This window comes from Rossellomorea marisflavi, assembly GCF_001274775.1.
GTDB classification, from domain to species: domain Bacteria; phylum Bacillota; class Bacilli; order Bacillales; family Bacillaceae_B; genus Rossellomorea; species Rossellomorea marisflavi.
On sequence record NZ_LGUE01000009.1, the window covers coordinates 1 to 56,258 of the forward strand.

A 56,258-nucleotide genomic window follows, 5' to 3' on the forward strand; every position below is an offset into this window, starting at 1 on the left:
AATAGCTCTTTAAAAATAAATCTAGAATTAACGTTGACGTGTTTGTCTTGTTTTGTTCAGTTTTCAAGGTTCAAATGCTTGTCGCTGTCTCTTTCGGCGACTTTTCTAATTTACCACATCTTACTTCGTGGTGTCAACTGTTTTTTAGCAGGGTTTTCATCTCTTGGTTTGAAATGCCTTTGCTGTAGCAGCGACGTTTAATAATATATCAGCTATTCAGTCTCCGGTCAATACTTTTTAGTAAAAATCATTGTTTTTTTATTTACGTCCTTCCTCTCTATCCTCAACATGCTTCAATTGTCTCCTTACACGGGTTACGCATCCTTTCGATTCAAAGAACCCAAAGATCAACCAAGGCACGTACAATCCGAGATAAGCCGTACATGCCCCATATCCATTCACTGATTGGACTCGTCCTTGAACGACGTCCTCTTCATATACTTTAAACACTCCTTATGACTTGCGATCCTTCTGAACAGGGAAAACAAAATCGCATAGCGTTCATCCATGGCACGCTTCACGATATATTCAATTCTTGCGTCTTTCAAGTCGAACAGAATTTCGTCCATTTCACGTTTCAGTAAATATTCGATTTCTTGCTTCTCTCTGTCGTCGATTAAAAACCCAAGCAATTATGCCACCCCTTACTGTTGATAATTGTAGTTTTTTCCATATAAAGATTTTTATAATCATTTTTTTCGAATATAGATATTTTCAAGGGGACATGCATAAGGTGTAATACGGCTTTGAAATCGACAACAGATGGACAGGAGGATCGCATGTGAATACATTTCATACGGTGAATGCCAAGAGACTGAAGCAGGTTGCACTGATCATCGTCATATCCTTTTTCACCGCTCTGCTGGTGTATAGTGCGAATACATCAAGTATCGCTGTCTTCGGGACCAAAGATGGACCGAAGGCTGTTTTCAAGGGAGAGAAAGGCGTCGCGTTGACCTTTAACATCGGGTGGGGAGATGAAAAAGCAAAGCCCATATTGGAGGAATTGAAGAGGATGAACGTTCAGTCCGCCACCTTCTTCCTTTCCGGTGCCTGGGCAGAACGCCATCCTGAGCTGGTGGAGCAAATTGTGAAACAAGGATACGAGATCGGAAATTTGGGGTATGCTTATTCCGACTATACAGATATGGAACCGGAAAAGATCAGACAGGATATCCTGAAGGCCGATACGATCTTCAAGAAACTTAATGTGCAGGAGGTGAAGCTCCTTAGAAGCCCAACAGGTCACTTTGATAAAGAAACACTCAAGGTGGCAGATTCACTTGGACTGACCCTTGTACACTGGAGCGTGGATTCCAAGGACTGGACCAATCCGGGGGTGGATGAGATCGTCGAAAATGTCGGTGAAGCGAAGAAAGGGGATATCATCCTTCTGCACGCATCGGACTCTGCCAAGCAGACAGAGAAGGCCCTTCCTGAAATCATAAAGGAACTACAGTCCAAAGGAAGCTTCATCAACGTATCGGATATGATATCAAACGGAGATGCTAAGTCTTCCCTGATCCAATGAAAAAAGGCCGTCAGCAGTGACGGCCTTTTTTCTCATCCGGTCTTTTGTTGTCTCTCGGCACGGGAGTTTTCCAGGTAGCGCGGAAGCATCAGGAGCTGATACGCATTACAGGAGATGAGCGCCAAGAGCATAAGATACAGCCAGTCGATGGAGTTCACCAACAGGACCGGAAGCCATTCCAGTGTCGTAATGACAATCATGAAGAATAAAGCGGATACAAAAGTATTCGAGCTCGACTGCTGATTTTTGAAGTAGGCGGTGACTACCCCAATCAACAAGATGCCGAATCCAAGGAGGATATATGGCAGATAGGAATCATCCGCTTCTGCGAATGCTCTGAACCGGAAATAAATGAGATCGAATAACACGAATAGAATCAACAAGAACTGCACTGGATTCCACAGCCCTTTGAATAACCCCATGCCAAATTGATGAATCGTCAAGTAGGCGAAATACCCCATTTGGCTGATGACACTGAAGGTGAATCCTACAAACAAGAACCATAGCAGGCTCGACAATATCCCCAGTACATCTCCATCACTGACATATGGACCGAACTGATCCCATCTGATGAAAAGGGATGCCACTCCGGTCACTAATCCCCCGACTAGCAGCGTATGAATAAAAAAACGGATCCAATTACGGATGGTCACTTCTACTTTCCCCCAAATCTAAATATATGGACTCTTCTGATTGTACCAAACGCTTTCATGAAAAATCCATATGGCCCATGATTAATAAGTATATTTTTTGTGTCCGGCTCCATATTAAAGGTAAGGGAACTTGTATGAAAGGAGCCTGACCATGAAACGATTATCCTTTCTTGTGCTGTTATCCTTCTTTCTCTTGACCGCCTGTGGCGGCGGAGGAGCGGAGACCGGCAAAATGGACTATGAGGAAACCAAGAAAATGGTTGTCGATATATTGAAAACAGACGATGGTAAAAAGGCCATCAAAGAAATCATGAGTGACGATGAAATGAAGTCAGAGCTGATTCTGAATGAAAAAGTGGTCACAGATACCATCTCCAAGACCCTCACGTCGGAAAAAGGCGTCGAGTTCTGGAAAAAGGCCTTCGAAGATCCCAAGTTCGCCGAAACAATGGCGAACAGCATGAAGGATAGTAACGAAAAGCTTCTGAAAGAACTCATGAAAGATCCCGAATATCAGGGTATGATGATTGATCTCTTCAAGGATCCTTCCATGCAGAAGGATATCATCGAAGCCCTTAAGAGCAAGGAATATCGCGAACACCTTCAGCAGGTGATCATTGAAACACTTCAAAGCCCGCTCTTCCAGTCCAAGATCCAGGAAGCCAAGGACAAAGGATCTTCCGAAAGTCAGAAAAGCGGAAAGACGCTTAATGACCAAGGTGGCGGTTCCTCCAGCAGTGGAGGCGGCAGCGGCGGCGGTGCTTAATGACCAAAGGCCGGACGAATCGGTGTAGAACCCGAGTCTCCGGCCTTTTTCTTTATGAAAGCTTCTCTATTACTTTGTGGGCAATCTCTCCATAGATCTGACCCAGACGGTGATCGGCTGCATAGACAGAAGGAGCAAAGTCTTCTTCATTCCAATCAGGCTGTTGAAGAGGCAGCTTGCCAAGGAGATCGGTGCGCAGTTCTTCCGTCAGCTTCTCCCCTCCGCCTTGACCAAAGACGAATTCCTTTTCACCTGTGATCTTACTCTCGAAATACGACATATTCTCAACAACACCAAGAATATCATGATCCGTCTGCAGGGCCATGGCACCTGCACGTGCGGCAACAAAGGCCGCTGTCGGATGCGGAGTCGTGACAATGATCTCCTTGCACTTAGGAAGCATCGTGTGGACGTCGAGGGCCACATCCCCTGTTCCCGGCGGTAAATCAAGGAGAAGGTAGTCAAGGTCTCCCCACTCTACATCAGAGAAGAAGTTATTCAGCATTTTACCAAGCATCGGTCCCCTCCAGATGACAGGAGCATTATCCTCCACAAAGAAGCCCATGGAAATGACCTTCACCCCGAACCGTTCTACTGGAATGATCTTTTCCCCTCGTACAACCGGACGCTTCATGATCCCCATCATATCCGGGACACTGAATCCGTAAATATCGGCATCCACAAGACCGACCTTCTTCCCTTGTCGCGCCAACGATACGGCCAGGTTCACCGAAACCGTCGATTTACCCACGCCACCCTTACCGCTTGCAATAGCGATGAACGTCGTCTTGCTTGCAGGTGAAAGAAGATCCGTTCCTTCCCCACCTGAACCCCTGTGCTTCTCAAGCTCTTCATCAGACAGCTCCGTAAAACGGATACCCACTGAAGCAGCCCCGTTATCTTTGAGAAGCTGAACGACCTTCTGCTGGAACTGCAGCTGCTCGCCCGTCCCCGTCTTAGCCAACGCAATCTTCACGCTGATATGATTTTTCTCCTCCTTGATCGAAATCTCCTCTATACCGTTCGTTTCACCTAACGTTTTATGTAAAAAAGGATCCTGCAATCCCGCCAACAATTCACGTGCCTGCTGTTCCGTCAACATACGTAACCACCCTTTACTTTGTATTCGTTTTCACTGTTTCCAGTATAACATATCCAGCATAGAATGAATGATCAAAACGTTCGGAATGTTTTACTGGTATAACGAAAAGCGGAGGGGGCTTGGTCTGAGGCGACAAGCATAAGACTAAGATCTCTGAAAGGCGTTCTGTGCCTTTTTGAGATCTTGGTCTTATGACCTCGAGCCTCAAGCCCCCGGAGCTAGACATCACGAAAAGCGCTGGGGGATCCGCTCTGACCCGACAAGCATAAGGCAAGAACCCGGAAGGCGCTCTTGGCCTTTTTGGGTTCTTGCCTTATGACCTCGAGGGTCAACCCCCCGGAGCTAGACACCACGAAAAGCGCAGGGGCTTGGTCTGAGGCGACAAGCATAAGACGAAGATCTCGGAAAGGCGTTCTTGGCCTTTTTGAGATCTTTGGCTTATGACCTCGAGCCTCAAGCCCCCGGAGCTAGACACCACGAAAAGCGCAGGGGGCTCGCTCTGACCCGAAAAGCAAACCACAAGGAAGAAGATGCTGATTAAAACGAAGGATCTTCCTCCACATCAAAAAGACCCGGTCCTCTATGAGGACAACGGGTCAATGCACTATTCCTTTTTATCCGGTGCTTCGGCAAGATAATCCATGATCCCTTCATAAACCGATGCAGCGATCTTTTCCTGGTAATCCTTCTTGAGAAGATTCGCCCGCTCCCCCGGGTTTGATAGGAAGCCGATTTCCACGAGGGCGCCTGGCTTCTTGGCGTGCTTCAGGATATAGACATTCTGGAGCCCCTTCGCTTCCCTTGTCGTATTCTCCAGGTTACGGATCAGTTCTTTTTGGATGGCTTTGGCGAATGCCTTGTTTTCTTTGAACTTCGGGTTGTAGAACGTTTGTGCCCCGCTCCATTGGGCAGACGGAATTGAGTTCAGGTGCACGCTCAGATACAGGTCGGCCTCGGAGTCATTGATACGCTTCAAGCGTTCATGAAGGTCTTCGACTTTCCTCCTGCTGTATCCCTTCGTATCTTCATCTGCCAGATCTACGTCTTCTTCCCTGGTCATGATCACAAGGGCTCCCTGCTCCTGGAGATAGTCCCTGATCATGATGGAGACATCAAGGGCGATATCCTTCTCAAGGGCGTTCTTGTCCCCTGCACCACCGTCAGGACCGCCGTGACCGGGATCTATATAGATCACCTTACCGGATAAGGGGAGATTCCACGACCCCCACGTGTCCTTATCCAGGATCTTGTATTGAATAACAAACAGCACCGCTGCCAGCGCAGCGATCATCCCGATGACTTTGAGCTTTTGACGCATGATCGTCCTCCTGTCCCATTTGCCTTATTAAAAAATATGGGACAAGAAAGACATTTAGAACCCTTTTAGTGAAGCCGGAGCTTAAGACGCTTCATCCCCTGCCGATATCCTTCCTCCCACCATGTGTCGACAAAATGCTCACAGGAGTGGTAGAAGGACTCATCCACAGGCTGGGTGACACCGACTTCGGCCCAATAGAGCCAGAAGTTATACAGCGTATCGATGAAGTGCTTGAGTTCTGTATGGCAGCGCTGCTTCACGCGCTCTTCCCCTTCACCTTCATGACCGAACTTGCTGACTTTCCCTCCGAGCAGGTAGGCCTCGATTGCCACATCGAAACAGGCTTCATCAAAGCCCTCCTGCATGAAGGTACCGCCTTGTATCTTTATATAACCGAAATGTTTCCTGACGCTCTCCTGAAGCATCTTGATGGAGATGCCACGGAGGAGGGTCCGTTCGGATTTGATTTCTTTTTCCCGTTGTTTCGTTGTAAAAGTCGTGATGACGTTCAACACTAATCCACCCCTTTGACCCTATTCTCCTTCTCAGGAGACCGGTTCATTCGAGGAACTGTTACCAAGGGAGATTTTTGAAGACGGCCCTGTCATAAAGTCGTATTGCCAGGGCAAAATGAAAAAAGACCCAACCAAAAAGGTCGGGTCTTCCATGAAAAAATTAACGTTTTGAGAATTGTGGCGCGCGACGTGCACCTTTAAGACCGTATTTTTTACGCTCTTTCATACGGGAGTCACGAGTCAATAGACCAGCGCGTTTTAGAGAACCACGGTACTCAGGGTCAACTTGAAGCAAAGCACGAGCGATACCGTGACGGATAGCTCCAGCTTGGCCAGTGTAACCTCCACCATGTACGTTTACGAGTACATCGTAGTTACCAAGAGTTTCTGTAGCAACTAGAGGTTGCTTGATTACTTCGCGTAGTGCTGCGAATGGGATGTATACTTCTACTTCACGATCGTTGATGATGATGTTTCCGTTACCTGGTACCAAACGTACGCGAGCTACTGAGCTCTTACGACGACCAGTTCCATAATATTGAACTTGAGCCAAGATAATAACCTCCTCTTTTTAATTATCCACGAAGTTCGTAAACTTCAGGTTGTTGTGCTTGGTGCGGATGCTCCGCTCCAGCGTATACGTGCAATTTCTTGAACATTTGACGACCAAGTGAACCTTTAGGAAGCATTCCTTTGATTGTTAGTTCAAGCATTTTTTCTGAGTAGTTTGTACGCATTTCCAATGCAGTACGTTGTTTCAAACCACCTGGGTGTAGGCTGTGACGGTAGTAGATCTTGTCAGTAAGCTTTTTACCAGTCAATTCGATTTTAGAAGCGTTCAAGATGATCACGTGATCACCAGTGTCAACATGTGGTGTGAATGTTGGTTTGTGTTTACCGCGTAGAATAGAAGCAACTTCACTAGCCAAACGACCAAGAGTTTTGCCTTCTGCATCTACAACGAGCCATTTACGTTCGATTTCAGTGGCTTTAGCCATATACGTTGTACGCATGATTTATCCTCCTATTACTCAATCCGTAGTATTTATTCTTAAATCACAATAAGTTTCCGGGGCTTATCGTGGGGTTAATAACATACCATATGCTATATTATCTTGTTCCCAGAAGAATGTCAAGGGTATGTTACACCAGGATTAGTTGTTTTAGTTTTTTATTTTTGATTTGTGATGCTTTCCTGATTACAAGGGAATGATCCATTCGTATCATCCCCTGCCATTCCGTCTCCGTAGCACACCTTCCACAGATATAAGCCGTGGGCAGGTGCCGTTTTCCCTGCTGCGTCCCGGTCCTTTGCAGCAAGGGTGTCGGGGATGCTGTCAGGACTCCGTTTCCCGGATCCGACTTCCAGCAAGGTCCCCGTCAGGATCCTCACCATATTATAAAGGAACCCATTCCCCCTGAAGGACAGGACAAGCTCGTCACCGGTCTCTTCCAAGGTGATGGCATGGATGGTCCTGATCTTATCTTCCACTTCGGTTTTGGCCGAACAGAAGCTTGTGAAGTCATGCTCACCGAGAAGGTGGGCAGCGGCTTCCTCCATCAACCCGACCTCAAGCGGATAAGGGTAATGCAGGGCGAAGTTCCGATGAAACGGACTTCTCTCTGTCCCTTTATAGATCCTATAGCGGTATTCCTTCTCCTTCACGGAGAAACGGGAGTGGAAGTCACTTGAGACGACCTCTGCCTGCAGGATGGTCATTTCGTCCGGTATCCGCGTATTGAGGACGACCGGCCATTTCTCTTCGGGTATGGAGAGCGGGGTGTCAAAATGAAACACCTGCCCCTGTGCGTGGACCCCGGCATCCGTCCGGCCAGAGGCCGTCACCCGGATCGAAGCCCCCTTATGGATGGCACCGAGGACCCGTTCGAGCTCCCCTTGGACCGTCCGTTGACCGGGCTGTACCTGATATCCGTGAAAACCGGTCCCATCATACGCCAGTAAGCATTTAATCCGTTGCATGAGTCATTTCCCCCTGTCATCCCCTGAACACGATCAGGAGTCCCGTGAGGACCAGCAGGACGATGATGACCATCGTATCCCTGCCCTTCCAGGAAAGGAGCCGGTATTTCGTCCGGCCCTCCCCTCCCTGATAGCCCCTTGCTTCCATGGCGGTGGCCAAGTCTTCCGCACGCTTGAAGGCACTTACGAATAGTGGGATCAGCAGCGGTACGATGGCCTGTAGCCTGTCCTTGATCGGTCCTGAGGTAAACTCTGCCCCCCGGGCGATCTGTGCCTTCATGATCTTATCCGTCTCTTCCATCAGGGTCGGGATGAACCTTAGGGAGATGGACATCATGAGGGCCAGCTCGTGTACGGGGAACTTGATCTTACGAAGCGGATTCAACAGCGTCTCGAGTCCGTCCGTAATCGTGATCGGTGATGTCGTCAGCGTGAGCAAGGATGTGATCAAGATAAGGTAAAAGAACCGTAAACTGATGAAGATCCCTTGTCTCAGGCCTTCTTCATGGATAGCGAACCATTTGAGATCCAAGAGCACTTCCCCTTCTTTGGTGAAGAAGATATGCAGCAGGAAGGTAAACAGGATGATCCACAGGATCGGCTTCAAGCCGCCCAGGATGAACCGGATCGGCAATCTCGACAGGAAGAGTGCACCGAGTGTGAAGATACCGAGGATTCCATATGTCAGCGCGTTATTTGCCAGGAAGACGATACAGATGAACCCGAAAATAAACAGGAGTTTAGCCCGGGGATCCGCCCGGTGAAGGACGGATTGACCGGGAACGTAACGTCCGATGATCATCTTTTCCATCATGGCCGTCCACCCCCTGACATGGAAACAGCGTCTGCCAGCTCTTCGATCGTCAAGCATGTCCGGCCGAGGGATCTTCCTGAGGCCTTTTCGTATTCGTACTGGAAGCGAACGACGTCCGGCACATCCAAGCCCATTTCAAACAGTTCTTCCGCGTGGGAGAAGATCTCCCTTGGCGCGCCCTGCTTCTTCAACCGGCCTTTTTGCATGATGACGATCTCATCGGCATATCGTGCTGCATCCTCCATGCTGTGTGTGACCAGGATCGTCGTGAGCCCCTTTTCTTTGTGAAGCTCATAGAACATGTCCATGATCTCTTTTTGCCCACGCGGGTCAAGCCCTGCCGTCGGCTCATCCAGGACGATGACTTCAGGGTCCATGGCAAGGACACCGGCGATGGCGACACGGCGCATCTGCCCGCCCGAAAGGTCAAACGGTGACTTTGAGAGGACGTCTTCCGTTAAACCGACCTTGACGATCAGTTCCCTTGCACGTGATTCCGCCACTTCCCTGCTGATGCCGAAATTCATCGGGCCATAGCAGATGTCCTTCAAGACCGTTTCTTCAAAGAGCTGATGCTCCGGGAATTGAAAGACGATCCCTACCTTTTGGCGGACGGCTTTAAGGCTTTTCGACTTTTGTTTCGCATGGATCGTATGGGCCCCCATCGTCACGGTGCCCTCCGTCGGTTTCAATAACCCGTTCAGGTGTTGCAGGAGCGTGGATTTCCCGGAGCCCGTGTGTCCGATGACGGACAGGAATCGCCCGGTCGGGATCTCCAGATTGATGTCCTCAAGCGCCAACTTTTCGAATGGAGTGTTGAATGAATACCGGTACTCTACATGTTTAAATGTGATCTGCATAGTTCATTCACCAACTCTTCTTCTGTTAAGTATGTTTTGGATAATGGAATTCCCCGTTCCTTCAATGCACCGGCAAGCTTGATTGTAAACGGTGAATCTAGACCCAGCCCCGTGAGTTCGTCTTCAAGCTTGAAGATCTCTTCGGGGGTTCCCTCTTTGAACACGGTTCCCTGGTTCAGTACGATGATCCGATCGGCCCTTGATGCTTCTTCAAGATCGTGGGTGATGGAGATGACCGTCAGCTCCTCTTCTTCCTTAAGCTTCCGGACCACCTCTAGTACCTCTTTTCGTCCTTTGGGATCGAGCATGGAAGTGGCTTCGTCCAGGATGATGATGGATGGCTGCAGGGCAATGACACCTGCTATGGCCACCCGTTGCTTCTGTCCACCCGATAGATGGTGCGGCTCTTGAGCAAGAAAATCACCCATATGAACGTTCTTCAGTGCTTCCCTCACTCGTTTCACCATCACATCATGAGGGACACCATGGTTTTCCAACCCAAAAGCCACATCATCCTCAACTGTCGCACCGACAAATTGATTGTCAGGGTTTTGAAATACCATTCCCAGCTTGGCGCGGATCTCCCATATCGTTTCTTCCTGAAGACGTGTGCCGTCCACTGTTACGACTCCTTCATTCGGAAAATGAAGACCGTTCAGCATTTTGGCAAGGGTGGATTTCCCTGACCCATTATGCCCGACGATCGCCAGCCATTCCCCCCGGTTGACAGAGAGGTTGATGCCCTTCAGCGCTTCATTCCCTTCATCGGAATATCGGAAGCGGACATTCTCTACGTTGATGATCTTATCCAATCCTACTCTACCTCCTCTACACTACTCTCATCTCAGCTTATCAAAAAATACCCATATACAAAAAAAAGCCTGCACCCCGTCCAAAGAAAAGAAGACTTTTCTTGTTCAATCCATTGAACAGCTTCTATGCCTATAGAAGTTGGAAGGGGTGCACGAGCTAGACGAGTCAGCCTGAGCTGCTCATCGTAACGCTCTGCTTTTCATCGACATGCACTTATACAAAAAGGGCAAAGAACAGTTAAGGATTAACTGTCCCGCCCTTAATGTTAGTCGTCACGAATTATTAAACTAATTCGATGATTGCCATTGGAGCACCGTCACCACGACGAGGACCAACCTTCATGATGCGAGTATATCCACCTTGGCGCTCTGTGTAGCGTGGAGCGATGTCAGCGAACAACTTTTGAAGAGCATCTTGGTTAGTTTCAGCGTTAGCAACTTCTTTACGAATGTATGCACCTGCTTGGCGACGAGCATGAAGATCACCGCGTTTACCTAGAGTGATCATTTTCTCCACAACCGAACGAAGTTCTTTCGCACGAGTTTCAGTTGTTTCGATGCGCTCGTTGATGATTAGGTCTGTAGCTAAATCACGTAGCATTGCTTTACGTTGAGCACTTGTACGTCCTAACTTTCTGTAAGCCATTAAGGGTTCCCTCCTTTGTTGAGTCTATCTATAGAAAGAAGTTGATCAGTCGTCCTTACGCAATCCAAGTCCAAGGTCTTCAAGTTTAACTTTGACCTCTTCAAGGGATTTACGTCCAAGATTCCGTACTTTCATCATATCTTCTTCAGTTTTGTTAGCAAGTTCTTGCACAGTGTTGATTCCAGCACGCTTCAAGCAGTTGTAAGAGCGAACGGAAAGATCCAATTCTTCGATAGTCATCTCAAGAACTTTCTCTTTTTGATCCTCTTCTTTTTCAACCATGATTTCAGCGTTCTGCGCCTCATCTGTAAGGCCAACGAAAATATTAAGATGTTCTGTCAGAATCTTAGCTCCCAAAGAAATAGCTTCCTTAGGTCCAATACTTCCATCAGTCCATACATCAAGGGAAAGTTTATCGTAGTTGGTCATTTGACCGACACGCGTATTCTCCACCTGATAGTTAACGCGAGATACTGGAGTGTAAATAGAATCGATTGGGATCACGCCAATTGGAAGATCTTCACGCTTGTTTTGATCTGCAGGTCGGTAACCACGTCCGCGAGCTGCGCTTAGACGCACACGGAAATGACCACTTTTCGATAATGTTGCGATGTGTAAATCGGGGTTTAACACTTCAACATCACTATCGTGAGTAATATCAGCAGCCGTAACGACGCCTTCACCCTGCACATCAATTTCCAACGTCTTCTCTTCATCAGAGTAGATCTTCAACGCCAGCTTCTTGATATTCAAAATGATGGATGTGACATCCTCTACGACGCCTTCAATTGTTGAAAACTCATGCAGTACTCCATCTATTTGAATAGATGTGACAGCGGCACCTGGGAGTGACGATAGTAGGATACGACGTAAGGAGTTACCCAAAGTTGTACCATATCCACGCTCAAGTGGTTCTACGACGAACTTTCCATATGTGGCATCATCGCTGATCTCAACCGTTTCAATTTTTGGCTTTTCAATTTCGATCATTAATATTTACCCTCCTTCAAAACGTCGAACTCCGGTCTAAAGTCCGAAATTCCCCTTGTTTACGTTCCCTATTGTGCACCAACAACTGGTTACTTTTCTGAACATTTTGTATCATAACCCATTATAGACAACGATACAAAATTTATACAGAGAAATTAAACGCGGCGACGTTTTGGCGGACGGCATCCATTATGAGGAACTGGAGTGACGTCTCTGATTGCAGTAACTTCAAGACCTGCAGCTTGAAGCGCACGGATTGCAGCTTCACGACCAGCACCAGGACCTTTAACTGTTACTTCGAGAGTTTTCAAACCGTGTTCCTGAGAAGCTTTAGCAGCTGTTTCAGCAGCCATTTGTGCTGCGAATGGTGTAGATTTACGAGATCCTCTGAATCCTAGTGAACCTGCACTTGACCATGCAACAGCGTTTCCGTGAACATCAGTAATAGTTACGATTGTGTTATTGAATGTAGAACGGATGTGAGCAATACCGGCTTCGATATTCTTTTTCACACGACGTTTACGAGTGTTTTGTTTACGTGCCATACTAAGAAGTAACCTCCTTTACCTATTATTTTTTCTTGTTAGCTACAGTTTTACGAGGACCTTTACGTGTACGTGCATTGTTCTTCGTATGTTGACCACGAACAGGTAGTCCACGACGGTGACGAAGACCGCGATAAGAACCGATTTCCATCAGACGTTTGATGTTGAGTGAGATTTCACGACGAAGGTCACCCTCAACTTTCAATTTGTCGACGATATCACGGATTTTACCAAGTTCGTCCTCAGTAAGATCGCGAACGCGAGTATCTTCTGATACACCGGCTTCAGCCAAGATTTTAGCAGCAGTGTTTTTACCAATTCCATAGATGTATGTTAATGAAATGACAACACGTTTGTCACGTGGAATGTCTACACCAGCAATACGTGCCATAGTGATTCGCACCTCCTTTAAGTTTAGCCTTGTTTTTGTTTGTGTTTAGGGTTTTCACAGATAACCATGACTTTTCCTTTTCTGCGGATGACTTTGCATTTTTCGCAGATAGGTTTTACAGATGGTCTGACTTTCATCTTATTCTAACCTCCTTGATAGTACGGAGTGCAATAGATTATTTGTAACGATAAGTGATTCTACCTTTAGTCAAGTCATATGGTGAAAGTTCGACAGTCACCTTATCACCAGGCAGGATACGGATGAAGTGCATACGGATCTTCCCTGATACATGAGCATGAATGGTATGACCATTTTCTAATTCTACTTTAAAAGTAGCATTCGGCAAAGTTTCTAGTACTTTACCTTCAACTTCAATTACATCATCTTTTGCCATTGAACGCGTCTCCCTTCTTCTCGCTTATTTCTTCTACAAACTTCGAAACTGCATGGCGCAGTTTACCGTTCGTCACTCTGCCTGTTTCCATCATACTGTTATGAACTTCTGGAGAAACATGGTCACACATTTGAAGATGCCGGATGTTCTTCCGTTTTGGGCGGTCGAACCGTCTTTTATCTCCATCTGCGATGAGTACAAAACGTTCATCCAATTGCTGAACAACGATCGAGTAGCTTCCACGTTCATTTCCAGTAAGGACCTGAACGATTTGGCCGATCCTCGGTACCGTTGATTCTGACTCGATCAATCCAATCACCTTCACTCAGGCTTTCGTCAAAATCTCATAGCCTTCTTCAGTAATTGCAATGGTGTGTTCAAAGTGCGCACACATTTTATCATCAACTGTGACAACAGTCCAGTTATCCGAAAGTGTCTTCACATATCGGCTGCCTGCGTTTACCATCGGTTCAATTGCCAGTACCATGCCAGGCTTCAGACGCGGACCTTTGTTTGGCGGTCCATAATGAGGGATTTGCGGGTCCTCATGTAAGTCTTGACCAACACCGTGTCCCACATACTCACGAACGATTGAAAAGCCATTGGCCTCCACAAAAGTTTGTATACTATGAGAGATATTCGACAAACGTTCGCCTGGCTTCGCCTCTTTCAGTCCCAGAAAAAGTGATTCCTCTGTTACATCGAGAAGCTTTTGAGTTTCATCATCTATTGTCCCAACAGGATAAGTCCAAGCTGAATCCCCATGATAGCCTTGATATTTCGCCCCGATATCGAGACTGATAATATCGCCATTCTTAAGGACGCGATCCCCTGGAATCCCGTGAACAAGTTCATTATTCACTGAGGCACAGATGCTGCCACGAAACCCATTATACCCTTTAAAAGATGGAATTGCATCATGTTTACGAATGAATTTCTCAGCGATTGCATCCAATTCCTTCGTCGATATTCCCGGAGAAATATGCTTTTGCAATTCCGCATGAGTCAAAGCCACGATCTTGCCAGCATGGCGCATGATCTCAATCTCCCTCGGAGTTTTGCAGATGATCATTATGAAAGGCCTCCGAGAAGTTCATCGATGTCAGCAAACACCAGATTGATGTCTTGTTGACCGTTGATATTCTTGAGATATCCTTTATCTTCGTAGTATGAAAGCAGTGGTTGGGTTTGCTTGATGTTGACGTCAAGACGGTTTTGAACCGTTTCTTCGTTATCATCGGCACGTTGGTAGAGTTCGCCTCCACAGCGTGTGCAAACACCTTCTTCTTTCGGTGGATTAAAGACAAGATGATACGTAGCGCCGCACTCTCTGCAGATCCTGCGACCTGTCAAACGCTCCATCAGGATGTCTTTATCTACGTCGATGTTAATGACATAATTCATTTTTTTACCAAGATCAGCTAGGATGTTCTCAAGTGCTTCTGCTTGAGCAACCGTTCTAGGAAACCCGTCCAGTAAGAAGCCCTTATTGCAGTCCTCTTTGCTTAAACGTTCACCGACGATGCCGATTGTTACCTCATCCGGTACCAAATCACCATTGTCCATGAAAGATTTAGCCTTCAAACCTAGCTCTGTGCCTTCCTTGATGGCTGCACGGAACATGTCACCGGTAGAAATATGGGGGATACCATACTTTTCTACGATCTTTTCAGCTTGAGTGCCTTTTCCTGCACCTGGTAAGCCCATTAGAACTATATTCACTCGAACTCCCCCTAATTGTCTATAAAACGGCTTCAGGAACAGAATGTTCCCGAAAACCCTCTTATTTGATGAATCCTTTGTAGTGACGCTTCACAAGCTGAGATTCCAGTTGTTTCATCGTCTCAAGCGCAACACCTACTACGATGAGTAAGCTTGTTCCGCCGATTTGAGCCGACTGCGGCAATCCTGCAAAATTAATGAAGAATACCGGTAAGACTGCAATGATGGCAAGGAATGCGGCACCTACAATTGTTAGACGATACAGAACGCGAGTGAGATATTCCTGTGTGTTCTTCCCTGGTCTGATACCCGGGATATAACCACCCTGCTTCTTCAAGTTCTCGGACATTTGCTCCGGATTGACTTGAATGAAAGCATAGAAATACGTAAATGCGACGATCAACGCCACATAAATGATCATTCCGACTGGTTTCGTATAATCAAAGATGTATTGAATCGTATCTGTCACATTGTTGTTTCCAAAGAAGGATGAGATCGTCTGTGGAGTGATGATAAAGGAAATCGCGAAGATTACCGGAATAACACCCGCAGCATTCACCTTCAATGGGATATGCGTTGACTGTCCACCAACCGGACTACGCCCCACTAAACGTTTTGCATATTGAATCGGAATTTTACGAAGTGCCTGTTGAATGAACACTACTCCAACCACGATTGCAATGACTGCCAAAACAAGAAGTGCAAGAACCACAATGCGAAGGAAGAGCTGTTCACCAGCACCTTCGATTTGTTGTGCATAGATTTGGTTTACAGTGTTCGGGATGGCTGCGACGATACCTGCAAAGATCAGGATCGAAATACCATTTCCAACACCTTTAGCCGTGATTTGTTCACCCAACCACATAAGAAAAGCCGTACCGGCCGTCAATACTAACGCAATAAGAAGGTACGTACTTGGTCCCGGGCTTTGAATGAGCATCCCACCATAGATTCTATTGAAGCCATAGGACATACCGAAAGCTTGAATAAAACCTAAGATGATGGTGAAATATCGTGTGAACTGGGCTAATTTACGACGACCCACTTCGCCTTGCTTCGACCATTCCGTAAACTTCGGAACAACATCCATTTGCAGGAGCTGTACGATGATGGAAGCCGTGATATACGGCATGATCCCCATCGCGAAGATCGAGAAGTTCTGAAGTGCACCGCCACCAAACGTATTCAGGAATCCGAGAATACCCGCCTGGTCTTGCATTTTCAATACTTCAGCGTCTACGTTTGGTACCGGGATAAAGGTACCAAGACGAAAGACAATTAACATTAGAAGGGTGAAGATAATTTTATTTCTTATATCACCCACGCGCATAAAATTGGAGACAGTTCGAAACATTAGATCACCTCGGTTGTACCGCCAGCAGCTTCGATAGCTTCTTTAGCAGTGGTTGAGAATTTAGTTGCTTTAACAGTAAGCTTTTTCTCGATTGAACCTTTACCAAGAATCTTGATTCCTGCTTTTTCGTTACTTACCACACCAGTTTCAACTAGTAGGGCTGGAGTAACTTCTGTACCATCTTCGAAGCGATTTAATGCGTCAAGGTTGACGATTGCATACTCTTTACGATTGATGTTCGTGAATCCACGTTTAGGAAGACGTTGGAATAATGGAGTTTGACCACCTTCGAAGCCAGGACGAGTTCCACCGCCTGAACGGGCGTTTTGTCCTTTATGACCTTTACCAGATGTCTTACCATTACCTGAACCAATACCACGTCCTACACGGTTACGGACTTTACGAGAACCTTCTGCAGATTGTAATTCATGTAATTTCATGTCGGCACCTCCTTCTTTATAAACGTTAGGAATTATTTTTCAGTTACAGTCACAAGGTGAGAAACCTTGTTGATCATGCCGCGGATTGCAGCATTATCTTGTTGCTCGACTGTTTGATGCATTTTGCGAAGTCCCAAAGCTTCAACAGTTTTACGTTGATCTTGAGGACGGCCAATGATGCTGCGAGTGAGGGTAATTTCTAGTTTATTAGCCATCGTTATCCCTCCCTTAACCTAAGATCTCTTCTACTGATTTACCACGTAGTTTTGCTACGTCTTCAGCACGCTTAAGTTGTGTAAGACCTTGGATTGTTGCGCGAACCATGTTGATTGGAGTGTTAGATCCCAATGACTTAGAAAGGATATCTTGAACACCAGCCAACTCCAGTACCGCACGGACAGGTCCACCAGCGATGATTCCAGTACCGGCAGAAGCTGGCTTGATCAGGATTTGTCCTGCGCCAAACTGACCAGTAACTTGGTGAGGTGTAGTTCCACCTACCATAGGAACTTCGATTAGATTTTTCTTCGCATCTTCAATCGCTTTACGGATTGCATCTGGTACCTCTTGCGCTTTACCAGTTCCGAAGCCAACATGGCCGTTTTTGTCACCTACTACTACTAGAGCAGCAAAGCGGAAACGACGTCCACCTTTAACAACTTTCGCAACACGATTGATTGTAACTACGCGTTCTTCAAATTCGAGTTTGCTTGAATCAATACGACTCATCTGGATTGTCCCTCCTTTTTATTAAAATTCTAGGCCGTTTTCACGAGCTGCTTCAGCCAAAGCTTTAACGCGGCCATGGTATAGATATCCACCACGGTCGAATACCACTGATTTAAGGCCTTTTTCTACAGCTTTTTTCGCAACTAGTTCTCCAACTTTCGCTGCTGCCTCAACAGTTGCAGTTGCTTCAGTTCCGAAATCTTTATCTTGAGAAGATGCACTCACTAGAGTTACACCATTAGTATCATCGATAAGTTGAGCGTAGATATTTTTATTAGAACGGAAAACGTTCAGACGAGGACGAGTTTCAGTTCCAGTAATTTTTGAACGGACACGGGCATGTCTTTTCTTACGTGTTTTGTTCTTATCTGGCTTAGTAATCACCTACGGTCACTCCTTTCTTTAGCCTACGCGGCATTATTTACCTGTTTTACCTTCTTTACGACGAACATATTCGCCTTCGTAGCGAATACCTTTTCCTTTGTAAGGCTCAGGAGAACGTACTGCACGGATGTTAGCAGCTAATGCGCCAACGCGTTCTTTGTCGATTCCTTTGATGGAAATCTTAGTGTTTGCTGGTACTTCGATCTCGATGCCTTGTTCTGGTTCGATCTCAACTGGGTGAGAGTAACCAACGTTAAGCACAAGTTTCGTACCTTGTTTTTGAGCACGGTAACCAACACCGACTAGCTCTAGGTTGCGTTGGAATCCTTTAGAGACACCTTCAACCATGTTCGCGATCAAAGCACGAGTTGTACCGTGAAGCGCGCGGTGTTCTTTAGCATCAGAAGGACGGGTAACTGTAGCAGTTGTCCCTTCTACTTCTACTTTAATATCTGAATTGAATGTACGAGAAAGTTCCCCTTTAGGTCCTTTTACAGTGACGAGATTGTTCTCAGCTACTGTAATTGTAACATCAGATGGAATTTCGATTGGTAGTTTACCTACACGTGACATCCTGTTGCACCTCCATTCGTTTAAAAAATATTACCAAACGTAAGCTAATACTTCTCCGCCAACTTGTTTAGCGCGGGCTTCTTTGTCAGTCAAGACACCTTGAGAAGTTGATACAAGCGCGATACCCAGTCCGTTAAGAACTTTAGGTACTTCTGTAGATTTTGCATATACACGTAAACCAGGTTTAGAGATACGCTTCAATCCAGTGATTACACGTTCGTTGTTGCTTCCGTATTTCAAGAAGATACGGATAAGACCTTGTTTGTTGTCTTCCACGTATTCTACATCACGTACGAAACCTTCACGTTTAAGGATTTCAGCGATTTCTTTCTTGATGTTAGAAGCAGGAACTTCTAGTCTTTCGTGACGAACCATGTTCGCATTACGGATGCGAGTAAGCAAATCTGCAATTGGATCTGTCATTGTCATAATAATTTACCTCCTTCCCAATATAGGGTTTTACCAACTAGCTTTCTTAACGCCAGGAATCTGACCCTTGTATGCAAGTTCACGGAAACAAATACGGCAAAGCTTGAATTTACGGATGACTGAATGAGGACGTCCGCAACGCTCACAACGTGTGTACGCTTGAACATTATGCTTTGGAGTACGTTTTTGTTTCGCAATCATTGATTTTTTAGCCACGATTTCGCCTCCCTTACTTTTGGAATGGCATTCCGATTTGTGTCAATAATTCACGAGCTTCTTCGTCTGTGTTTGCAGTAGTTACGATAACGATATCCATACCGCGTACTTTAGACACTTTATCATAATCGATCTCAGGGAAAATCAATTGCTCTTTAACTCCAAGAGTGTAGTTACCGCGACCGTCGAATGCTTTTTTAGAAACACCACGGAAGTCACGTACACGTGGAAGTGAAACAGAAATCAATTTGTCTAGGAATTGGTACATGCGCTCGCCGCGAAGAGTTACTTTCGCACCGATTGGCATACCTTCACGAAGACGGAAACCTGCGATTGATTTTTTAGCTTTAGTTACAACTGGTTTTTGACCAGTGATTTGCATCAACTCATCAACTGCTACGTCAAGAGATTTTGAGTTTTGTACAGCATCGCCGACACCCATGTTGACAACGATTTTCTCAACTTTAGGCACTTCCATTACTGATTTGTAATTGAATTTGCTTACTAAAGCCGGGCTGATTTCTTTTTGGAATTTTTCTTTTAGGCGGTTCATACAGAATACCTCCCTTCTTAGTTATCTTTATCGTTGTTAAGTGGAAGAACTTCACCTGATTTTTTTGCAACACGTACTTTTTTGCCGTCTTCTGTTTTGTAGCCTACACGAGTCGGTTCGTTCGTCTTAGGATCCAAGATCATAACGTTCGATACGTGAACAGAAGCTTCCTGACTGATGATTCCACCTTGTGGGTTCATCTGTGAAGGTTTCGCGTGTTTTTTCACAACGTTGATTCCTTCAACCAGTACACGGTCTTTTTTAGGGAATGCAGCAAGAACAACACCTGTTTTGCCTTTGTCTTTCCCGGTAATAACCATTACTTTATCGCCTTTTTTTACATGCATTTCATCGCACCTCCTTGAATGGCCCAATGGTAATCTATTAAAGAACTTCTGGAGCTAGAGAAACAATTTTCATGAAGTTGCTGTCGCGTAGTTCACGGGCAACTGGTCCGAAGATACGAGTACCACGTGGTCCTTTGTCGTCACGGATGATCACACATGCGTTCTCATCGAACTTGATGTATGTTCCATCTTGACGGCGCACACCAGACTTAGTACGTACGACAACTGCTTTGACTACTTCACCTTTTTTAACAACGCCACCTGGTGTTGCTTGTTTTACTGTACACACGATAACATCACCGATGTTAGCCGTTTTGCGTCCAGATCCACCAAGCACTTTAATGGTTAGCACTTCACGTGCACCAGAGTTGTCAGCAACTTTCAAACGTGATTCTTGTTGAATCATGTAGGTAACCTCCCTTCGGAATAAAAACTATCCGAACTGTATTAGATAATAACTGCTTTCTCAACAACTTCTACTAAACGGAAACGTTTTGTAGCAGATAGTGGGCGAGTCTCCATGATGCGTACGATGTCGCCGATTTTTGCTTCGTTGTTCTCATCATGAGTTTTGAACTTCTTAGAGTACTTTACGCGCTTGCCGTATAGAGAATGCTTTTTATAAGTTTCTACCATAACCGTTACTGTTTTGTCCATTTTATCGGAAACAACACGGCCAGTGTAAACCTTACGTTGGTTGCGGTCACTCATTTAAGCAAACCTCCTCTCAAATTAATTGTTAACCCCGATCTCTCTTTCACGGATGACAGTTTTCATACGAGCGATTCCTTTGCGGACTTGGCTGATACGAGCAGTGTTCTCAAGTTGGCCAGTCGCAAGTTGGAAGCGAAGGTTGAATAGCTCTTCTTTAAGGGTCTTTACTTTTTGTTCAATTTCGGCAGTGGTTAGGTCACGAATTTCATTAGTTTTCATTGGATTCACCACCAATTTCTTCTCGTTTTACAAACTTGCATTTGATTGGAAGCTTGTGTGCTGCAAGACGAAGTGCTTCACGAGCAACCTCTTCAGATACACCAGCAATTTCGAACAAGATTTTCCCAGGTTTTACGACTGCTACCCAGCCTTCAGGAGCACCTTTACCGGAACCCATCCGTACTTCTAGAGGTTTTGCAGTGTAAGGCTTATGAGGGAAGATTTTAATCCAAACTTTACCGCCACGTTTCATGTAACGAGTCATAGCGATACGAGCGGATTCGATTTGGCGGTTTGTGATCCATGAAGCTTCAGTAGCTTGAAGACCGTATTCACCGAATGCTACTTCCTGACCGCCTTTTGCGCGACCACGCATTTTACCACGGTGTTCGCGGCGATGTTTAACGCGTTTAGGTAATAACATAATTATTTGCCTCCTTCCTCAGATTTCTTCTTTGTAGGAAGAACTTCTCCACGGTAGATCCATACTTTGACACCAAGTTTACCGTAAGTTGTGTCAGCTTCTGCATGAGCATAGTCGATGTCAGCACGAAGTGTATGAAGTGGAACAGTACCTTCACTGTAGTGTTCAGCACGAGCGATATCAGCTCCGCCAAGACGGCCAGATACTTGAGTTTTGATTCCTTTAGCGCCAGCACGCATTGCACGTTGGATCGTTTGCTTTTGAGCACGACGGAAAGAAACACGGTTTTCAAGTTGACGAGCGATGTTTTCAGCGACTAGTTTCGCATCAACGTCTGCACGTTTGATTTCAACGATATTGATGTGTACACGTTTAGCAGTAAGCTCGTTAAGTGCTTTACGAAGAGCTTCAACTTCAGTACCACCTTTACCGATAACCATACCTGGTTTAGCCGTATGAATTGTAATGTTGATTCGGTTTGCAGCGCGTTCGATTTCTACTTTAGAAACAGAAGCGTCTACTAAGCGTTTAGCAATATATTCACGGACTTTGATGTCTTCGTGTAATAGATTAGCGTAATCTTTATCTGCGTACCATTTAGATTCCCAATCACGAATTACACCGACACGGAGTCCGACCGGATGTACTTTTTGACCCACAGCTTATCCCTCCTTCTTTTCTGATACTACAAGTGTAATGTGACTTGTACGTTTGTTGATTTGGCTTGCACGACCCATCGCACGAGGACGGAAACGTTTAAGCGTTGGTCCTTCATTTACATAAGCCTCAGTTACTACAAGGCTGTTGATGTCCATGTCATAGTTATGCTCTGCGTTTGCGATAGCAGATTTAAGTACTTTCTCGATTACTGGTGAAGCTGCCTTAGGCGTGTGATTAAGAATCGCAACTGCTTCTCCAACTTGCTTACCTCGGATTAGATCAACGACTAAACGTACTTTACGAGGAGCAATACGTACTGTTCTTGCAACAGCTTTTGCTTGCATTAGGATACCCTCCCCTCAATTTTAGCGTCTTGTTTTCTTATCGTCACTACCGTGACCTTTGTAAGTACGTGATGGCGCGAATTCGCCAAGCTTGTGACCTACCATGTCTTCAGTGACGTATACAGGTACATGTTTACGACCATCGTAAACTGCGATAGTGTGACCGATGAATGCTGGGAAAATCGTTGAACGACGAGACCAAGTTTTAACAACTTGTTTGCCTTCAGTTTCGTTCAATTTTTCGATCTTGTTAATCAAATGATCATCAACAAAAGGTCCTTTTTTTAAGCTACGACCCATGGTTGAACCTCCCTTCGTGATTGGTCTACGGCTCTTTGATCGAACCGTAGTACAATCCCGTTATTTTTTGCGGCTACGCACGATAAATTTATCAGATTTATTGTTTTTCTTACGTGTTTTGTATCCAAGAGTCGGTTTGCCCCAAGGAGACATTGGTGATTTGCGTCCGATAGGAGCGCGTCCTTCACCACCACCGTGTGGGTGATCATTAGGGTTCATTACAGAACCACGGACAGTTGGGCGCTTGCCTAACCAGCGTGAACGACCGGCTTTACCGATGTTGATCAATTCGTGTTGTTCATTTCCAACTTGACCTACAGTAGCACGACAAGCAGAAAGGATCATGCGAGTTTCACCAGAGTTCAAACGAACAAGTACGTATTTACCTTCTTTACCAAGAACTTGTGCAGAAGTACCTGCAGAACGTACAAGCTGACCGCCTTTACCAGGTTTAAGCTCGATGTTGTGTACGATTGTACCAACAGGGATGTTGATAAGTGGAAGTGCGTTACCCACTTTGATATCTGCTTCAGATCCAGACATTACTTCCATACCTACAACCAAAGTTTTAGGAGCCAGGATGTAACGCTTTTCACCATCAGCGTAGTTGATTAGTGCAATGTTAGCAGAGCGGTTTGGATCGTATTCGATCGTAGCAACGCGTCCAGGTATACCATCTTTTTCACGTTTGAAGTCGATGATACGGTATTGACGCTTGTGACCGCCGCCTTGATGACGAACTGTTAACTTACCTTGGTTGTTACGACCACCCTTTTTGTGCAGGGGCGCTAGAAGTGATTTTTCGGGAGAATCAGTAGTGATCTCTGCGAAATCAGAGCTAGTCATGCCGCGACGACCATTAGAGGTAGGTTTATACTTTTTAATCGCCATGTTTTTTCCCTCCTCTTCTTAATTGAATGAATTATACTTCAAAGAATTCGATTTCGTTGCTTTCAGTTGTAAGTTTAACGACAGCTTTACGACGCTTGTTAGTGTAACCAGCGTGTTTACCCATACGCTTGAACTTACCTTTGTAGTTCATGATGTTGACTTTATCTACTTTCACATCGAAGATTTCTTCGACAGCGTATTTTACTTGAGTTTTAGTCGCTCTAGTATCTACTTCGAAAGTATATTTTTTTTCAGACATAAGATCAGTTGAAGCCTCTGTAATTACGGGGCGCTTAATGATATCACGTGCATCCATTATGCGAGCACCTCCTCTACTTTTTCAACAGCTGATTTAGTCATCACTAGTTTGTCATGTCCCAATACGTCTAGAACGCTGATTCCAGAAGCAGTAACAACAGTTACGCCAGGGATGTTACGAGCTGAAAGTGCTACGTTTTCGTCAAGACCGTCAGTCACTACCAATGTTTTGGCGTTGATTGAAAGACCTTTCAGTACGTTTGCAAATTCTTTCGTTTTTGGTGCATCGAATGACAATGCTTCCAACACTAGGATGTTTTCTTCTACCACTTTAGTAGAAAGAGCAGATTTAATCGCTAAGCGACGAACCTTCTTAGGAAGTTTGTAGCTGTAGCTGCGTGGAACCGGTCCAAATACGGCACCACCACCGCGCCATTGTGGAGAACGGATTGACCCTTGACGAGCACGACCTGTTCCTTTTTGACGCCAAGGCTTACGACCACCGCCACGTACTTCAGAACGATTTTTAACTTTGTGATTACCTTGACGTAAAGAAGCTCTTTGCATCAAGACTGCTTCAAACAATACTTGTTTGTTTGGTTCGATACCAAATACTGATTCGTTAAGTTCGATATCACCAACTTTAGAACCGCTTTGGTTAAATAATGCTACTTTCGGCATTCTTGTTTCCTCCTTTCTTAGAAAGTTCTATTAGTTTGCTTTTACAGCAGATTTTACTTTGATCAATTGTTTCTTAGGTCCAGGTACATTACCTTTCACTAGAAGCAAGTTGCGCTCAGCATCTACTTTTACGATTTCAAGGTTTTGAATCGTGATTTGTTCTCCACCCATACGTCCTGGTAGCAATTTACCTTTGAATACGCGGTTTGGATCAACTGGACCCATTGAACCTGGGCGACGGTGATAACGGCTACCGTGGGACATTGGTCCACGAGATTGGTTATGACGCTTGATCGCACCTTGGAATCCTTTACCTTTTGAAACTCCTGTTACATCCACTACATCTCCTGCAGCGAAAATATCAACTTTGACTTCCTGACCAACTTCGTACTCTTCTACGTTTACACCGCGGATTTCACGGATGAAGCGCTTAGGAGCAGTTTCAGCTTTAGCAACGTGGCCCTTTTCCGGCTTGTTGGAAAGCTTTTCGCGTTTGTCTTCAAAACCTACTTGGATCGCTTCATAGCCATCAACTTCGATAGATTTCTTTTGAAGAACAACGTTTTGAGCTGCCTCGATTACCGTTACAGGGATAAGATCACCGTTCTCAGCGAAAACTTGAGTCATACCGATCTTTCTTCCTAAGATTCCTTTGGTCATTAGTCACACCTCCTGTGATTATGTGTTTTATGTTTTAAAGTTTGATTTCGATATCTACACCAGACGGTAAGTCCAAACGCATAAGCGCATCAACTGTTTGTGGTGTTGGGTTTACAATGTCGATTAAGCGTTTGTGTGTACGCATTTCGAATTGCTCACGAGAGTCCTTGTATTTGTGCACAGCACGAAGAATTGTGTAAATAGACTTCTCTGTTGGAAGTGGGATCGGTCCTGAAACCGCCGCACCAGAACGTTTTGCTGTTTCAACAATCTTCTCAGCTGATTGATCAAGAATCCTGTGATCATAAGCCTTCAAACGGATACGAATCTTTTGTTTTGCCATTATTTTCCCTCCTTTTTCGCCTATTTTTAAATAGACATTCTCCACAGAAATTTCCCACACACTCGCCATGGCAAAGCGGCCGGGTGTGTCAGCAACCTTCTGTTTCATCGCAGTCAAAGACCAACATTGTCTATTATAACTAAAATACCCACGGAATGCAAGGGTTTCTTGCAACTTCTATAGGTTTTGCACACTTTCTCTATTATACAAACGATTCATGATGTTTTCAAGTCCGCACGGTATTTTCACAATATTTTAAGTAGAGATCCATCTTCCTTTTATGTAGTTGAGCAATCCGCATCTAGATCATCCACACTGTTATATAGAAGAAACTCATATGCTGGCTGAGGATTCTGCTTAATGACAAAATAAAAAGCCAGATGGAGGATATCCATCTGGCTTTAAAGTGAATCAATTATTTTTGGATTGAAGCTACAACGCCAGCTCCAACTGTACGTCCACCCTCACGGATAGAGAACTTAGTACCTTCTTCGATCGCGATTGGCGCGATTAGCTCAACAGTCATTTCGATGTTGTCGCCAGGCATAACCATTTCTACGCCTTCAGGAAGATTACAGATACCAGTTACGTCAGTTGTACGGAAGTAGAACTGTGGGCGGTAGTTAGTGAAGAATGGAGTGTGACGTCCACCCTCTTCTTTTGAAAGAACATAAACTTCAGCTTTAAAGTTAGTGTGTGGAGTGATTGTACCTGGTTTAGCAAGTACTTGTCCACGTTGGATGTCTTCACGTGCTACACCACGTAGAAGGGCACCGATGTTGTCACCAGCTTCAGCATAGTCAAGAAGCTTACGGAACATTTCAACACCTGTTACAGTAGTCTTTTTGTTCTCTTCAGCAATACCGATGATTTCAACTTCGTCACCGACTTTAACTTGTCCACGCTCAACACGACCAGTAGCAACTGTACCACGACCAGTGATTGAGAATACGTCCTCAACTGGCATCATGAATGGTTTTTCAGTGTCACGCTCTGGAGTTGGGATGTAAGAATCTACAGCTTCCATAAGTTCGAAGATTTTAGCTTCCCACTCAGCATCTCCTTCAAGAGCTTTAAGAGCAGAACCTTTGATTACTGGAATGTCATCACCAGGGAAGTCATACTCAGAAAGAAGGTCACGAACTTCCATTTCAACTAGTTCAAGAAGTTCTTCGTCATCTACCATGTCACATTTGTTCATGAATACAACAAGGTAAGGTACACCTACTTGACGAGAAAGAAGGATGTGCTCACGAGTTTGTGGCATTGGGCCATCAGCAGCAGATACTACTAGGATCCCACCATCCATTTGAGCAGCACCAGTGATCATGTTTTTAACATAGTCAGCATGTCCTGGGCAGTCAACGTGTGCATAGTGACGAGTATCAGTTTCGTACTCAACGTGTGCTGTAGAGATTGTGATTCCACGTTCTCTTTCTTCTGGAGCACCATCGATTTGGTCATAAGCCATTGCAGTTCCACGACCATACTTCTTGTGAAGAGTAGTTGTGATTGCAGCAGTTAGAGTTGTTTTACCATGGTCAACGTGACCGATTGTACCGATATTCGCATGTTGCTTGGAACGATCAAATTTTTCCTTACCCATTTGAAAATCCTCCTTTAATTTGAAAGAAAATTGGTTTATTCATTTAGTCCAGAAGTGGATGACTCCACTTCCGGGACAAGTAAAGCTTACAATTGTATTTATACTTTATTGAAAAGAATAAATCAATTATTCGCCTTTATTTTTTTTGATGATCTCTTCAGAGATTGACTTAGGTACTTCTTCGTAGTGGTCGAAGTGCATGGAGTATGTTCCGCGCCCTTGTGTATTAGAACGTAGGGACGTTGCATAACCAAACATTTCTGATAGAGGTACGAACGCTTTAACGACTTGAGCGTTACCGCGTGCTTCCATACCTTCTACGCGTCCACGACGGGAAGTAACGTCACCCATGATATCTCCAAGGTATTCCTCAGGGATAACAACCTCTACCTTCATCATTGGCTCAAGGATGACTGGCTTACATTTAGAAGCCGCATTCTTAAGGGCCATTGAAGCGGCGATTTTGAACGCCATTTCAGAGGAGTCAACGTCATGGTATGATCCGTCGAATAGTTTCGCTTTAACATCAACCAATGGGAATCCAGCAAGTACTCCGTTATCAAGAGCGTCTTCAAGACCAGCTTGAACAGCAGGGATGTATTCACGTGGAACAACACCACCGACGATTCCGTTCTCGAATTCGAAACCTTTACCTTCTTCGTTAGGTGCAAACTCGATCCAAACGTGTCCGAATTGACCGCGTCCACCAGATTGACGTGCGAACTTACCTTCAACGCGCGCAGTATCGCGGAACGTTTCACGGTAAGATACTTGAGGAGCTCCTACGTTTGCTTCTACTTTGAACTCGCGACGCATACGGTCAACGATGATGTCCAAGTGAAGCTCACCCATACCGGCGATGATTACTTGTCCAGTTTCCTGGTCAGTATGCGCACGGAATGTCGGATCTTCCTCTTGTAGTTTTTGAAGTGCAGTAGTCATCTTATCTTGGTCAGCCTTTGACTTAGGCTCAACAGATAGTGAGATAACCGGCTCTGGGAATACCATGGATTCGAGGATAACAAGGCTCTTCTCATCACATAGTGTGTCACCAGTACTTGTATCTTTAAGACCAACTGCAGCTGCGATATCTCCAGCATATACTTTAGAAATTTCTTCACGGCTGTTCGCATGCATTTGCAGGATACGTCCTACACGCTCACGCTTGCCTTTAGAAGAGTTTCGAACGTATGAACCTGACTCAAGGACACCAGAGTATACGCGGAAGAAAGTAAGCTTACCAACATAAGGGTCGGTTGCTACTTTGAACGCTAGTGCTGAGAATGGTGCTTCATCGCTTGATGGACGAGTCACTTCTTCTTCAGTATCTGGAACGAAACCTTTGATGTCAGCTACGTCAGTAGGAGCTGGAAGGTAATCGATAACGGCGTCAATCAACAATTGAACACCTTTGTTTTTGAAGGCAGATCCGCAGACAACCGGATAGAATTCAACAGTTAGCGTAGCGTTACGGATCGCTGTTTTCAATTCTTCGTTTGTCAGTTCTTCACCTTCAAGGTATTTCATCATGAGCTCTTCATCAAGTTCAGATACCGCTTCAATCAACTTGGCACGGTATTCGTCAGCTTGATCTTTGTACTCATCAGGAATTTCACGGTCTTCAGCGCGAGTTCCAAGATCATCTTCGTAGTAGTAAGCTTTCATTTCTACTAAGTCGATGATACCTTCGAAGTCATCTTCAGCTCCGATTGGAAGCTGGATAGGATGAGCATTCGCACCAAGGCGATCATGAAGTGTTCCTACAGAGTAAATGAAGTCAGCACCGATTTTATCCATCTTGTTGACGAATACTACACGAGGAACCCCGTAAGTAGTAGCTTGGCGCCAAACTGTTTCAGTTTGAGGCTCAACACCAGATTGAGCATCAAGTACCGCTACAGCACCATCAAGTACACGAAGTGAACGCTCAACTTCAACAGTGAAGTCTACGTGTCCCGGTGTATCGATGATGTTGATACGATGGCCTTTCCATTGAGCTGTTGTCGCAGCAGATGTGATCGTGATTCCACGCTCTTGCTCCTGCTCCATCCAGTCCATTTGAGAAGCACCTTCGTGAGTTTCTCCAATCTTATGGATACGACCAGTATAGAATAGGATACGCTCAGTAGCAGTTGTTTTACCGGCATCGATGTGAGCCATGATACCGATATTACGAGTGTTTTCTAAGGAGAACTCTCTTGCCATGTGGTCTTTCTCCTTCCTAATATAAAAATTAATGTGTTGGTCGGATTACCAGCGATAGTGAGCAAACGCTTTGTTCGCTTCAGCCATCTTATGTGTATCTTCACGCTTCTTAACAGAAGCACCAGTGTTGTTCGCTGCATCAAGGATTTCGTTAGCTAGACGCTCTTCCATCGTTTTCTCACCGCGAGAACGGGAATAGTTTACTAACCAGCGAAGTCCTAGAGTCGTACGACGCTCCGGACGAACCTCAACAGGAACTTGGTAGTTTGAACCACCTACACGACGAGCTTTTACTTCCAATACCGGCATGATATTTTTCAAAGCTGCATCGAATACTTCCATTGCATCTTTACCGCTGCGTTCTGCGATTAGATCAAACGCTGCGTATAGTTTCTTTTGTGCTTTACCGCGCTTACCGTCGATCATGATTTTGTTGATCAGACGAGTAACCAATTTAGAATTGTAAATCGGATCAGGTAAAACGTCTCTTTTTGCTACAGGGCCTTTACGTGGCATGGGATTTCCTCCTTTCAACGAGAAATGAATATGGTAGTTTTATTATTTTTTAGCTTTAGGGCGCTTAGTTCCGTATTTAGAACGTCCTTGCATACGACCGTCAACACCAGCTGTATCAAGAGCACCACGTACGATGTGATAACGTACCCCTGGTAAATCTTTTACACGTCCTCCACGGATAAGCACGACACTGTGCTCTTGAAGGTTGTGTCCGATACCAGGAATGTAAGCAGTAACCTCGATTCCGTTAGTCAAGCGAACACGTGCATATTTACGCAATGCGGAGTTCGGTTTTTTCGGAGTCATTGTACCAACACGAGTACATACACCACGTTTTTGTGGAGAAGACAAGTTAGTGTGCACTTTTTTGAAGCTGTTGTAGCCTTTGTTAAGTGCTGGTGATTTTGATTTTGTTGATTTAGACTGACGAGGTTTGCGAACTAATTGGTTAATAGTAGGCATTATGTTTTCCTCCCTTCTTAATTGGTAAGCCCACACATCCAGGTGGATCATTTTTGGGTAAAAGTAAAGCCTTTGCAGATCATCTCTACAAAAACTATTTTACTGTATTATCGCAACAGCTGCCGCCCCGACATCTATCCCGCACGATTTACCGAGTTTCTTCATCGAATCAACTTTGGTATAGGGTACGTTCAGATCGATTGCGGTCTGCAAAACGTTCGCGGTCACTTTGGGATCAGCATCTTCCGCTATGACTACTTCGGTTACCTGACCGGCTTTCAGAGCTTTCACTGCTTGCTTTGTTCCTACAATAACGTCTTTCGCCTGCGATACTTTTTCATAAGACATATCATATCCTCCAAAGTACAGGTTATTAATAGGAGCAACCTTGAATATATTATCATCTTCATATTCTAATGTCAACATCAGAACAAAAGATTTATAAAAGCCGACTCCCGGACGATGCGTCCAGGAGTCAGCTCCAAATCAATTAGTCGACAGTGACCGTCTCTTCAGATATTTCTTCAGATAGGACCTGTTCGGCTCTGCGGTAACGCTGCATGCCTGTTCCGGCTGGAACCAACTTACCGATGATGACATTTTCTTTCAATCCAAGGAGCTCATCGCGCTTACCTTTGATTGCGGCGTCTGTCAACACGCGGGTTGTTTCCTGGAACGAAGCTGCTGACAAGAAGGAATCCGTTTCAAGGGAAGCCTTCGTGATTCCAAGTAGGACAGGGCGTCCGGTTGCAGGTGTATCGCCTTTAAGCAATGCACTTTCGTTCGCGTCCCTGAACTGATGGATGTCCATGAGTGTTCCCGGAAGTACTTCCGTTTCACCGGCATCGATGACACGTACTTTACGGAGCATTTGTCGCACCATGACTTCAACGTGCTTATCTCCGATTTCAACCCCTTGCATACGGTAAACTTTCTGTACCTCACGCAATAGGTATTCCTGTACGGCACCGACGTCGCGTACTTTGAGAAGTTCCTTCGGATCGATGGAACCTTCTGTGATCTCTTGACCACGCAGCACCCGGTCATTCACTGCGAATTTCAGGCGGGCCGTGTAAGGAGCTGTGTAGTTCCTTGACTCGACATCACCTTGTACAGTGATTTCATATTGACGATCTTTTCCTTCTGTAATGGAAGTGATGACACCGTCCATTTCAGAAATGACCGCTTGACCTTTCGGGTTACGCGCTTCGAAGATTTCCTGGATACGTGGAAGACCTTGTGTGATATCGTCTCCTGCAACCCCACCGGTATGGAATGTACGCATTGTAAGCTGCGTTCCTGGTTCCCCGATAGATTGAGCGGCGATGATACCGACTGCTTCCCCGACTTCCACTTTTTGACCGGTTGCAAGGTTCGTACCGTAACATTTTTCACATACACCGTGACGGGTGTTACATGTGAAGGCAGAACGGATGGACACATGCTCGATACCTGCATCAACAATGGTTTTAGCCAGATCTTCGGTGATCAATTGATTTTCGTTCACAAGTATTTCATCTGTCTCAGGATGACGAAGTGTCTTACGTGAGTAACGACCGAGCAGACGCTCTTCAAGAGGTTCGATGATCTCTGTACCCTCTTTGATGGACCCGACAAGGAGTCCTCTGTCTGTGCCACAGTCTTCTTCACGTACGATGACATCTTGTGCCACGTCAACCAGACGACGGGTCAGGTAACCTGAGTCGGCTGTTTTCAGGGCTGTATCGGCAAGACCTTTACGCGCACCGTGAGTGGAGATGAAGTATTCAAGTACCGTCAGACCTTCACGGAAACTTGATTTGATCGGCAATTCGATGATACGTCCAGCCGGGTTGGCCATGAGTCCGCGCATACCGGCAAGCTGAGTGAAGTTAGATGCGTTACCACGGGCACCAGAGTCACTCATCATGAAGATCGGGTTGCGTTTATCCAACGTAGCCATCAATTTACCTTGAATGGTATCTTTAGCGGCACTCCAGATGGAGATGACGCGATCATATCTTTCCTCTTCGGTAATGAGACCGCGTTTGAATTGTTTCAAGACGTTATCCACTTTACCTTGAGCTTCAATCAGGATCTCCTCTTTTTCAGCAAGTACGACGATATCGGCGATACCGACCGTGATTCCTGCTTTAGTAGAGAATTTGAATCCGAGGTCCTTCATCTTATCAAGCATGCGGGAAGTTTCAGTGATGGCAAACTTCTTGAATACTTCAGCGATGATGTTTCCAAGGAATCCTTTTTTGAATGGATTGATCAATTCGCGCTCTTTGAACAGTGCTGGCACATCCGTTCCTGGGTTGACGAAGTATTTCTCCGGTGTTGCCACCTCGAGGTTCGTTTTCGTCGGTTCATTGATGAACGGGAATGTGTCAGGCAGGATTTCATTGAAGATTACCTTACCGACTGTTGTAACGAGCAGCTGTTTATTTTGTTGATCTGTGAACGTTTGGTTGTTGAGAGTTCCGGCATGGATCGCGATACGGGTATGAAGATGAGCAAAACCATTTTGGTATGCTAGCAATACTTCATTGGCATCATTGAAGATCATACCTTCACCTACAGCATCTTCACGCTCCAGGGTTAGATAATAGTTACCTAGTACCATATCCTGTGATGGTGTAACGACTGGCTTACCATCTTTCGGGTTCAGGATGTTCTGGGCAGCAAGCATGAGCATGCGCGCTTCTGCTTGTGCTTCAGAAGATAGTGGTACGTGGACCGCCATTTGGTCACCATCGAAGTCGGCGTTGTACGCAGTACATACGAGTGGGTGAAGACGGATCGCTCTACCTTCGACAAGGGTCGGTTCGAACGCTTGGATACCAAGTCGGTGAAGGGTAGGTGCACGGTTCAGAAGTACCGGATGCTCCTTGATGACGCCTTCTAGTACATCCCATACTTCAGGTTGTACGCGTTCGATCTTGCGTTTCGCACTCTTGATGTTGTGAGCAAGTCCACGCTCGACGAGTTCTTTCATGACGAAAGGCTTGAAGAGTTCAAGGGCCATCTCTTTCGGGAGACCACATTGGTACATTTTCAAGTTCGGTCCTACGACGATTACGGAACGGCCAGAGTAGTCAACACGCTTACCAAGAAGGTTTTGACGGAAACGTCCTTGCTTCCCTTTCAACATGTGAGAGAGGGATTTCAATGGACGGTTACCTGGTCCTGTTACCGGACGTCCGCGACGACCATTATCGATCAATGCATCGACTGCTTCTTGAAGCATACGCTTTTCGTTTTGAACGATGATGCTTGGAGCACCAAGGTCCAACAAGCGCTTCAGACGGTTGTTCCGGTTGATGACACGACGGTATAGATCATTGAGGTCGGATGTCGCAAAACGTCCACCGTCAAGCTGTACCATCGGGCGAAGTTCCGGTGGGATGACAGGAAGGACATCAAGGATCATCCAATCCGGATCATTCCCAGAACTCCTGAAGGATTCAACCACTTCAAGGCGTTTGATCGCACGTGTGCGGCGTTGCCCTTGTGCAGTCTTCAGTTCTTCTTTAAGGAAATCGGCTTCTTTATCAAGATCAAGATCTTGAAGAAGTTTTTTGATTGCTTCGGCACCCATGGCTGCATGGAATTTGACGCCGTATTTTTCACGGTATGCACGGTACTCTTTTTCAGAAAGCAATTGCTTCTTCTCAAGAGCCGTATCTCCCGGTTCTGTTACAACATAGGAAGCGAAGTAAATAACTTCTTCCAACGCCCTTGGGGACATGTCGAGGACAAGACCCATACGGCTTGGGATTCCTTTGAAGTACCAGATGTGTGATACAGGGGCAGCTAGTTCAATGTGACCCATGCGCTCACGGCGCACTTTCGCTTTAGTGACTTCGACGCCGCAGCGGTCACATACTACACCTTTATAACGGACGCGCTTGTATTTTCCGCAGTGACATTCCCAGTCCTTTGTAGGACCGAAGATACGCTCACAGAACAAACCGTCTTTTTCTGGTTTAAGTGTACGATAGTTGATCGTTTCAGGTTTTTTAACCTCCCCGAAAGACCACGAACGGATCTTATCGGGGGAAGCTAAACCAATCTTCATATATTCGAAATTATTCACATCTAGCAAGGGGCCTACCTCCCTTTTAATCTACAGGCTCTAACCCTTATTGCTCAAAATTTATTCTTTGGACCCTACTGTCTCGGACTGTTTTTCATTGGAGATGTTGAGTGTATCGGCTTGCTGGCCTTCCTCTTCATCTTCAAGATCGCGCATTTCGATCTCTTCTTCTGTGCTTGATAGCATTTTGACATCCATGCCCAGACTTTGAAGCTCTTTGATCAGAACCTTGAATGATTCTGGAACTCCCGGTTCAGGGACATTTTCACCTTTGACGATGGCTTCGTATGTTTTCACACGACCGACCACGTCATCCGATTTAACGGTAAGGATTTCTTGTAGCGTGTATGCAGCACCGTAAGCTTCAAGTGCCCATACCTCCATCTCACCGAAACGTTGCCCACCGAATTGTGCTTTACCACCAAGCGGTTGCTGGGTAACAAGTGAGTAAGGACCAGTTGAACGGGCATGCAGTTTATCGTCGACCATGTGAGCCAGCTTGATCATATACATGATTCCGACTGATACACGGTTATCGAACGGTTCACCTGTGCGGCCGTCGTAGAGGACCGTCTTGGCATCGCGTGCCATTCCGGCTTCTTCGATTGTAGCCCACACATCTTCCTCGCGTGCTCCATCGAATACTGGAGAAGCAACGTGGATGCCCAGGTATCTTGCTGCCATACCAAGGTGAAGCTCAAGCACCTGTCCGATATTCATACGTGATGGTACCCCTAGAGGGTTAAGCATGATATCGATCGGAGTTCCGTCAGGCAGGAACGGCATATCTTCTTCCGGAAGGATCCGGGAGATAACCCCTTTGTTACCGTGACGACCGGCCATTTTATCCCCTTCAGAAATCTTACGTTTCTGAACGATGTAAACGCGGACCAGCTGGTTCACTCCTGGTGGCAGTTCGTCTCCATCTTCACGATTGAAGACTTTCACGTCAAGAATGATTCCGCCGCCGCCGTGTGGTACACGGAGGGAAGTATCACGGACTTCACGTGCCTTCTCACCGAAGATGGCATGTAGAAGACGTTCTTCTGCTGTAAGCTCGGTCACACCTTTAGGCGTTACCTTACCGACTAGTAGGTCCCCGTCTTTCACTTCAGCACCGATACGGATGATTCCGCGCTCGTCAAGGTTGCGCAGTGCATCTTCCCCGACGTTCGGGATATCGCGGGTGATTTCTTCAGGTCCCAATTTCGTATCACGGGACTCTGATTCATATTCCTCGATATGAATGGATGTATACACATCGTCTTTTACAAGACGTTCGCTCATGATGATGGCATCTTCATAGTTGTAACCATCCCAAGTCATGAAGCCGACCATAACGTTTCGTCCAAGGGCCAATTCACCCTTCTCCATGGAAGGTCCATCAGCAAGGATTTCTCCTTTGACTACGCGGTCCCCTTCAGAGACGATCGGACGTTGGTTATAACAAGTTCCTTGATTGGAACGGATGAATTTTTGCATGCGGTACTTATCGAGGTCACCTTGTACTTCTTGACCGTCGATTTCTTTCACGCGGCGAACCCAAACCTGTTTCGCCTCGACTTTCTCTACGATCCCTTCATGTTTACAGATCACGGCAGCACCTGAGTCTTTGGCAGATACGTGTTCCATACCTGTTCCGACGATCGGTGATTCCGGATTCATAAGAGGTACCGCTTGACGCTGCATGTTCGCTCCCATAAGGGCACGGTTGGAGTCATCGTTCTCAAGGAACGGGATACATGCTGTCGCCGCTGAAACAACCTGTTTCGGAGATACGTCCATGTAGTCAAGACGTTCACGCTTGATGACCGTATTCTCGCCGCGGAAACGGGAGATGACTTCTTCATCAAGGAATGAACCATCTTCGTCAAGGCGCGCATTGGCCTGTGCGACTACATAGTTATCTTCCTCATCGGCAGTCAAGTAATCGATGCGATCGGTCACTTTGCCTGTTTCAGGGTCGACACGACGGTAAGGTGTTTCGATAAAGCCGAATTTATTCACTTTCGCAAATGATGAAAGTGAGTTGATCAGTCCGATATTCGGACCCTCCGGCGTTTCGATCGGACACATACGCCCATAGTGGGAATAGTGAACGTCACGTACTTCAAAGCCTGCACGTTCACGGGTCAAACCACCAGGCCCGAGGGCAGAAAGACGACGTTTATGCGTCAATTCACCAAGAGGGTTCGTTTGGTCCATGAACTGGGAAAGCTGAGAGCTACCGAAGAACTCTTTAATGGATGCAATAACAGGGCGGATGTTGATCAGCTGTTGAGGCGTGATCGTATTCGTATCCTGGATTGACATCCTTTCGCGAACCACACGCTCCATACGGGAAAGACCGATACGGAACTGGTTCTGAAGCAATTCACCAACTGAACGAAGGCGACGGTTACCGAGGTGATCGATATCATCCGTCAATCCCACTCCGTGAAGAAGGTTGAAGAAATACGAGATGGAAGAAATGATATCTGCCGGTGTGATGTATTTAATCTCTTCTTCTACGTAAGCGTTACTCGTTACAGTGATTTCGTGCTCCCCTTCATCGTTCGGAGAATAAATCTTCACCGATTGAAGAAGGATATCATCATCAAGCACACCGCCATTTTGCTGGTACGTCTTGAAACCGATGCCTTCTTCAAGATAAGGAATGATCTTATCAAGGGCACGGCGGTCAAGGACTGTTCCTTTTTCAGCCAGGATTTCACCTGTTTCCGGATCTGCAAGAGTTTCGGCCAGGGTCTGGTTGAACAAACGGTTTTTGATATGAAGCTTTTTGTTCATTTTATAGCGTCCAACGTTCGCTAAGTCATAGCGCTTAGGATCGAAGAAACGTGAAACGAGAAGGCTTTTCGCATTCTCTACTGTTGGCGGCTCTCCAGGACGGAGGCGCTCATAGATTTCGAGTAATGCTTTGTCGATGCCTTCTGTATTGTCTTTTTCAAGCGTGTTACGGATGTACTCGTTGTCACCGATCAGATCGATGATTTCTTGATCAGAGCCAAACCCAAGGGCACGTAAAAGAACCGTTACCGGCAGTTTGCGAGTTCTGTCAATTCGCACATATACTACATCTTTCGCATCTGTCTCATACTCAAGCCAAGCTCCGCGGTTTGGTATAACGGTAGCAGTGAACCCTTTCTTTCCGTTCTTATCTACTTTTCCACTGAAGTAGACACTAGGAGAACGGACGAGCTGAGAAACGATAACACGTTCCGCACCATTGATGACGAATGTACCTGTGTCGGTCATCAGTGGGAAATCACCCATAAATACGTCTTGATCCTTTACTTCTCCAGTTTCCTTATTAACAAGACGGACTTTCACCCTTAACGGAGCAGAGTATGTTACATCCCTCTCCTTTGATTCTTCCACCGAGTACTTTGGATCTCCAAGGCTGTAATCAATGAATTCCAAAGAAAGATTACCAGTAAAGTCCTCAATCGGAGAAATGTCGCGGAACATCTCTCTTAACCCCTCATCAAGAAACCATTGATACGAGGAAGTTTGAATTTCGATTAGATTCGGTAATTCTAAAACTTCACTGATACGCGCAAAACTTCTGCGTTGGCGGTGTCGTCCATACTGAACTAGTTGACCTGTCAACTGATTCACCCCTCAAATCAAGCGTTTTGGTTGTTCTATATGTCTTTGTGCAGTCATGCAAGTCTGCATAAGACAAAAAGAAAAAGGGTTTTAATGATAAAACCTCATTTTCATATGACGAACTATTATTTTATAATCTTTTCCAAATTATGCTCTAAGTATACATATAGGCATAATACCGGAAAATAATATTTTTGCATTTTATAATGTTATCATAGCAGAAATGCTACGTCAACGAATTTCTTTCACAGATCTCAGGATGTAGTACCCCTTCTTCTTCACGACCACTTCCACATTGGAAAATAACTCTTCCATTTTCTCCATGGCCGATGGCGCGCCCTGCTTCTTCTGGATCACGACCCATAGCTCGCCGTTTTCCGTCAGATGCTCTGCACTTTCTGTGAAAATCGCATGAACCGTTTCTTTACCTGCCCTTATTGGGGGATTGGTCAAGATCGCAGAGAACTTCTTCTCTTCTACTTGGTCAAATCGATCACTTCGGTAGATTTCCACATTTCCGATTCCATTGGCCTTGGCATTTTCAGATGCAAGAGAAAGCGCCCTTTCATTTACATCGATCATATGGACTTTCCTTTCGGGGAACTCTTTTGCAAGAGACAGCCCGATCGGACCATAGCCGCAACCCACATCAAGGACAGGACCTTCTACTCCGGCCGGTTCGAATGCATCGATCAGCACACGGGAGCCGAAATCGACTTCTTTCTTCGAAAAGACACCATGGTCGGTTTTGAACCGGAATGAGTGACCGCGAAGATCGAAGGTGAAGTGCTGGGGATCACTCCCGACTTCAGGATTTTGTGAATAATAGTGGTTTGTCACTGAAATCATCTCCTCTGATCTGCCTGACATATCGGGTCATGCAGGAATCCACCTGTGAGCACACGCCACACAGGTAAAAGCAAGAAAAAAGCCCGCCATGATAGCGAGCTTTTCTTCTATAAGTTGAATTACTTAACTTCTACGCCAGCTCCAACTTCTTCAAGTTTAGCTTTAAGTTCTTCAGCTTCCTCTTTAGAAATACCTTCTTTAAGTGGTTTTGGAGTGTTATCAACAACTTCTTTCGCTTCTTTAAGGCCAAGACCTGTGATTTCGCGAACGACTTTGATGACTTTGATTTTTTGAGCTCCAGCGCTCTCAAGGATAACGTCGAATTCAGTTTTTTCAGCAGCAGCTTCTCCGCCACCAGCAGCTACAGCTACAGGTGCAGCAGCAGTTACTCCGAATTCTTCTTCGATTGCTTTAACTAGGTCGTTTAGTTCAAGAACTGACATTTCTTTGATCGCGTCAATGATTTGCTCTTTACTCATTTTATATTTCCTCCTTGTTATGGTTCGTTATTGGTTTGGTTAAACGGCTTGCTTTAACTTACGCGCCTTGCTCTTCTTTTTGATCGGCAACGGCTTTTGTAGCCAACGCGAAGTTGCGCATTGGTGCTTGAAGCACGCTGAGTAGCATAGAAAGAAGTCCTTCGCGGCTTGGAAGTTCAGCGATTGCTTTAACATCCTCAACGGAAGTGATTTGACCTTCGATGACACCCGCTTTGATTTCAAGGTTTTCGTGATCTTTCGCGAATGCGTTAAGGATCTTGGCAGGAGCTACAACTTCTTCCGTGCTGAACGCGATTGCGTTTGGACCAGTTAGGAATTCGTTAAGACCTTCAAGACCTGCTTCAGCAGCTGCACGACGTGTCATTGTGTTTTTGTACACTTTGAAGTCGATTCCAGCTTCGCGAAGTTGTTTACGAAGTTCAGTTACTTCGGAAACATCAAGTCCACGATAGTCAACAATGATTGTTGACACACTGTTTTTTAGTTTGTCAGAGATTTCTCCGACGATGTGTTGCTTTTGCTCTAGAATGCTGCTCATCATTACACCTCCTGTAGATTTACTGATGAACATTCATACCGTCATCCAATAAAAGATGCCCTTGCATCGGGTAGACACAAGGGCATTGCAAACACGCCGGAAGCATGTATTTTATCGCAATTACCTCGGTAGGGGATTAAGCCGTTGAAGGCTCCTACTGTCTACGGTACAAATGTATTCATTTTTCACAACAGGACTAATTATAACCATTAGCCTGCGGCAAGTCAATGCCAAATATTACTTAACAGCGAAAGTTGAAGGATCGACTTTAACGCCAGGTCCCATTGTAGAAGTTACGGAAACGTTCTTCACGTAAGTTCCTTTTGCTGCAGCAGGTTTAGCTTTAAGCATTGTGTCATACATCGTAGCAAAGTTTTCAACAAGCTTTTCGTTGTCGAAAGATACTTTACCAACCGGTACGTGTACGTTACCAGCTTTGTCAGCACGGTACTCAACTTTACCAGCTTTGATTTCGTTGACAGCTTTTTCAACGTCGAATGTAACAGTTCCAGTTTTAGGGTTTGGCATAAGGCCTTTTGGTCCCAATACGCGACCAAGCTTACCAACTTCACCCATCATGTCTGGAGTTGCAACGATTACGTCGAACTCGAACCAACCTTGGTTGATTTTGTTGATAAGGTCTGCATCACCTACGAAGTCAGCGCCAGCAGCTTCTGCTTCTTTTGCTTTTTCGCCTTTAGCGAATACAAGAACCTTTTGAGTTTTACCAGTACCGTGTGGAAGCACGACTGCTCCACGGATCTGCTGGTCGTTTTTACGAGTATCTACACCTAAGCGGAACGCTACTTCAACAGTTGCGTCAAACTTAGCGAAGTTTGTTTTCTTAACTAGTTCGATTGCTTCTTCAACTGAATAAGCAGTAGTACGATCTACTAGCTTTTGAGCTTCAAGAAACTTCTTGCCTTTTTTAGCCATTTTGAATATCCTCCTCATTGTGGTTTTAGCGGAATAACCTCCCACGAAATAAGGTTGCGAGAGTGAAACGTACATTTCATCATCGCAACCTCAGTCAACAGGAATCTGTTCGGTAGCAGGGATTAGTCTTCGATGACGATTCCCATGCTGCGTGCAGTTCCTTCTACCATGCGCATAGCTGATTCAACGCTAGCTGCATTCAGGTCAGGCATTTTTGATTCAGCAATTTCACGTACTTTATCGCGTTTAAGTGTTGCCACTTTTTTGCTGTTCGGTTCGCCTGAACCAGACTCGATACCAGCTGCTTTCTTAAGCAATACAGCAGCAGGTGGAGTTTTAGTGATGAATGTAAATGAACGGTCTTCAAAAACCGTGATTTCAACAGGAATGATTAAGCCAGCTTGATCGGCTGTGCGAGCATTGAATTCCTTACAGAATCCCATGATGTTAACACCTGCTTGACCTAGTGCAGGACCAACTGGTGGAGCTGGATTAGCTTTACCGGCAGGAATCTGCAATTTAACCATTTTGATAACTTTTTTAGCCACGAGACACACCTCCTTAAGTCCGTGATGTGGTTATTGGGTTGTACACCCTCCCACTCATGTAAAAAATGTCTTTATCAACATAAAGAACGTCTATTAGGTTCAGTGGCTCTCGTCGAGACGCACTGACTTATGAAATAGTATCATTTTTTCAGAGTGATTTCAAGTTCTTTTCCATTATAATTTATCGACTTGAGAGAAATCAAGTTCAACCGGCGTATCGCGGCCAAACATATTGACGTGCACTTTGAGCTTCGTTTTGGAAGAATCGATCTCTTCGATCGTCCCGGTGAAGTTTGCGAATGGACCTTCGTTGACCTTGACTGTTTCGCCAAGCTCGTAGTCCACTTCCACTTTCTTCTCGCTCATGCCCATCTGTTTCAACAGATTGGTCACTTCTTCCGGAAGAAGAGCTGTCGGCTTGGAGCCGGATCCCGATGAACCGACGAAGCCGGTCACACCCGGAGTATTCCGCACGACATACCATGAATCATCCGTCATGACGATCTCGACGATGACATAGCCTGGGAATACCTTCTTTTTGATTACTTTTTTCTTGCCGTTCTTGATGTCTGTCTCTTCCTCTTCAGGCACGATGACACGGAAGATCTTATCTTGCATCCCCATGGTTTCTACGCGCTTTTCCAGGTTGGCTTTGACTTTGTTCTCATATCCTGAATACGTGTGGACCACATACCAATTCTTTTCCATATGTTAGGACTCTCCAGTCCGTCCCTCCTCGCTTTGTAAGAATACACTTCCATCATCTCTTTCAGACAATGTAAAAAACCCGTAAAAGATAACGGGCTCAAAGGTCAGTACTCTATTATCGTCCATTATACCATGCTTTGACGGTATATATACAGGTAAATCTCTGTTTCTTTATTTTGAATCGATGAGGACTCGCATGAGTTCTGATATACCAAGGTCGATCACCGTGAAGAACAGGGCAAATACGACAACGGTCGTGATAACCGTGATGGTATAGCGCGTCAGCTCTTTGCGGGACGGCCAGCTAACCTTCCTCATTTCCGATGCTACGTTGCGAAAGAATTTAAACATCCGTTAGTAACCTCCAACTAGTATCAATGCTGTAGAGTTCCGTCCCCATCATTTTGTTTCCTTGTGAAGGGTGTGGGAATTGCACGTATTACAGAACTTCTTTAATTCTAATCGAACGGACTGATTCTGCTTGCCGGGAACGCTGTAGTTCCGCGATCCGCAAACGGTACAGGCCAGTATTAATTTCTTTGTCATCCTATCACCCGGTCCGGACCCTGTTCGGTCCATATTAAGTCCTATCAAAAATAACACGGTCACCAAATTGTGTCAATACGGTTACATGGTTATTTCCCGGACTTCCAAGTAGCGTTCAAGCTTCCGCTTCACGCGTTGCAATGCGTTGTCGATGGACTTCACGTGGCGGTTCAACTCTTCTGAGATTTCCTGGTAGGATTGCCCGTCAAGATACAATGCGAGCACCTTCCGTTCAAGATCACTCAGGAGCTCGGCCATCTTATCTTCCATATTATCGAATTCTTCACGGTTGATGATGAGAGCTTCAGGATCCATGACTTTCGCACCTGAGATGACATCGAGCAGCGTTCTGTCCGATTCGTCATCATAAATCGGCTTGTCCAATGACACGTAGGAATTGAGCGGTATGTGTTTCTGTCTAGTGGCTGTCTTGATGGCTGTTATGATCTGTCGGGTGATGCACAGTTCCGCAAACGCCTTGAAAGAGGTTAGCTTGTCCTCCCTGTAGTCGCGGATGGCCTTATAAAGGCCGATCATCCCCTCCTGCACGATATCTTCTTTATCTGCACCGATCAGGAAGTAGGAACGTGCTTTCGCCCTAACGAAATTGCGATATTTCTTAATCAAATAATCCAGCGCTTCGCTATGACCCTGATGAACCGCTTCTATGATTGCTTCGTCATCCATTGTCACCAATTTCTCGTCAAATGCTTCTGTCCTGGTGATATTGCTCACAGACATCCCCCCGCGCGTAGCAATAGATAGAAATATTATACATGACAGAAAATTCAATCGTCAACCGGTCATCGTTCCCCGCGCCGCCATTTCTCAAAGATTTCAGCGACTTCATTCGACAACGGTATCTTCGTAGGGGGCTTTCGGTCTGTCGAATTTCGTACTTTTTTTTCGATTTTCTTTTCGATGGCATTTACTTCGTTCAGAAGTTCCCTGGCCGATTTCCGCAGGGCTCCCTGACCGAATATCGCCCACTGCTCCGTGAAGTCAGACGTCGCTACATGGATCTGCGTCTTGATGTTGTTGAGCTCGATGGCGAGTTTCTCGATCCGCTCATCTGCCGTCTCATTCTCTTTGGTGAAGATCACTTCCACCTTGTAGTTGTTGTATTTCCTTGCGATTCCCTGCACGTAATAGGCGTCAAAAATGACGATCACCCGATAGCCGGTATACCCTTGGTATTCAGCCATCTGTTCCACCAGGCGGTCCCTGGCAGCCGACAAGTCCTTCTTCTTCAGCTCGTTCAGCTCGTGCCAGGCACCGATGATGTTATATCCGTCCACTAGGAGAATGTCCATGGCTATTCTCCCAGCGGGTGGCGAGTGCGGTGAACCTCATACATTAAAATACTGGCTGCCACCGAGGCATTCAATGATGTCACATGTCCGACCATCGGCAGTTGGACAAGGAAGTCGCATTTATCCCTCAGGATCCTGCTCATCCCCTTGCCTTCGCTCCCGATGATCAAACCGATGGGAAGCGTACCGTCGAGCCTGCGGTAGTCCTGACTGCCCTTGGCATCCGTACCGGCGATCCATACACCGCGGTCCTTCAGTTCCTCGACTGCACGTGACAGGTTGGTGACCCGTGCCACGGGGATATGTTCAATGGCCCCGGTGGACGCTTTGGCCACCGTCGACGTTAAACCGACTGCGCGCCGCTTCGGAATGATGATCCCGTGTGCACCTGAAGCATCGGCGGTCCGCATGATGGAGCCAAGATTATGTGGATCTTCAAGCTCGTCCAAGATCAGAAAGAAAGGATCCTCCCCCTTTTCCTGTGCCTTCTTGAAGAGATCATCGATTTCTGCATACTGATAAGCTGCAACCGATGCAACGACACCCTGATGATTGTCGGGAACCATTTGTTCAATTTTCTTCTTCGGTACGAACTGGACCAGGATATTGGAGTCCTTCGCCAGACCGATGACCTGCTGCATCGATCCCTTCTGCGACCCCTCCTGGATCCAAATCTTGTTGATATCCCGCCCCGACTTCAATGCTTCAATGACGGGGTTACGTCCTCCAATAAAATCTAATTCGTTACTCATGCTCTTTCCTCCTTTCCTTTTTGTTCAAAGATCAACGTGATCAGTTCCTCCAGCCGCTCGATGCGATTCTGAAGGAAAAGAAATCCGAGCAGCGCTTCAAAAGCGGTACTATGCTTATACGTCTGCACATCTGTATTCTTGGGGGTGGTGCCGGATTTCGCATTCCTTCCCCGTTTGACGACCAGGACTTCCTCTTCAGAGAGGAGCTCTTCCTCGAACAGCCACTTGAGGATTGCCGCCTGTGATTTTGCCGATACATAGCTCGTGGCGGCCCGGTGAAGCTGATTGGGCTTGACCCTTCCTTTGGTGAGGAGGAGCTGCCGCACATACGTTTCATACACGGCATCCCCCATATAGGCCAAGGCCAATGGATTCATTTGTTTCGCATCGATGTGCTCATTCGTTTCGTACAGCATCCTCAACCTCTTTTCCAGCGTGTGCCTTGAGGAGTGTCTTCGAGGATGATATTCCGCGCTTTCAACGTATCACGGATTTCATCTGCCAATTGGAAGTCACGGTCTTTACGTGCTTGAAGCCGCTTCTCGATCAGCTCATCGATCTCTTCATCTACAAGTTCTTCACTGGCAGCAAGGGAGAGCCCGAGTACGCTGAAGAACTCTTGGAACTTGGCGAGGAATGAATCAATGACGGCTGTCGAGGTGTTCTTTTCCATGAGGTAGTAGTTCGCCTGCCGGGAAAGTTCGAACAGGGAGGAGATTCCATTCGCCGTATTGAAGTCATCGTCCATCGCTTCGATGAATTGGTTCTTGAGAGCCGAGACCTTGCCGAACCATTCTTGATCGTGATCTGCAAGATTGGCACTCGTTTCCTTGCGATGCTGGAGATTATCATACGAGGTGCGGATACGGTCAAGGGCCGTCTTCGCGTTCTCCAGCAGCTCCAAGTTATAGTTGATCGGATGGCGGTAATGGACCGACAGCATGAAGAAACGCAGCACTTGCGGGTCGTGTTCCTTGATGATGTCGTGGACCAATACAAAGTTCCCCAAGGACTTCGACATTTTTTCGTTATCGATATTGATATATCCGTTATGAAGCCAGTATTTCGCGAAAGGTTTTCCGGTCAGGGCTTCTGACTGGGCAATCTCATTTTCGTGATGGGGGAATGTAAGATCCTGTCCGCCTGCGTGGATATCGATCGTATCCCCGAGGTAGCGCTTCGCCATGGCCGAGCACTCGATATGCCAGCCGGGACGGCCATGTCCCCAAGGACTATCCCAGGAGATTTCCCCTTCTTTCGCTGACTTCCACAGGACGAAGTCGAGTTCGTCTTCTTTTTTATCACCCACGTCGATACGCGCTCCGACTTTCAACTCGTCTACGGACTGATGGGATAGCTTCCCGTATCCGTCAAACTTCCTTGTGCGGTAGTATACATCGCCTTGGGATTCATAGGCGAACCCTTTGTCAACAAGGGCCGAGATGAATTCAATGATGGTATCGATGTTATCCGTCACGGTCGGGTGGATATCGGCTTTCTGGCATCCGAGAGCCCCGGTGTCTTCAAAGTATGCGTCGATGAAACGCTTGGCGATCGTCGGTACCTCTTCACCAAGCTCGTTGGCTGCCTTGATGAGCTTATCGTCGACATCGGTGAAGTTTGAGACGAATTTCACATCATAGTCCCGATACTCCAAGTAGCGGCGTACCGTATCGAATACGATGGCCGGCCGGGCATTCCCGATGTGGATGTAGTTGTAGACCGTTGGTCCGCACACGTACATCTTGACCTTCCCTTCTTCAAGGGGCTTGAATTCTTCCTTCTGTCTAGTAAGTGTATTATATAAACGGATCGTCAAGACGATCGACTCCTTCCATGTTCCTCTTGTAATAGACTCCTGAGTTCTTCGATTTCTGATTGCAGCTGTTTGATGCGGTCATTGATCGGATCCGGCAGGTCACAGTGGTTCAGGTCCTTCTGGATCTTCACCCCGTCCTGTATCACGACTTTCCCCGGGATGCCCACGACAGTGGAGTTCGGTGGGACATCCTTCAAGACGACCGATCCTGCCCCTACTTTAGAATTTTCCCCAACTACGATGGAACCTAATACTTTTGCTCCTGTCGCAATGAGGGCATTGTCCCTTATCGTAGGGTGCCGCTTCCCTTTCTCTTTACCCGTACCCCCGAGTGTGACGCCCTGGAAAAGGGTGACGTTGTCCCCGATCTCACACGTCTCGCCGATGACCACTCCCATCCCGTGGTCGATGAAGAACCGGCGGCCTATCTTGGCGCCGGGGTGGATCTCCACTCCGGTGAAGAAGCGGCTGATCTGAGAAATCACACGGGCGAGGAAAAAGAATCTCCGTTTGAAAAATGCGTGGGCGACCCTGTGGGCCCAGATGGCATGCAGTCCCGAGTACGTAAGGACCACTTCGAAATAATTCCTCGCGGCCGGATCCTGATCGAACACGACATCGATGTCTTCTTTGAATGTCTTGAACATTCCATCCCCCTCCTTTCATTCGCTCAATAAAAAAACGCCCCTGTCAAATGACAGAGACGCTGTAGGCAAGCGCGGTTCCACTCTGATTGGGATCACTCCCCAACTCGGATCCTGTTAACGGTGGAAGCCGCCATCACCTACTTATATGTTCAGCAACGGACTCAGAGGTGCATTTCAGGAACGGAGGGGCTCAGACCACTTTCAGCCGGTGATGGTCCTCTCTAATCAGCATCCGTATCCCTACTTCTCCTCTTCAACGCGATTTATCCAATTCGTGATACTCTTACTATATTACATTCCCTGCGAAATGTTAACCTAAAAGTCCTTGAAGGCGAAGTTTCACTTTATCTTTCCCCAACAATTCGATGGCATTCGGAAGTTCCGGGCCATGTGTCTGACCGGTAACGGCCACGCGGATCGGCATGAATAGCTTCTTGCCCTTATGTCCCGTCGACTTCTGGACATTTTTGATGGATTTTTTGATTTCTGCCGCTTCGTAAGTCTCAAGGGCTTCGATCTCATCAAGGAATGCACGGAGCACTTCAGGAACCTCTTCCTCGTCCAATACGGCTTTCGCTTCTGCATCGTATTCCAGATCATCCTTGAAGAACATTTCCGAAAGCTCGACAATCTCAGCTCCGAAGCTCATTTGCTCCTGATAGAGACCGACAACGCGACGAACCCACTCATGCTCTTCAGCAGTCGGGTTCCCGCTGATCTTGCCAGCTTTGATCAAATGCGGTTCTGCAAGAGCGACCACCTGATCAAGATCGAGGGCTTTCATATACTGGTTGTTCATCCACGTCAGCTTCTGATTATCGAACAGGGCAGACGATGTAGAAAGGCGCTCAGGGTCGAAGATCTTGATGAATTCTTCCCTTGAGAACAACTCATCTTCCCCTTTTGGCGACCAACCGAGAAGGGCGATGAAGTTGAAGAGCGCTTCCGGAAGATAGCCGAGGGCTTCATATTGCTCGATGAACTGGATGATGCTCTCATCACGCTTACTCAGCTTCTTGCGGCTTTCATTCACGATCAGGGTCATGTGACCAAATACCGGCGGCTCCCAGCCAAGGGCATCAAAGATCATGAGCTGCTTCGGTGTATTGGAGATATGATCTTCTCCGCGGAGCACGTGGGAAATCTTCATAAGATAATCATCGACTGCCACGGCAAAGTTATACGTCGGTGTACCATCTTTCTTCGCGATGACAAAATCACCGATACCATCAGATTCAAATGATACTTCGTCTTTTACGATATCGTTGAAAGAAAATACTCGGCCTTCAGGCACACGGAAACGGATGCTAGGCTGGCGTCCTTCCGCAGCAAGCTTCTCCTGCTCTTCCGCTGTCAGGTTGCGGCATTTACCGGAGTAGCGAGGCATCTGACCGGATGCGCTTTGCGCTTCCCTTTCAGCTTCCAGCTCTTCCTCCGTACAGTAGCATTTATAAGCTTTTCCGCTTTCAAGAAGCTCATTCAAATACTGTTCGTAAATATGGTTACGCTCGGATTGACGATAAGGGCCGTATTCCCCTTCCTTATCTACACTTTCATCCCAGTCGATCCCCAGCCACTGAAGGTATTTGAGCTGGCTTTCTTCTCCGCCTTCAATGTTTCGCTTCTTATCCGTATCCTCGATGCGGATGATGAATTTCCCGCCCACACTGCGGGCGTATAGATAGTTGAATAGGGCCGTACGGGCATTGCCGATATGTAAATGACCCGTTGGACTCGGGGCATAGCGTACGCGTACTTCGTTTGACATATTCGTTCCTCCTCAATGATTCTGCTTGTATTAGTTTACCACCGTTCGAAAACGGAATAAAGGGGCTTACTTTTGCTTCACCAGAACCGTCGTCTGAGCGGCGATCCCTTCTCCGCGACCGGTGAAACCAAGTTTTTCGGATGTTGTGGCCTTTACATTCACCTGGGATGGATCCGCTTCGAGGAGCTCGGCGATCCTTGCTCTCATCTCATCGATATACGGGGCCATCTTCGGCTTTTGGGCGATGATGGTGCAATCGATATTCCCTAGTTCATAGCCTTCCTCTTTGACCATTGCCCATACGTGCTGAAGCAACTTGGCCGAGTCTGCGTCCTTGAACTCTTCGTCCGTATCCGGGAAATGCTTCCCGATGTCACCGGCAGCAATGGCACCGAGGCAGGCATCCGCCACGGCATGGAGAAGGACGTCGGCGTCAGAATGCCCCAGAAGCCCTTTCTCATACGGGATCGTGATGCCGCCCATGATCAATGGACGATCCTCCACTAGTTGATGCACATCGAAGCCTTGTCCGATTCTAAACATGATGTTTTCCTCCTTCTGTTCTCTTCTTCAATATCGCCTCGGCAAAAAACATATCCTCCGGCGTTGTCAATTTGATATTGTCATAATCACTTTCCACGATGGACACGTCTTCTCCAAGACGCTCCACGAGAGAAGCGTCATCGGTCCCGAGGAACCCTTCGTCCCTTGCTGCATCGTGGGCACTCTTCAAGGATGAAACGCGAAAAGCCTGTGGGGTCTGCACCATCCACAAGCTTGAGCGCTCGATCGTTTCTTCGACTTTCCCATCCATGACTTTCTTGATGGTATCCTTTACCGGAACCGCGGCAATCGCCCCGCCCGTCTCCCAAGCCCGCTCAGCGAGCTCGTGGATGACCGACCGGGAAATGAACGGCCTGGCACCATCATGAACGAGTACGACTTCATGATCGACCTCAAGCAATGCCTGATAGACGCTATCCTGTCTTTCTTCCCCCCCGTCGACGAGTCGGATATCCTTGCCGATATCATGACGATCGATCAGAGCGTCGAACTCCTCCCGTTCATCGGGATGGATAGCAACAAAGATCCCCTGGCACAGGGGATCCCGGTCGAACACTTGAAGGGTATGGACAATGATGGGTGCCCCGTCCAACTCAAGAAGCAGCTTATTCCGATCCGCTTTCATCCGTTTGCCCCTTCCGGCAGCCGGGATGACCACTTGATACTCCATATGATTAACTCCTTTGACTTCCTCTAGTATTCATCCATTATACCTTACCGGGTCAAAGGAGTCAGGCTTATAGCGCTTTTTCCAACTGTTTCGGCTTTGCGAAGATCATCCGACCCGCGGATGTCTGCAGTACCGAAGTGACAAGGACATCGATATATTTACCGATGTAATTGCGTCCTTCCTCCACGACGATCATCGTGCCATCATCGAGGTAGGCAATGCCTTGATTATGCTCTTTCCCGTCTTTGATCACCTGTACCTTCAGTTCTTCACCAGGAAGTACGACAGGCTTAACGGCGTTCGCCAAGTCATTGATATTCAGTACTTGTACCCCTTGAAGGTCACATACCTTATTCAGGTTGAAATCATTGGTCACAACGATTCCGTTCGTGAGTTTGGCAAGCTTCACAAGCTTTGAATCCACCTCTTGGATCTCTTCGAAGTCGCCCTCGTAGATCTGGACTTCAACCGGCAATTCCTTCTGGATGCGGTTCAAGATATCCAGTCCTCGACGTCCGCGATTCCGCTTCAATACGTCGGATGAATCAGCGATATGCTGGAGCTCTTCGAGGACGAACTGAGGAATGACGACGATTCCTTCGAGGAAGCCTGTCTGACAGATGTCTGCGATGCGTCCGTCGATGATCACGCTTGTATCGAGGATCTTGAGCGTCTTCACGGCGTTTGCCTCATCATCTTCTTCGGAATCTTTCTTCTTGGAACGAGAATTGCCGAAGAGACCTACCATTTCATCCCGCTTCTTGAAGCCGACTTGGAAACCAAGATACCCAAGCAGCAAGGTCAAGAGTACCGGTACGACCGCATTCAAGATCGGGAATTCAAGCTGATTGACGGCAATTCCCAACAGATATGCTACGATCAATCCGATAATCAAACCAAGACTTCCAAAGAGCAAATCCGTCACCGGGGCCTTTACCAAACTATCTTCAAACCATTTGACAAAGTTCACCACATACTCGACTGCCCAGAACGAAATAATATAAAAAATAATGGCACCTAATATAGCAGTCATATATGCATTATTGATTAATGAAATATCCGCCATGTTGATGACCGACAATAACTCCGGAATCAATAGGATCCCTAGTGTACCACCTACGATAAGGAAGCATGCCTGAACGATTCTTTTTAACATACCTTCACCTCCTCCTATCCATTATAAACAATTTATGATTTTTAAAACGTGAGATTCTTGACTAATTTTCTTCAATTTCACAAACGATGATAGAGGCCCTCATGAAAAGGCTAACACTCGGAGATTGCACTGTCAATTTTTTGGAAACAGGGCAAATTTCCCTTTTATCAAACCGGGACTTGGGTGCTATAATTGCCGGTCAGCGAACGTTTGTTCTTTTATGAGTTTGAGACCTTCTTTAATCTTGCGCGCCCTCACTTCCCCGATCCCTTCCACTTCATCGAGGTCTTCCACCGTCGCTTTCACGATATGATGCAGGGCATCATACTCATTGATCACGTTCTCGATGATCACGATCGGCAGGCGCGGGATCTTATTCAATACACGGTATCCGCGCGGGAACATCGCCTCGTCGTGGTGGGGATAGCCCTGATAACCCAAAAGCTTCAGGAGCACATTGTCTTCAAGGACTTCTGAGCGCACAAGCTCCTGGAACTTGTATAGAAGCTCGAATGCTTTCACGTTGCGGTCCATGGCGTAATCCCGGAAGATCAGCATGGCCTCGCTCTCGATGTCTGAAAGCAGTTCATTCATCTGCAGGCGGATCAGTCTTCCCTCCGTGCCGAGTTCACTCAGATAGGTCAGAAGCTCATTTTTGATCCTGAGGACCATTTCGAATCGATGGAGAACCTGGAGCAGGTCGCTCTGGGTCACCAATTCTTCGAACTCCAGAACCGATAGATTGGAGATGCTCTGATCGAGGACGACCTTGTATTTCTCCAGGGTCTGCACAGCCTGATTGGCTTTGGTCAAGATGACGGAAATGTCCTTCAGGGCGTATCGGAAATTGCCCTGATACAGGGTGATGACGTTCCGGCGCTGAGAGATGGCAATCACAAGGGCATTCGTCTGCCTTGCCACCCTTTCTGCCGTACGATGCCTCATCCCTGTCTCTGTAGAAGGAACATACACATCGGGGGCAAGCTGGGCATTGGCCAGGATGATCTTCGTCCCGGATTCGTTCAGGACGATCGCCCCGTCCATTTTCGCGAGCTCATACAGATAGCTCGGTGAAAACGGACAGTTGATATGAAAGCCTCCGTCCAGAACGGACTTGACCTTGTCGTTGTATCCGACGACGATCAGTCCGCCGGTGTTGGCCCGGAGCACATTATCAATCCCATCCCGGATAGGCGCACCGGGCGCAACGAATTGTAAAATATCCGATATGGATTTATCCTTTGCCTTTTTATCTTCCATTTTGTTATCCTCCTAAAATCATACCCAACGCTTGATGGATATCGGATACACCGACCACTTCGATGCCGCCCGGTGCCTGCCATCCCCCGATATTGTTCTGCGGGATGATGACCCGTTGGAAGCCGAGCTTCGCCGCTTCCTGCACTCTCTGCTCGATCCGTGAGACGCGTCGGATCTCCCCGGTCAGACCCACTTCCCCGATGATGCAATCCTGTGCGCGTGAGGCTTTGTCCCTGAAGCTTGAAGCAATGCTCGCCGCCACGGCCAAATCGATAGCCGGCTCGTCGAGCTTCACTCCGCCTGCGACCTTTAGGTAGGCATCCTGCTGTTGAAGGAGCATCCCCGCCCGCTTCTCCAGCACTGCCATGATGAGGGAGACCCTGCTATGGTCGATTCCCGTTGCCATACGTCTAGGGTTATTGAAGCTCGTCGGTGTGACGAGGGCTTGGATTTCCACAAGCACCGGCCTTGTTCCTTCCATGGATGCAACGACCGTCGACCCGGCAGATCCTTGTGAACGTTCTTCGAGGAAGATCTCCGAAGGATTGGCGACTTCTTCAAGACCCAGTTCCTTCATTTCGAAGATCCCCATCTCATTCGTAGAACCGAAACGGTTTTTCACCGCTCTCAAGATCCTGTAGGAATGGTGCCGCTCCCCTTCAAAATAGAGGACTGTATCCACCATATGCTCGAGCAGGCGGGGACCAGCGATGGATCCTTCCTTGGTTACATGTCCGACAATGAAAATGGCAATTCCCTTCGTCTTACCGATCCGCATCAATTCCGCCGTACATTCCCGCACCTGCGATACGCTACCGGGTGCCGAAGTGACCTCCGGATGATAGATGGTTTGAATGGAGTCGATGATGACAAAGTCGGGTGAAAGCTGATCGATGGTCTGGTGGATCGACTGCAGGTTGGTTTCTGCATATATGTATAGGTCATCAGCCGTGATATTCAGCCGGTCCGCACGCAATTTGGTCTGCTTGATGGACTCTTCACCTGAAATATAAAGGACTTTTTGCTTTTGTTCGGCAAGCTGAGAGGAAACTTGCAGCAGCAGGGTAGATTTCCCTATCCCCGGGTCTCCCCCTATCAACACAAGCGATCCCGGCACCACTCCGCCTCCAAGCACCCGGTTGAGTTCTTTGGAATCAGTAAGGACACGGGGTTCTTGCATCGTCTCGATGGATGTCAGCTTTTCAGCCTTCGACGGCCCTTCGCTGTGTTGGAATGCACCACGGGGCTGCTTCCCCGTAATGGCCACTTCTTCCACCATCGTGTTCCACTCATTGCATCCGGGACATTTCCCCATCCATTTTGCCGATTCATACCCGCAGGATGAACATACGAATTTTGTCTTCTTTTTTGCCAAAACGATCCTACTCCTCTTCCTAGTCTTATTACTATACCGGGCGCGTCCCGGCTATACATACTCTTTTCTTCTTATGGAAAAAAAGAGGCACAGGTTCATGACCGTGTACCTCTTCCTTTTACCATCAAGGAGTTGAATTGGTTGCTTCTTCTTTCAATTTGACGACGAATTCTTCCCCTTCGACATCGATGAGGATGTCTTGACCCGTCAAGACCTTCCCTCTCAGGAGCTCTTCAGATAGTTTATCTTCGACATATTTCTGTATGGCCCTGCGAAGCGGTCTTGCACCGTATTCAGGATCGAATCCTTCATCCGCAATCTTCTCCTTGGCAGCCGCAGAAAGCTCAAGATGGATATCCTGCTCCTTGAGGCGCTTCGTGAGTTGATTCGACATAAGGGTCACGATCTCTTTCAGGTGGTCTTTCTCCAATGAGTGGAAGACGATGATTTCATCGATACGGTTCAGGAATTCCGGACGGAAGGCGCGTTTCAGTTCCTCCATCACTTTCCCTTTCATATCTTTGTAATCCTGTTTCCCGTCTTGGATATTGAAGCCCATATGCTTATTGGCTTTAAGGGATTGTGCCCCGACATTCGATGTCATGATCAGCACCGTATTCCTGAAGTCGACTGTCCTTCCTTTGGAGTCAGTCAAACGACCATCTTCCAAGACTTGCAGAAGGATATTGAAGACATCTGGATGTGCTTTTTCGATTTCATCGAGGAGCACGACGGAATAAGGTTTACGACGGACTTTCTCAGTCAGCTGACCACCTTCTTCGTACCCGACATATCCCGGAGGGGAACCGACGAGACGGGAGGTGGAATGCTTCTCCATGTATTCCGACATATCGATCCGGATCATCGCTTCTTCATCACCGAACATGGATTCCGCAAGAGCACGGGCCAATTCGGTTTTTCCGACACCGGTAGGACCGAGGAAGATGAATGAACCGATCGGACGCTTCGGATCCTTCAGTCCTGCACGCGCACGGCGCACCGCTTTCGATACGGCGACAACCGCTTCGGATTGGCCGATCACACGGGAGTGAAGGATTTCTTCAAGCTTCAAGAGACGATCTGTTTCTGTTTGAGCAAGCTTGGATACAGGTACTCCAGTCCAGTTGGACACGACCTTCGCGATATCTTCCACTGTGACTTCGGTATTTTCCTGCCCCTGCTTTTCTTTCCATGTATTCTTCGTTTCTTCCAGCTCTTCACGAAGCTTCTGCTCGGAATCGCGGAGGGAAGCGGCTTTTTCAAACTCCTGGCTCTGAACCGCCGCATCTTTCTCTTTGCGGATCTCTTCCAGCTTCGCTTCAAGCTCCTTCAAATTCGGAGGAGTCGTATACGAGCGGAGACGGACTTTCGAACCGGCTTCATCGATCAAATCGATTGCCTTATCCGGAAGGAATCGGTCTGAGATATAGCGGTCAGAGAGTTTCACAGCCGCATCGATGGCAGCATCCGTGATGGATACACGGTGATGCGCCTCATAGCGGTCACGAAGACCTTTGAGGATCTGGATGGACTCATCTGCTGTCGGCTCATTGACCTGGATAGGCTGGAACCGGCGTTCAAGGGCCGCATCCTTCTCGATATACTTGCGATATTCATCGAGGGTCGTCGCCCCGATACATTGCAGTTCTCCACGTGCAAGGGAAGGCTTGAGGATGTTGGAAGCATCGATTGCCCCTTCGGCCCCTCCTGCCCCGATCAGCGTGTGTAGCTCATCGATGAAGAGAATGATATTCCCTGCCTGACGGATCTCATCCATCACTTTTTTCAAGCGGTCCTCGAACTCACCACGGTATTTCGTTCCGGCTACGACGGTTCCCATATCGAGGGTCATGACACGCTTATCACGGAGGATCTCCGGTACTTCATTCGCGATGATCTGCTGGGCAAGGCCTTCAGCAATCGCCGTCTTACCCACACCCGGTTCACCGATAAGGACCGGATTGTTCTTCGTACGGCGGCTTAGCACTTCGATGACACGCTGGATTTCCTTGCTTCGTCCGATGACCGGATCAAGGCTTCCTTCACGGGCAATGGCCGTCAAGTCACGTGCAAGACTATCGAGCGTCGGCGTATTGGCATTCGTGCTGCCGCCTCCCTGATGTCCGCCGGAATCGTTGTTGCCGAGGAGCTGGAGAACCTGCTGTCTTGCTTTATTCAAGCTTACACCAAGGTTTCCAAGTACCCGTGCTGCCACGCCTTCCCCTTCACGGATCAGACCGAGAAGGATATGCTCTGTCCCTACGTAAG

72 protein-coding genes and 2 other annotated features (1 of these 74 running past the window's edge) are annotated in these 56,258 nt (G+C 46.8%); of the genes, 2 read left to right on the forward strand and 70 right to left on the reverse strand.

What is annotated here, in order from left to right; all coding sequences use genetic code 11:
• Positions 1-398 precede the first annotated feature (398 nt).
• The gene (locus tag AF331_RS20990) at positions 399-632 is read right to left on the reverse strand and encodes a hypothetical protein (RefSeq protein ID WP_048007645.1); all 234 of its coding nucleotides are present in this window, start codon (positions 630-632) and stop codon (positions 399-401) included.
• Positions 633-781: 149 nt separating this feature from the next.
• Between AF331_RS20990 and pdaB the strand changes: the two genes are divergently transcribed.
• Positions 782-1,531, forward strand: a complete 750-nt coding sequence (gene pdaB / locus AF331_RS20995; RefSeq protein ID WP_053429938.1) for a polysaccharide deacetylase family sporulation protein PdaB — start codon at positions 782-784, stop codon at positions 1,529-1,531.
• A 32-nt stretch (positions 1,532-1,563) separates the two neighbouring features.
• On the opposite strand, the gene AF331_RS21000 is transcribed toward pdaB, so the two are convergent.
• Positions 1,564-2,184 carry a KinB-signaling pathway activation protein gene (locus tag AF331_RS21000; protein WP_053429939.1) on the reverse strand — a complete coding sequence of 207 codons (621 nt, stop codon included), beginning with the start codon at positions 2,182-2,184 and terminating at the stop codon, positions 1,564-1,566.
• A 151-nt stretch (positions 2,185-2,335) separates the two neighbouring features.
• On the opposite strand from AF331_RS21000, the gene gerD reads away from it, so the two are divergent.
• Complete coding sequence (gerD, locus tag AF331_RS21005) at positions 2,336-2,950, forward strand: spore germination lipoprotein GerD (protein WP_053429940.1); 615 nt, start codon at positions 2,336-2,338, stop codon at positions 2,948-2,950.
• A gap of 52 nt (positions 2,951-3,002) precedes the next feature.
• Here the strand turns inward: gerD and AF331_RS21010 are convergent, their stop codons facing one another.
• From AF331_RS21010 to clpC, 68 genes are all read right to left on the reverse strand, one after another.
• Positions 3,003-4,052 carry a P-loop NTPase gene (locus AF331_RS21010; protein ID WP_048007641.1) on the reverse strand — a complete coding sequence of 350 codons (1,050 nt, stop codon included), beginning with the start codon at positions 4,050-4,052 and terminating at the stop codon, positions 3,003-3,005.
• 604 nt (positions 4,053-4,656) lie between these two features.
• Positions 4,657-5,370 (reverse strand): N-acetylmuramoyl-L-alanine amidase CwlD, encoded by a 714-nt coding sequence (gene cwlD, locus AF331_RS21015; RefSeq protein WP_053429941.1) that lies wholly within the window; start codon positions 5,368-5,370, stop codon positions 4,657-4,659.
• Positions 5,371-5,435: 65 nt separating this feature from the next.
• Positions 5,436-5,885 carry a DUF2521 family protein gene (locus AF331_RS21020; protein WP_152915747.1) on the reverse strand — a complete coding sequence of 150 codons (450 nt, stop codon included), beginning with the start codon at positions 5,883-5,885 and terminating at the stop codon, positions 5,436-5,438.
• A gap of 160 nt (positions 5,886-6,045) precedes the next feature.
• Positions 6,046-6,438: a 30S ribosomal protein S9 gene (rpsI, locus tag AF331_RS21025; RefSeq protein WP_048007637.1), complete on the reverse strand. Its 393-nt coding sequence runs from the start codon at positions 6,436-6,438 to the stop codon at positions 6,046-6,048.
• Between the two features lie 22 nt (positions 6,439-6,460).
• Positions 6,461-6,898 carry a 50S ribosomal protein L13 gene (rplM, locus tag AF331_RS21030; RefSeq protein ID WP_048007636.1) on the reverse strand — a complete coding sequence of 146 codons (438 nt, stop codon included), beginning with the start codon at positions 6,896-6,898 and terminating at the stop codon, positions 6,461-6,463.
• Between the two features lie 158 nt (positions 6,899-7,056).
• Positions 7,057-7,866: a tRNA pseudouridine(38-40) synthase TruA gene (gene truA / locus AF331_RS21035; protein ID WP_082347089.1), complete on the reverse strand. Its 810-nt coding sequence runs from the start codon at positions 7,864-7,866 to the stop codon at positions 7,057-7,059.
• A gap of 16 nt (positions 7,867-7,882) precedes the next feature.
• Positions 7,883-8,680: an energy-coupling factor transporter transmembrane component T family protein gene (locus AF331_RS21040; RefSeq protein WP_053429942.1), complete on the reverse strand. Its 798-nt coding sequence runs from the start codon at positions 8,678-8,680 to the stop codon at positions 7,883-7,885.
• On the reverse strand, positions 8,677-9,540 hold the full coding sequence (locus tag AF331_RS21045; RefSeq protein WP_053429943.1) for an energy-coupling factor ABC transporter ATP-binding protein: 864 nt from the start codon (positions 9,538-9,540) through the stop codon (positions 8,677-8,679). Before AF331_RS21045 ends, AF331_RS21040 begins: the two co-directional genes overlap by 4 nt.
• Positions 9,516-10,352, reverse strand: coding sequence for an energy-coupling factor ABC transporter ATP-binding protein (locus AF331_RS21050; RefSeq protein ID WP_053429944.1), 837 nt, complete (start codon positions 10,350-10,352; stop codon positions 9,516-9,518). Before AF331_RS21050 ends, AF331_RS21045 begins: the two co-directional genes overlap by 25 nt.
• Before the next feature lie 283 nt (positions 10,353-10,635).
• Entirely contained in the window at positions 10,636-10,998 is a 363-nt protein-coding gene (rplQ, locus tag AF331_RS21055; protein ID WP_048007632.1) for a 50S ribosomal protein L17, read from the reverse strand.
• Between the two features lie 45 nt (positions 10,999-11,043).
• On the reverse strand, positions 11,044-11,988 hold the full coding sequence (locus AF331_RS21060) for a DNA-directed RNA polymerase subunit alpha (RefSeq protein ID WP_048007631.1): 945 nt from the start codon (positions 11,986-11,988) through the stop codon (positions 11,044-11,046).
• 155 nt (positions 11,989-12,143) lie between these two features.
• Entirely contained in the window at positions 12,144-12,533 is a 390-nt protein-coding gene (rpsK, locus tag AF331_RS21065) for a 30S ribosomal protein S11 (RefSeq protein ID WP_048007630.1), read from the reverse strand.
• 25 nt (positions 12,534-12,558) lie between these two features.
• Positions 12,559-12,924, reverse strand: a complete 366-nt coding sequence (rpsM, locus tag AF331_RS21070; RefSeq protein WP_048007629.1) for a 30S ribosomal protein S13 — start codon at positions 12,922-12,924, stop codon at positions 12,559-12,561.
• Positions 12,925-12,947: 23 nt separating this feature from the next.
• Complete coding sequence (gene rpmJ / locus AF331_RS21075; RefSeq protein WP_003156543.1) at positions 12,948-13,061, reverse strand: 50S ribosomal protein L36; 114 nt, start codon at positions 13,059-13,061, stop codon at positions 12,948-12,950.
• A 38-nt stretch (positions 13,062-13,099) separates the two neighbouring features.
• A complete protein-coding gene (gene infA / locus AF331_RS21080) occupies positions 13,100-13,318 on the reverse strand; it encodes a translation initiation factor IF-1 (protein ID WP_048007628.1) in 219 nt (72 codons plus the stop codon).
• Positions 13,305-13,637, reverse strand: coding sequence for an RNA-binding protein (locus tag AF331_RS21085; protein ID WP_373922386.1), 333 nt, complete (start codon positions 13,635-13,637; stop codon positions 13,305-13,307). The genes infA and AF331_RS21085 overlap by 14 nt, the downstream gene beginning before the upstream one ends.
• A 6-nt stretch (positions 13,638-13,643) precedes the next feature.
• Entirely contained in the window at positions 13,644-14,390 is a 747-nt protein-coding gene (gene map / locus AF331_RS21090) for a type I methionyl aminopeptidase (RefSeq protein WP_053429945.1), read from the reverse strand.
• Positions 14,390-15,040: an adenylate kinase gene (locus tag AF331_RS21095; protein WP_048007626.1), complete on the reverse strand. Its 651-nt coding sequence runs from the start codon at positions 15,038-15,040 to the stop codon at positions 14,390-14,392. Before AF331_RS21095 ends, map begins: the two co-directional genes overlap by 1 nt.
• Before the next feature lie 61 nt (positions 15,041-15,101).
• On the reverse strand, positions 15,102-16,394 hold the full coding sequence (secY, locus tag AF331_RS21100) for a preprotein translocase subunit SecY (protein ID WP_053429946.1): 1,293 nt from the start codon (positions 16,392-16,394) through the stop codon (positions 15,102-15,104).
• Positions 16,394-16,834, reverse strand: a complete 441-nt coding sequence (gene rplO, locus AF331_RS21105; protein WP_048007624.1) for a 50S ribosomal protein L15 — start codon at positions 16,832-16,834, stop codon at positions 16,394-16,396. Before rplO ends, secY begins: the two co-directional genes overlap by 1 nt.
• 32 nt (positions 16,835-16,866) lie before the next feature.
• Positions 16,867-17,049 carry a 50S ribosomal protein L30 gene (rpmD, locus tag AF331_RS21110; RefSeq protein WP_048007623.1) on the reverse strand — a complete coding sequence of 61 codons (183 nt, stop codon included), beginning with the start codon at positions 17,047-17,049 and terminating at the stop codon, positions 16,867-16,869.
• Between the two features lie 13 nt (positions 17,050-17,062).
• The gene (gene rpsE / locus AF331_RS21115; RefSeq protein ID WP_048007622.1) at positions 17,063-17,563 is read right to left on the reverse strand and encodes a 30S ribosomal protein S5; all 501 of its coding nucleotides are present in this window, start codon (positions 17,561-17,563) and stop codon (positions 17,063-17,065) included.
• Positions 17,564-17,584: 21 nt separating this feature from the next.
• Complete coding sequence (rplR, locus tag AF331_RS21120) at positions 17,585-17,947, reverse strand: 50S ribosomal protein L18 (RefSeq protein ID WP_048007621.1); 363 nt, start codon at positions 17,945-17,947, stop codon at positions 17,585-17,587.
• Between the two features lie 33 nt (positions 17,948-17,980).
• On the reverse strand, positions 17,981-18,520 hold the full coding sequence (gene rplF, locus AF331_RS21125; protein WP_048007620.1) for a 50S ribosomal protein L6: 540 nt from the start codon (positions 18,518-18,520) through the stop codon (positions 17,981-17,983).
• Positions 18,521-18,550: 30 nt separating this feature from the next.
• On the reverse strand, positions 18,551-18,949 hold the full coding sequence (rpsH, locus tag AF331_RS21130) for a 30S ribosomal protein S8 (RefSeq protein WP_048007619.1): 399 nt from the start codon (positions 18,947-18,949) through the stop codon (positions 18,551-18,553).
• A gap of 30 nt (positions 18,950-18,979) precedes the next feature.
• On the reverse strand, positions 18,980-19,165 hold the full coding sequence (locus AF331_RS22080) for a type Z 30S ribosomal protein S14 (RefSeq protein ID WP_010191505.1): 186 nt from the start codon (positions 19,163-19,165) through the stop codon (positions 18,980-18,982).
• Positions 19,166-19,178: 13 nt separating this feature from the next.
• On the reverse strand, positions 19,179-19,718 hold the full coding sequence (gene rplE, locus AF331_RS21135; protein WP_048007618.1) for a 50S ribosomal protein L5: 540 nt from the start codon (positions 19,716-19,718) through the stop codon (positions 19,179-19,181).
• A gap of 17 nt (positions 19,719-19,735) precedes the next feature.
• Positions 19,736-20,065: a 50S ribosomal protein L24 gene (gene rplX, locus AF331_RS21140; protein WP_048007617.1), complete on the reverse strand. Its 330-nt coding sequence runs from the start codon at positions 20,063-20,065 to the stop codon at positions 19,736-19,738.
• A 37-nt stretch (positions 20,066-20,102) separates the two neighbouring features.
• The gene (gene rplN, locus AF331_RS21145; protein ID WP_053429947.1) at positions 20,103-20,471 is read right to left on the reverse strand and encodes a 50S ribosomal protein L14; all 369 of its coding nucleotides are present in this window, start codon (positions 20,469-20,471) and stop codon (positions 20,103-20,105) included.
• Between the two features lie 41 nt (positions 20,472-20,512).
• On the reverse strand, positions 20,513-20,776 hold the full coding sequence (gene rpsQ / locus AF331_RS21150; RefSeq protein ID WP_053429948.1) for a 30S ribosomal protein S17: 264 nt from the start codon (positions 20,774-20,776) through the stop codon (positions 20,513-20,515).
• A gap of 21 nt (positions 20,777-20,797) precedes the next feature.
• Positions 20,798-20,998, reverse strand: a complete 201-nt coding sequence (gene rpmC / locus AF331_RS21155) for a 50S ribosomal protein L29 (protein WP_048007616.1) — start codon at positions 20,996-20,998, stop codon at positions 20,798-20,800.
• Entirely contained in the window at positions 20,988-21,422 is a 435-nt protein-coding gene (rplP, locus tag AF331_RS21160; protein WP_053429949.1) for a 50S ribosomal protein L16, read from the reverse strand. The genes rpmC and rplP overlap by 11 nt, the downstream gene beginning before the upstream one ends.
• 2 nt (positions 21,423-21,424) lie before the next feature.
• Positions 21,425-22,081 (reverse strand): 30S ribosomal protein S3, encoded by a 657-nt coding sequence (rpsC, locus tag AF331_RS21165; protein WP_048007614.1) that lies wholly within the window; start codon positions 22,079-22,081, stop codon positions 21,425-21,427.
• A 3-nt stretch (positions 22,082-22,084) separates the two neighbouring features.
• Positions 22,085-22,426, reverse strand: coding sequence for a 50S ribosomal protein L22 (gene rplV, locus AF331_RS21170; RefSeq protein ID WP_048007613.1), 342 nt, complete (start codon positions 22,424-22,426; stop codon positions 22,085-22,087).
• A gap of 21 nt (positions 22,427-22,447) precedes the next feature.
• Entirely contained in the window at positions 22,448-22,726 is a 279-nt protein-coding gene (rpsS, locus tag AF331_RS21175; RefSeq protein WP_048007612.1) for a 30S ribosomal protein S19, read from the reverse strand.
• A 60-nt stretch (positions 22,727-22,786) separates the two neighbouring features.
• Positions 22,787-23,617 (reverse strand): 50S ribosomal protein L2, encoded by an 831-nt coding sequence (rplB, locus tag AF331_RS21180; RefSeq protein WP_053429950.1) that lies wholly within the window; start codon positions 23,615-23,617, stop codon positions 22,787-22,789.
• Positions 23,618-23,648: 31 nt separating this feature from the next.
• The gene (gene rplW, locus AF331_RS21185) at positions 23,649-23,933 is read right to left on the reverse strand and encodes a 50S ribosomal protein L23 (RefSeq protein WP_048007610.1); all 285 of its coding nucleotides are present in this window, start codon (positions 23,931-23,933) and stop codon (positions 23,649-23,651) included.
• Positions 23,933-24,556, reverse strand: coding sequence for a 50S ribosomal protein L4 (rplD, locus tag AF331_RS21190; RefSeq protein WP_053429951.1), 624 nt, complete (start codon positions 24,554-24,556; stop codon positions 23,933-23,935). The genes rplW and rplD overlap by 1 nt, the downstream gene beginning before the upstream one ends.
• A 30-nt stretch (positions 24,557-24,586) precedes the next feature.
• Complete coding sequence (gene rplC, locus AF331_RS21195; RefSeq protein WP_048007608.1) at positions 24,587-25,216, reverse strand: 50S ribosomal protein L3; 630 nt, start codon at positions 25,214-25,216, stop codon at positions 24,587-24,589.
• A gap of 34 nt (positions 25,217-25,250) precedes the next feature.
• Positions 25,251-25,559, reverse strand: coding sequence for a 30S ribosomal protein S10 (gene rpsJ / locus AF331_RS21200; RefSeq protein ID WP_034676072.1), 309 nt, complete (start codon positions 25,557-25,559; stop codon positions 25,251-25,253).
• 415 nt (positions 25,560-25,974) lie between these two features.
• Positions 25,975-27,165 (reverse strand): elongation factor Tu, encoded by a 1,191-nt coding sequence (gene tuf, locus AF331_RS21205; protein WP_053429952.1) that lies wholly within the window; start codon positions 27,163-27,165, stop codon positions 25,975-25,977.
• Between the two features lie 126 nt (positions 27,166-27,291).
• A complete protein-coding gene (fusA, locus tag AF331_RS21210) occupies positions 27,292-29,370 on the reverse strand; it encodes an elongation factor G (RefSeq protein ID WP_053429953.1) in 2,079 nt (692 codons plus the stop codon).
• 45 nt (positions 29,371-29,415) lie between these two features.
• Positions 29,416-29,886, reverse strand: a complete 471-nt coding sequence (gene rpsG / locus AF331_RS21215; protein ID WP_048007605.1) for a 30S ribosomal protein S7 — start codon at positions 29,884-29,886, stop codon at positions 29,416-29,418.
• A gap of 42 nt (positions 29,887-29,928) precedes the next feature.
• A complete protein-coding gene (rpsL, locus tag AF331_RS21220) occupies positions 29,929-30,348 on the reverse strand; it encodes a 30S ribosomal protein S12 (protein WP_048007604.1) in 420 nt (139 codons plus the stop codon).
• A gap of 99 nt (positions 30,349-30,447) precedes the next feature.
• Positions 30,448-30,696 carry a 50S ribosomal protein L7ae-like protein gene (locus tag AF331_RS21225; RefSeq protein ID WP_053429954.1) on the reverse strand — a complete coding sequence of 83 codons (249 nt, stop codon included), beginning with the start codon at positions 30,694-30,696 and terminating at the stop codon, positions 30,448-30,450.
• Positions 30,697-30,838: 142 nt separating this feature from the next.
• Positions 30,839-34,438, reverse strand: a complete 3,600-nt coding sequence (rpoC, locus tag AF331_RS21230; protein WP_053429955.1) for a DNA-directed RNA polymerase subunit beta' — start codon at positions 34,436-34,438, stop codon at positions 30,839-30,841.
• A gap of 51 nt (positions 34,439-34,489) precedes the next feature.
• On the reverse strand, positions 34,490-38,041 hold the full coding sequence (rpoB, locus tag AF331_RS21235; protein ID WP_053429956.1) for a DNA-directed RNA polymerase subunit beta: 3,552 nt from the start codon (positions 38,039-38,041) through the stop codon (positions 34,490-34,492).
• A gap of 231 nt (positions 38,042-38,272) precedes the next feature.
• On the reverse strand, positions 38,273-38,881 hold the full coding sequence (locus tag AF331_RS21240) for a class I SAM-dependent methyltransferase (protein ID WP_053429957.1): 609 nt from the start codon (positions 38,879-38,881) through the stop codon (positions 38,273-38,275).
• Positions 38,882-39,009: 128 nt separating this feature from the next.
• A complete protein-coding gene (rplL, locus tag AF331_RS21245) occupies positions 39,010-39,369 on the reverse strand; it encodes a 50S ribosomal protein L7/L12 (protein ID WP_048007601.1) in 360 nt (119 codons plus the stop codon).
• Between the two features lie 58 nt (positions 39,370-39,427).
• Entirely contained in the window at positions 39,428-39,928 is a 501-nt protein-coding gene (gene rplJ, locus AF331_RS21250) for a 50S ribosomal protein L10 (RefSeq protein ID WP_048007600.1), read from the reverse strand.
• A 42-nt stretch (positions 39,929-39,970) separates the two neighbouring features.
• Positions 39,971-40,113, reverse strand: a sequence feature (ribosomal protein L10 leader region).
• A 52-nt stretch (positions 40,114-40,165) separates the two neighbouring features.
• Complete coding sequence (rplA, locus tag AF331_RS21255; RefSeq protein ID WP_048007599.1) at positions 40,166-40,864, reverse strand: 50S ribosomal protein L1; 699 nt, start codon at positions 40,862-40,864, stop codon at positions 40,166-40,168.
• A 122-nt stretch (positions 40,865-40,986) separates the two neighbouring features.
• Positions 40,987-41,412: a 50S ribosomal protein L11 gene (gene rplK, locus AF331_RS21260; RefSeq protein WP_048007598.1), complete on the reverse strand. Its 426-nt coding sequence runs from the start codon at positions 41,410-41,412 to the stop codon at positions 40,987-40,989.
• Positions 41,413-41,586: 174 nt separating this feature from the next.
• On the reverse strand, positions 41,587-42,120 hold the full coding sequence (gene nusG, locus AF331_RS21265) for a transcription termination/antitermination protein NusG (protein ID WP_048007597.1): 534 nt from the start codon (positions 42,118-42,120) through the stop codon (positions 41,587-41,589).
• 171 nt (positions 42,121-42,291) lie between these two features.
• On the reverse strand, positions 42,292-42,471 hold the full coding sequence (gene secE / locus AF331_RS21270; RefSeq protein WP_053429958.1) for a preprotein translocase subunit SecE: 180 nt from the start codon (positions 42,469-42,471) through the stop codon (positions 42,292-42,294).
• Between the two features lie 48 nt (positions 42,472-42,519).
• Positions 42,520-42,666 (reverse strand): 50S ribosomal protein L33, encoded by a 147-nt coding sequence (rpmG, locus tag AF331_RS22085; protein ID WP_079513658.1) that lies wholly within the window; start codon positions 42,664-42,666, stop codon positions 42,520-42,522.
• 81 nt (positions 42,667-42,747) lie between these two features.
• On the reverse strand, positions 42,748-43,353 hold the full coding sequence (sigH, locus tag AF331_RS21275) for an RNA polymerase sporulation sigma factor SigH (protein WP_370294868.1): 606 nt from the start codon (positions 43,351-43,353) through the stop codon (positions 42,748-42,750).
• 116 nt (positions 43,354-43,469) lie between these two features.
• Positions 43,470-43,979: an NYN domain-containing protein gene (locus AF331_RS21280; RefSeq protein ID WP_048007594.1), complete on the reverse strand. Its 510-nt coding sequence runs from the start codon at positions 43,977-43,979 to the stop codon at positions 43,470-43,472.
• 2 nt (positions 43,980-43,981) lie between these two features.
• The gene (rlmB, locus tag AF331_RS21285; RefSeq protein ID WP_053429959.1) at positions 43,982-44,731 is read right to left on the reverse strand and encodes a 23S rRNA (guanosine(2251)-2'-O)-methyltransferase RlmB; all 750 of its coding nucleotides are present in this window, start codon (positions 44,729-44,731) and stop codon (positions 43,982-43,984) included.
• Complete coding sequence (locus AF331_RS21290; RefSeq protein WP_053429960.1) at positions 44,728-45,147, reverse strand: Mini-ribonuclease 3; 420 nt, start codon at positions 45,145-45,147, stop codon at positions 44,728-44,730. Before AF331_RS21290 ends, rlmB begins: the two co-directional genes overlap by 4 nt.
• A gap of 2 nt (positions 45,148-45,149) precedes the next feature.
• Positions 45,150-46,550, reverse strand: coding sequence for a cysteine--tRNA ligase (gene cysS / locus AF331_RS21295; protein WP_053429961.1), 1,401 nt, complete (start codon positions 46,548-46,550; stop codon positions 45,150-45,152).
• On the reverse strand, positions 46,547-47,197 hold the full coding sequence (cysE, locus tag AF331_RS21300) for a serine O-acetyltransferase (RefSeq protein ID WP_053429962.1): 651 nt from the start codon (positions 47,195-47,197) through the stop codon (positions 46,547-46,549). Before cysE ends, cysS begins: the two co-directional genes overlap by 4 nt.
• A 49-nt stretch (positions 47,198-47,246) precedes the next feature.
• Positions 47,247-47,463, reverse strand: a binding site (T-box leader).
• Between the two features lie 44 nt (positions 47,464-47,507).
• Positions 47,508-48,965 carry a glutamate--tRNA ligase gene (gltX, locus tag AF331_RS21305; RefSeq protein WP_053429963.1) on the reverse strand — a complete coding sequence of 486 codons (1,458 nt, stop codon included), beginning with the start codon at positions 48,963-48,965 and terminating at the stop codon, positions 47,508-47,510.
• Positions 48,966-49,031: 66 nt separating this feature from the next.
• A complete protein-coding gene (gene ispF / locus AF331_RS21310) occupies positions 49,032-49,508 on the reverse strand; it encodes a 2-C-methyl-D-erythritol 2,4-cyclodiphosphate synthase (RefSeq protein WP_053429964.1) in 477 nt (158 codons plus the stop codon).
• Positions 49,501-50,199 carry a 2-C-methyl-D-erythritol 4-phosphate cytidylyltransferase gene (gene ispD, locus AF331_RS21315; protein WP_053429965.1) on the reverse strand — a complete coding sequence of 233 codons (699 nt, stop codon included), beginning with the start codon at positions 50,197-50,199 and terminating at the stop codon, positions 49,501-49,503. Before ispD ends, ispF begins: the two co-directional genes overlap by 8 nt.
• 67 nt (positions 50,200-50,266) lie before the next feature.
• Positions 50,267-51,355, reverse strand: coding sequence for a PIN/TRAM domain-containing protein (locus tag AF331_RS21320; RefSeq protein ID WP_053429966.1), 1,089 nt, complete (start codon positions 51,353-51,355; stop codon positions 50,267-50,269).
• A gap of 186 nt (positions 51,356-51,541) precedes the next feature.
• A complete protein-coding gene (disA, locus tag AF331_RS21325) occupies positions 51,542-52,615 on the reverse strand; it encodes a DNA integrity scanning diadenylate cyclase DisA (protein WP_048007585.1) in 1,074 nt (357 codons plus the stop codon).
• Between the two features lie 4 nt (positions 52,616-52,619).
• On the reverse strand, positions 52,620-53,990 hold the full coding sequence (gene radA / locus AF331_RS21330) for a DNA repair protein RadA (protein ID WP_048007584.1): 1,371 nt from the start codon (positions 53,988-53,990) through the stop codon (positions 52,620-52,622).
• Positions 53,991-54,114: 124 nt separating this feature from the next.
• Positions 54,115-56,258 carry the 3' portion of an ATP-dependent protease ATP-binding subunit ClpC gene (clpC, locus tag AF331_RS21335; protein ID WP_053429967.1) on the reverse strand. The gene runs 301 nt beyond the window's last position, so 2,144 of the gene's 2,445 nt are visible here — the last part of the coding sequence; the start codon falls outside the window, past its right edge; the stop codon is at positions 54,115-54,117.

Coding starts and splice junctions, on each gene's coding strand:
- gerD (WP_053429940.1), top strand. CDS start 2,336: ATGAAACGATTATCCTTTCTTGTGCTGTTATCCTTCTTTCTCTTGACC.
- AF331_RS21010 (WP_048007641.1), bottom strand. CDS start 4,052: ATGTTGACGGAACAGCAGGCACGTGAATTGTTGGCGGGATTGCAGGAT.
- cwlD (WP_053429941.1), bottom strand. CDS start 5,370: ATGCGTCAAAAGCTCAAAGTCATCGGGATGATCGCTGCGCTGGCAGCG.
- rplM (WP_048007636.1), bottom strand. CDS start 6,898: ATGCGTACAACGTATATGGCTAAAGCCACTGAAATCGAACGTAAATGG.
- truA (WP_082347089.1), bottom strand. CDS start 7,866: ATGCAACGGATTAAATGCTTACTGGCGTATGATGGGACCGGTTTTCAC.
- AF331_RS21040 (WP_053429942.1), bottom strand. CDS start 8,680: ATGATGGAAAAGATGATCATCGGACGTTACGTTCCCGGTCAATCCGTC.
- AF331_RS21045 (WP_053429943.1), bottom strand. CDS start 9,540: ATGCAGATCACATTTAAACATGTAGAGTACCGGTATTCATTCAACACT.
- rplQ (WP_048007632.1), bottom strand. CDS start 10,998: ATGGCTTACAGAAAGTTAGGACGTACAAGTGCTCAACGTAAAGCAATG.
- AF331_RS21060 (WP_048007631.1), bottom strand. CDS start 11,988: ATGATCGAAATTGAAAAGCCAAAAATTGAAACGGTTGAGATCAGCGAT.
- rpsK (WP_048007630.1), bottom strand. CDS start 12,533: ATGGCACGTAAACAAAACACTCGTAAACGTCGTGTGAAAAAGAATATC.
- rpsM (WP_048007629.1), bottom strand. CDS start 12,924: ATGGCACGTATTGCTGGTGTAGACATTCCACGTGACAAACGTGTTGTC.
- rpmJ (WP_003156543.1), bottom strand. CDS start 13,061: ATGAAAGTCAGACCATCTGTAAAACCTATCTGCGAAAAATGCAAAGTC.
- infA (WP_048007628.1), bottom strand. CDS start 13,318: ATGGCAAAAGATGATGTAATTGAAGTTGAAGGTAAAGTACTAGAAACT.
- map (WP_053429945.1), bottom strand. CDS start 14,390: ATGATCATCTGCAAAACTCCGAGGGAGATTGAGATCATGCGCCATGCT.
- secY (WP_053429946.1), bottom strand. CDS start 16,394: ATGTTTCGAACTGTCTCCAATTTTATGCGCGTGGGTGATATAAGAAAT.
- rplO (WP_048007624.1), bottom strand. CDS start 16,834: ATGAAATTACATGAATTACAATCTGCAGAAGGTTCTCGTAAAGTCCGT.
- rpmD (WP_048007623.1), bottom strand. CDS start 17,049: ATGGCTAATAAACTAGAAATTACCCTCACTCGCAGCATCATTGGCCGT.
- rpsE (WP_048007622.1), bottom strand. CDS start 17,563: ATGAGTCGTATTGATTCAAGCAAACTCGAATTTGAAGAACGCGTAGTT.
- rplF (WP_048007620.1), bottom strand. CDS start 18,520: ATGTCACGTGTAGGTAAACTACCAATCGAAATTCCATCTGATGTTACA.
- rpsH (WP_048007619.1), bottom strand. CDS start 18,949: ATGACAATGACAGATCCAATTGCAGATTTGCTTACTCGCATCCGTAAT.
- rplE (WP_048007618.1), bottom strand. CDS start 19,718: ATGAACCGCCTAAAAGAAAAATTCCAAAAAGAAATCAGCCCGGCTTTA.
- rplX (WP_048007617.1), bottom strand. CDS start 20,065: ATGCATGTAAAAAAAGGCGATAAAGTAATGGTTATTACCGGGAAAGAC.
- rplN (WP_053429947.1), bottom strand. CDS start 20,471: ATGATTCAACAAGAATCACGTTTGAAAGTTGCTGACAACTCTGGTGCA.
- rpsQ (WP_053429948.1), bottom strand. CDS start 20,776: ATGAGTGACCGCAACCAACGTAAGGTTTACACTGGCCGTGTTGTTTCC.
- rpmC (WP_048007616.1), bottom strand. CDS start 20,998: ATGAAAACTAATGAAATTCGTGACCTAACCACTGCCGAAATTGAACAA.
- rplP (WP_053429949.1), bottom strand. CDS start 21,422: ATGTTATTACCTAAACGCGTTAAACATCGCCGCGAACACCGTGGTAAA.
- rplV (WP_048007613.1), bottom strand. CDS start 22,426: ATGCAAGCAAAAGCTGTTGCAAGAACAGTACGTATTGCTCCTCGTAAA.
- rpsS (WP_048007612.1), bottom strand. CDS start 22,726: ATGGGTCGTAGCTTAAAAAAAGGACCTTTTGTTGATGATCATTTGATT.
- rplB (WP_053429950.1), bottom strand. CDS start 23,617: ATGGCGATTAAAAAGTATAAACCTACCTCTAATGGTCGTCGCGGCATG.
- rplW (WP_048007610.1), bottom strand. CDS start 23,933: ATGGATGCACGTGATATCATTAAGCGCCCCGTAATTACAGAGGCTTCA.
- rplD (WP_053429951.1), bottom strand. CDS start 24,556: ATGCCGAAAGTAGCATTATTTAACCAAAGCGGTTCTAAAGTTGGTGAT.
- rplC (WP_048007608.1), bottom strand. CDS start 25,216: ATGACCAAAGGAATCTTAGGAAGAAAGATCGGTATGACTCAAGTTTTC.
- rpsJ (WP_034676072.1), bottom strand. CDS start 25,559: ATGGCAAAACAAAAGATTCGTATCCGTTTGAAGGCTTATGATCACAGG.
- tuf (WP_053429952.1), bottom strand. CDS start 27,165: ATGGGTAAGGAAAAATTTGATCGTTCCAAGCAACATGCGAATATCGGT.
- fusA (WP_053429953.1), bottom strand. CDS start 29,370: ATGGCAAGAGAGTTCTCCTTAGAAAACACTCGTAATATCGGTATCATG.
- rpsG (WP_048007605.1), bottom strand. CDS start 29,886: ATGCCACGTAAAGGCCCTGTAGCAAAAAGAGACGTTTTACCTGATCCG.
- rpsL (WP_048007604.1), bottom strand. CDS start 30,348: ATGCCTACTATTAACCAATTAGTTCGCAAACCTCGTCAGTCTAAATCA.
- AF331_RS21225 (WP_053429954.1), bottom strand. CDS start 30,696: ATGTCTTATGAAAAAGTATCGCAGGCGAAAGACGTTATTGTAGGAACA.
- rplL (WP_048007601.1), bottom strand. CDS start 39,369: ATGAGTAAAGAGCAAATCATTGACGCGATCAAAGAAATGTCAGTTCTT.
- rplJ (WP_048007600.1), bottom strand. CDS start 39,928: ATGAGCAGCATTCTAGAGCAAAAGCAACACATCGTCGGAGAAATCTCT.
- rplA (WP_048007599.1), bottom strand. CDS start 40,864: ATGGCTAAAAAAGGCAAGAAGTTTCTTGAAGCTCAAAAGCTAGTAGAT.
- nusG (WP_048007597.1), bottom strand. CDS start 42,120: ATGGAAAAGAATTGGTATGTGGTCCACACGTATTCAGGATATGAGAAC.
- secE (WP_053429958.1), bottom strand. CDS start 42,471: ATGTTTAAATTCTTTCGCAACGTAGCATCGGAAATGAGGAAGGTTAGC.
- rpmG (WP_079513658.1), bottom strand. CDS start 42,666: ATGACAAAGAAATTAATACTGGCCTGTACCGTTTGCGGATCGCGGAAC.
- sigH (WP_370294868.1), bottom strand. CDS start 43,353: ATGGATGACGAAGCAATCATAGAAGCGGTTCATCAGGGTCATAGCGAA.
- AF331_RS21280 (WP_048007594.1), bottom strand. CDS start 43,979: ATGGACATTCTCCTAGTGGACGGATATAACATCATCGGTGCCTGGCAC.
- rlmB (WP_053429959.1), bottom strand. CDS start 44,731: ATGAGTAACGAATTAGATTTTATTGGAGGACGTAACCCCGTCATTGAA.
- AF331_RS21290 (WP_053429960.1), bottom strand. CDS start 45,147: ATGCTGTACGAAACGAATGAGCACATCGATGCGAAACAAATGAATCCA.
- cysE (WP_053429962.1), bottom strand. CDS start 47,197: ATGTTCAAGACATTCAAAGAAGACATCGATGTCGTGTTCGATCAGGAT.
- gltX (WP_053429963.1), bottom strand. CDS start 48,965: ATGTCAAACGAAGTACGCGTACGCTATGCCCCGAGTCCAACGGGTCAT.
- ispF (WP_053429964.1), bottom strand. CDS start 49,508: ATGTTTAGAATCGGACAAGGCTTCGATGTGCATCAACTAGTGGAGGAT.
- ispD (WP_053429965.1), bottom strand. CDS start 50,199: ATGGAGTATCAAGTGGTCATCCCGGCTGCCGGAAGGGGCAAACGGATG.
- AF331_RS21320 (WP_053429966.1), bottom strand. CDS start 51,355: ATGTTAAAAAGAATCGTTCAGGCATGCTTCCTTATCGTAGGTGGTACA.
- disA (WP_048007585.1), bottom strand. CDS start 52,615: ATGGAAGATAAAAAGGCAAAGGATAAATCCATATCGGATATTTTACAA.